At 68.0% G+C, this 56,849-nt stretch carries 50 protein-coding genes (2 of these 50 running past the window's edge); 8 read left to right on the forward strand and 42 right to left on the reverse strand.

All coding sequences use genetic code 11. The annotated features are described in order from the left end of the window. The 7 genes from fliJ to FHR66_RS08435 form a co-directional block, all read right to left on the reverse strand. Positions 1–274 carry the 5' portion of a flagellar export protein FliJ gene (gene fliJ, locus FHR66_RS08405; RefSeq protein ID WP_167087715.1) on the reverse strand. 188 nt of this gene lie to the left of the window's left edge, so only the first 274 of its 462 coding nucleotides appear in the window; the start codon lies at positions 272–274; the stop codon falls past the left edge of the window. A gap of 3 nt (positions 275–277) precedes the next feature. Beyond that, the gene (locus FHR66_RS08410) at positions 278–1,654 is read right to left on the reverse strand and encodes a FliI/YscN family ATPase (protein ID WP_160967549.1); all 1,377 of its coding nucleotides are present in this window, start codon (positions 1,652–1,654) and stop codon (positions 278–280) included. After that, positions 1,651–2,274, reverse strand: a complete 624-nt coding sequence (locus FHR66_RS08415) for a FliH/SctL family protein (RefSeq protein WP_160967547.1) — start codon at positions 2,272–2,274, stop codon at positions 1,651–1,653. The genes FHR66_RS08410 and FHR66_RS08415 overlap by 4 nt, the downstream gene beginning before the upstream one ends. Then, entirely contained in the window at positions 2,271–3,260 is a 990-nt protein-coding gene (gene fliG, locus FHR66_RS08420) for a flagellar motor switch protein FliG (RefSeq protein WP_160958722.1), read from the reverse strand. The genes FHR66_RS08415 and fliG overlap by 4 nt, the downstream gene beginning before the upstream one ends. Before the next feature lie 10 nt (positions 3,261–3,270). Continuing rightward, the gene (gene fliF / locus FHR66_RS08425) at positions 3,271–4,992 is read right to left on the reverse strand and encodes a flagellar basal-body MS-ring/collar protein FliF (RefSeq protein ID WP_160967546.1); all 1,722 of its coding nucleotides are present in this window, start codon (positions 4,990–4,992) and stop codon (positions 3,271–3,273) included. Between the two features lie 12 nt (positions 4,993–5,004). Then, positions 5,005–5,367, reverse strand: coding sequence for a flagellar hook-basal body complex protein FliE (gene fliE, locus FHR66_RS08430; RefSeq protein ID WP_019797186.1), 363 nt, complete (start codon positions 5,365–5,367; stop codon positions 5,005–5,007). Positions 5,368–5,620: 253 nt separating this feature from the next. Further along, on the reverse strand, positions 5,621–9,145 hold the full coding sequence (locus FHR66_RS08435) for a glycosyltransferase (protein WP_255419576.1): 3,525 nt from the start codon (positions 9,143–9,145) through the stop codon (positions 5,621–5,623). A gap of 100 nt (positions 9,146–9,245) precedes the next feature. On the opposite strand from FHR66_RS08435, the gene FHR66_RS08440 reads away from it, so the two are divergent. After that, complete coding sequence (locus FHR66_RS08440; RefSeq protein ID WP_160967544.1) at positions 9,246–9,737, forward strand: hypothetical protein; 492 nt, start codon at positions 9,246–9,248, stop codon at positions 9,735–9,737. Positions 9,738–10,735: 998 nt separating this feature from the next. Here the strand turns inward: FHR66_RS08440 and FHR66_RS08445 are convergent. From FHR66_RS08445 to FHR66_RS08600, 31 genes are all read right to left on the reverse strand, one after another. After that, positions 10,736–11,857: an FkbM family methyltransferase gene (locus FHR66_RS08445; RefSeq protein ID WP_160967542.1), complete on the reverse strand. Its 1,122-nt coding sequence runs from the start codon at positions 11,855–11,857 to the stop codon at positions 10,736–10,738. A gap of 579 nt (positions 11,858–12,436) precedes the next feature. Further along, positions 12,437–13,054 carry an LbetaH domain-containing protein gene (locus FHR66_RS08455; protein WP_160967540.1) on the reverse strand — a complete coding sequence of 206 codons (618 nt, stop codon included), beginning with the start codon at positions 13,052–13,054 and terminating at the stop codon, positions 12,437–12,439. Then, complete coding sequence (locus tag FHR66_RS08460; protein ID WP_160967538.1) at positions 13,051–14,190, reverse strand: aromatic ring-hydroxylating oxygenase subunit alpha; 1,140 nt, start codon at positions 14,188–14,190, stop codon at positions 13,051–13,053. Before FHR66_RS08460 ends, FHR66_RS08455 begins: the two co-directional genes overlap by 4 nt. Before the next feature lie 25 nt (positions 14,191–14,215). Next, complete coding sequence (locus FHR66_RS08465) at positions 14,216–14,860, reverse strand: acetyltransferase (RefSeq protein ID WP_160967536.1); 645 nt, start codon at positions 14,858–14,860, stop codon at positions 14,216–14,218. Positions 14,861–14,868: 8 nt separating this feature from the next. Beyond that, positions 14,869–15,645, reverse strand: coding sequence for an SDR family NAD(P)-dependent oxidoreductase (locus FHR66_RS08470; RefSeq protein ID WP_160967534.1), 777 nt, complete (start codon positions 15,643–15,645; stop codon positions 14,869–14,871). Further along, on the reverse strand, positions 15,642–16,403 hold the full coding sequence (locus tag FHR66_RS08475; RefSeq protein ID WP_160967532.1) for an SDR family NAD(P)-dependent oxidoreductase: 762 nt from the start codon (positions 16,401–16,403) through the stop codon (positions 15,642–15,644). Before FHR66_RS08475 ends, FHR66_RS08470 begins: the two co-directional genes overlap by 4 nt. 2 nt (positions 16,404–16,405) lie before the next feature. Further along, the gene (locus FHR66_RS08480; RefSeq protein ID WP_160967530.1) at positions 16,406–17,446 is read right to left on the reverse strand and encodes a ketoacyl-ACP synthase III; all 1,041 of its coding nucleotides are present in this window, start codon (positions 17,444–17,446) and stop codon (positions 16,406–16,408) included. A 1-nt stretch (position 17,447) separates the two neighbouring features. Next, positions 17,448–17,672: an acyl carrier protein gene (locus FHR66_RS08485; protein ID WP_019801391.1), complete on the reverse strand. Its 225-nt coding sequence runs from the start codon at positions 17,670–17,672 to the stop codon at positions 17,448–17,450. Continuing rightward, complete coding sequence (locus FHR66_RS08490) at positions 17,669–18,847, reverse strand: DegT/DnrJ/EryC1/StrS family aminotransferase (RefSeq protein WP_160967528.1); 1,179 nt, start codon at positions 18,845–18,847, stop codon at positions 17,669–17,671. The genes FHR66_RS08485 and FHR66_RS08490 overlap by 4 nt, the downstream gene beginning before the upstream one ends. Before the next feature lie 291 nt (positions 18,848–19,138). After that, the gene (locus FHR66_RS08495; RefSeq protein WP_160967526.1) at positions 19,139–20,626 is read right to left on the reverse strand and encodes a sigma-54 dependent transcriptional regulator; all 1,488 of its coding nucleotides are present in this window, start codon (positions 20,624–20,626) and stop codon (positions 19,139–19,141) included. Next, on the reverse strand, positions 20,623–21,006 hold the full coding sequence (locus tag FHR66_RS08500) for a response regulator (protein WP_048489825.1): 384 nt from the start codon (positions 21,004–21,006) through the stop codon (positions 20,623–20,625). The genes FHR66_RS08495 and FHR66_RS08500 overlap by 4 nt, the downstream gene beginning before the upstream one ends. 15 nt (positions 21,007–21,021) lie before the next feature. After that, complete coding sequence (gene rpoN / locus FHR66_RS08505; RefSeq protein WP_160967524.1) at positions 21,022–22,425, reverse strand: RNA polymerase factor sigma-54; 1,404 nt, start codon at positions 22,423–22,425, stop codon at positions 21,022–21,024. A 268-nt stretch (positions 22,426–22,693) separates the two neighbouring features. Further along, positions 22,694–23,326, reverse strand: coding sequence for a response regulator (locus FHR66_RS08510; RefSeq protein WP_160967522.1), 633 nt, complete (start codon positions 23,324–23,326; stop codon positions 22,694–22,696). Positions 23,327–23,416: 90 nt separating this feature from the next. Further along, entirely contained in the window at positions 23,417–23,995 is a 579-nt protein-coding gene (locus FHR66_RS08515) for a PilZ domain-containing protein (protein WP_160967520.1), read from the reverse strand. Beyond that, the gene (locus FHR66_RS08520) at positions 23,992–24,291 is read right to left on the reverse strand and encodes a hypothetical protein (RefSeq protein ID WP_160967518.1); all 300 of its coding nucleotides are present in this window, start codon (positions 24,289–24,291) and stop codon (positions 23,992–23,994) included. Before FHR66_RS08520 ends, FHR66_RS08515 begins: the two co-directional genes overlap by 4 nt. Continuing rightward, complete coding sequence (fliS, locus tag FHR66_RS08525) at positions 24,288–24,707, reverse strand: flagellar export chaperone FliS (protein WP_010341674.1); 420 nt, start codon at positions 24,705–24,707, stop codon at positions 24,288–24,290. The genes FHR66_RS08520 and fliS overlap by 4 nt, the downstream gene beginning before the upstream one ends. Before the next feature lie 149 nt (positions 24,708–24,856). Next, positions 24,857–26,182 carry a flagellar filament capping protein FliD gene (fliD, locus tag FHR66_RS08530; RefSeq protein ID WP_456361754.1) on the reverse strand — a complete coding sequence of 442 codons (1,326 nt, stop codon included), beginning with the start codon at positions 26,180–26,182 and terminating at the stop codon, positions 24,857–24,859. A gap of 196 nt (positions 26,183–26,378) precedes the next feature. Further along, positions 26,379–27,566, reverse strand: a complete 1,188-nt coding sequence (locus tag FHR66_RS08535) for a flagellin (RefSeq protein WP_160967514.1) — start codon at positions 27,564–27,566, stop codon at positions 26,379–26,381. Positions 27,567–28,282: 716 nt separating this feature from the next. After that, complete coding sequence (locus tag FHR66_RS08540) at positions 28,283–29,470, reverse strand: flagellin (protein ID WP_160967513.1); 1,188 nt, start codon at positions 29,468–29,470, stop codon at positions 28,283–28,285. A gap of 336 nt (positions 29,471–29,806) precedes the next feature. Beyond that, positions 29,807–31,012, reverse strand: coding sequence for a flagellar hook-associated protein FlgL (gene flgL, locus FHR66_RS08545; RefSeq protein ID WP_160967511.1), 1,206 nt, complete (start codon positions 31,010–31,012; stop codon positions 29,807–29,809). Beyond that, a complete protein-coding gene (flgK, locus tag FHR66_RS08550; RefSeq protein WP_160967509.1) occupies positions 31,009–32,883 on the reverse strand; it encodes a flagellar hook-associated protein FlgK in 1,875 nt (624 codons plus the stop codon). The genes flgL and flgK overlap by 4 nt, the downstream gene beginning before the upstream one ends. 11 nt (positions 32,884–32,894) lie before the next feature. Further along, positions 32,895–34,103 (reverse strand): flagellar assembly peptidoglycan hydrolase FlgJ, encoded by a 1,209-nt coding sequence (gene flgJ / locus FHR66_RS08555; protein WP_160967507.1) that lies wholly within the window; start codon positions 34,101–34,103, stop codon positions 32,895–32,897. A 1-nt stretch (position 34,104) separates the two neighbouring features. Then, positions 34,105–35,223: a flagellar basal body P-ring protein FlgI gene (locus FHR66_RS08560; RefSeq protein ID WP_160967505.1), complete on the reverse strand. Its 1,119-nt coding sequence runs from the start codon at positions 35,221–35,223 to the stop codon at positions 34,105–34,107. Between the two features lie 8 nt (positions 35,224–35,231). Continuing rightward, positions 35,232–35,933 carry a flagellar basal body L-ring protein FlgH gene (gene flgH, locus FHR66_RS08565; protein WP_160967503.1) on the reverse strand — a complete coding sequence of 234 codons (702 nt, stop codon included), beginning with the start codon at positions 35,931–35,933 and terminating at the stop codon, positions 35,232–35,234. Between the two features lie 23 nt (positions 35,934–35,956). Beyond that, positions 35,957–36,742, reverse strand: a complete 786-nt coding sequence (gene flgG / locus FHR66_RS08570) for a flagellar basal-body rod protein FlgG (RefSeq protein WP_160967501.1) — start codon at positions 36,740–36,742, stop codon at positions 35,957–35,959. A 101-nt stretch (positions 36,743–36,843) separates the two neighbouring features. After that, the gene (locus FHR66_RS08575) at positions 36,844–37,599 is read right to left on the reverse strand and encodes a flagellar basal body rod protein FlgF (RefSeq protein WP_160967499.1); all 756 of its coding nucleotides are present in this window, start codon (positions 37,597–37,599) and stop codon (positions 36,844–36,846) included. A 148-nt stretch (positions 37,600–37,747) separates the two neighbouring features. After that, on the reverse strand, positions 37,748–38,971 hold the full coding sequence (flgE, locus tag FHR66_RS08580) for a flagellar hook protein FlgE (protein WP_160967497.1): 1,224 nt from the start codon (positions 38,969–38,971) through the stop codon (positions 37,748–37,750). Between the two features lie 30 nt (positions 38,972–39,001). Beyond that, positions 39,002–39,679, reverse strand: coding sequence for a flagellar hook capping FlgD N-terminal domain-containing protein (locus tag FHR66_RS08585; protein ID WP_160967495.1), 678 nt, complete (start codon positions 39,677–39,679; stop codon positions 39,002–39,004). A 41-nt stretch (positions 39,680–39,720) separates the two neighbouring features. Further along, positions 39,721–40,128, reverse strand: a complete 408-nt coding sequence (gene flgC, locus FHR66_RS08590) for a flagellar basal body rod protein FlgC (RefSeq protein ID WP_160967493.1) — start codon at positions 40,126–40,128, stop codon at positions 39,721–39,723. Positions 40,129–40,130: 2 nt separating this feature from the next. Further along, positions 40,131–40,529: a flagellar basal body rod protein FlgB gene (gene flgB / locus FHR66_RS08595; RefSeq protein WP_160967491.1), complete on the reverse strand. Its 399-nt coding sequence runs from the start codon at positions 40,527–40,529 to the stop codon at positions 40,131–40,133. A 159-nt stretch (positions 40,530–40,688) separates the two neighbouring features. Continuing rightward, on the reverse strand, positions 40,689–41,636 hold the full coding sequence (locus FHR66_RS08600) for a chemotaxis protein (protein ID WP_160967489.1): 948 nt from the start codon (positions 41,634–41,636) through the stop codon (positions 40,689–40,691). Between the two features lie 113 nt (positions 41,637–41,749). Here FHR66_RS08600 and flgA point away from each other — a divergent pair, with 113 nt between their 5' ends. The 4 genes from flgA to FHR66_RS08620 all read left to right on the forward strand — a co-directional run bounded on the left by flgA (position 41,750) and on the right by FHR66_RS08620 (position 44,421). Next, entirely contained in the window at positions 41,750–42,394 is a 645-nt protein-coding gene (gene flgA, locus FHR66_RS08605) for a flagellar basal body P-ring formation chaperone FlgA (RefSeq protein WP_160967487.1), read from the forward strand. Between the two features lie 66 nt (positions 42,395–42,460). Beyond that, positions 42,461–42,778 carry a flagellar biosynthesis anti-sigma factor FlgM gene (gene flgM, locus FHR66_RS08610; protein ID WP_160967582.1) on the forward strand — a complete coding sequence of 106 codons (318 nt, stop codon included), beginning with the start codon at positions 42,461–42,463 and terminating at the stop codon, positions 42,776–42,778. Positions 42,779–42,780: 2 nt separating this feature from the next. Continuing rightward, positions 42,781–43,119 carry a flagellar protein FlgN gene (locus tag FHR66_RS08615; RefSeq protein WP_167087820.1) on the forward strand — a complete coding sequence of 113 codons (339 nt, stop codon included), beginning with the start codon at positions 42,781–42,783 and terminating at the stop codon, positions 43,117–43,119. A gap of 84 nt (positions 43,120–43,203) precedes the next feature. Continuing rightward, positions 43,204–44,421 carry an ATP-binding protein gene (locus tag FHR66_RS08620; RefSeq protein ID WP_160967483.1) on the forward strand — a complete coding sequence of 406 codons (1,218 nt, stop codon included), beginning with the start codon at positions 43,204–43,206 and terminating at the stop codon, positions 44,419–44,421. A gap of 134 nt (positions 44,422–44,555) precedes the next feature. Here the strand turns inward: FHR66_RS08620 and FHR66_RS08625 are convergent, their stop codons facing one another. Continuing rightward, complete coding sequence (locus FHR66_RS08625) at positions 44,556–46,280, reverse strand: EAL domain-containing protein (protein ID WP_160960862.1); 1,725 nt, start codon at positions 46,278–46,280, stop codon at positions 44,556–44,558. Between the two features lie 4 nt (positions 46,281–46,284). Continuing rightward, positions 46,285–48,387 (reverse strand): PAS domain-containing sensor histidine kinase, encoded by a 2,103-nt coding sequence (locus tag FHR66_RS08630; protein WP_237475334.1) that lies wholly within the window; start codon positions 48,385–48,387, stop codon positions 46,285–46,287. Between the two features lie 163 nt (positions 48,388–48,550). Here FHR66_RS08630 and FHR66_RS08635 point away from each other — a divergent pair, with 163 nt between their 5' ends. The 3 genes from FHR66_RS08635 to FHR66_RS08645 all read left to right on the forward strand — a co-directional run bounded on the left by FHR66_RS08635 (position 48,551) and on the right by FHR66_RS08645 (position 54,957). Then, positions 48,551–51,340: a sensor domain-containing protein gene (locus tag FHR66_RS08635; protein WP_160967481.1), complete on the forward strand. Its 2,790-nt coding sequence runs from the start codon at positions 48,551–48,553 to the stop codon at positions 51,338–51,340. 523 nt (positions 51,341–51,863) lie between these two features. Beyond that, positions 51,864–53,621 carry an ABC transporter permease gene (locus FHR66_RS08640; RefSeq protein ID WP_160967479.1) on the forward strand — a complete coding sequence of 586 codons (1,758 nt, stop codon included), beginning with the start codon at positions 51,864–51,866 and terminating at the stop codon, positions 53,619–53,621. 16 nt (positions 53,622–53,637) lie between these two features. Next, positions 53,638–54,957: an ABC transporter ATP-binding protein gene (locus tag FHR66_RS08645; protein WP_160967477.1), complete on the forward strand. Its 1,320-nt coding sequence runs from the start codon at positions 53,638–53,640 to the stop codon at positions 54,955–54,957. A 656-nt stretch (positions 54,958–55,613) separates the two neighbouring features. Here the strand turns inward: FHR66_RS08645 and FHR66_RS08650 are convergent. Further along, complete coding sequence (locus FHR66_RS08650) at positions 55,614–55,913, reverse strand: hypothetical protein (RefSeq protein WP_160967475.1); 300 nt, start codon at positions 55,911–55,913, stop codon at positions 55,614–55,616. 121 nt (positions 55,914–56,034) lie between these two features. Next, positions 56,035–56,849, reverse strand: partial view of a methyl-accepting chemotaxis protein gene (locus FHR66_RS08655; RefSeq protein WP_160960851.1) — the 3' portion only. 376 nt of this gene lie beyond the right edge of the window; the window shows 815 of its 1,191 coding nt (coding positions 377–1,191); the start codon falls outside the window, past its right edge — the gene reads right to left on this strand; the stop codon is at positions 56,035–56,037.

The raw sequence follows: 56,849 nt of genomic DNA on the forward strand, positions 1-56,849 counted from the left end.
TCTCGACCTTCTCGCGATTGCGGTCCACGGTCTGGCACTGCTGCTGCACCGCGCTCTCCAGCCGGTCCAGGAAGGCGCGGCGGTTGGCCAGCTGCGCCAGACTGGTCGCCGCCATCTGGCTGTTGGCGTACTCGTCGGCGTAGCGGCGCAGTTCTTCCAGCCGCGACTCGTGGGTGGCCAGGGCGCGCTGGCGCTCGGCGAGATCGCGGGCGACCTCGTCTTCGTGCTGCTGAGCCCTGCGGAGCAGGGGATCGAGACGTTGCGATTGCATCATGGCTTAGTTCTCGCGGTCGACCAGCCGTTTCAGGGCGGCCTGGCTGTGGGGCAGATCTGCGGCTTTGGCGACGTCCTGTCCGAGGAATTCCATGATCTCCGGCCAGCGCTCCAGCGCTTCGTCCACCGCCGGGTCGTTGCCGCGCTGGTAGGCGCCGATGGTGATCAGGTCGCGGTTGGCCGAGTAGGCCGACACCAGCCGCTTCAGCGAGCGGATGCGCAGGCGCCACGGCTCGTCGGCGATGTCCTGGACCACGCGGCTGACCGAGGACTCGACGTCGATGGCCGGGTACAGGCCGCTGTCGGCGACGCGCCGCGACAGCAGGATGTGGCCGTCAAGGATGGCGCGGGCGGCATCGGCGATCGGGTCCTGCGGGTCGTCGCCTTCGGTCAGCACGGTGTAGAAGGCGGTGATCGAGCCGCGGCCCTTGGCGCCGTTGCCGGCGCGCTCGACCAGGGCCGGCAGCTTGGCGAACACCGACGGCGGATAGCCGCGGGTGGTCGGCGGCTCGCCCACCGACAGGCCGATCTCGCGCTGGGCCTGGGCGAAGCGGGTCAGCGAGTCCATCAGCAGCAGCACGTTCAGGCCCTGGTCGCGGAACCACTCGGCGATGGCGGTGGCGCGATAGGCGCCGTGCAGGCGCGCCAGCGGCGGGCGGTCGGCCGGGGCGGCGACGACCACGGCGCGGCGCAGGCCTTCCTCGCCCAGGGTGGTTTCGACGAAATCGCGCACTTCGCGGCCGCGTTCGCCGATCAGCCCGACCACGATCACGTCGGCGGCGGTGTAGCGGGTCATCATGCCCAGCAGGGTGGACTTGCCGACGCCGGAGCCGGCGAACAGCCCCACGCGCTGGCCGCGGCCGATCGGCAGCAACGCGTTGATCGCGCGCACGCCGACGTCCAGCGGGGTGGTGATCGGTTCGCGCGCCAGCGGATTGATCGACACGCCGGCCATGCCCACCGAGCCTTCGGCGCGGATCGGGCCCTTGCCGTCCAGCGGCACGCCGTCCGAGTCGATGACGCGGCCGAGCAGGCCTTCGCCCACTTCCACGCCGCCGCGGCGGTGCAGCGGCACCACCCGCGCGTTGGGCAGCAGGCCGTGGGTTTCGGCGCTGGGCATCAGCGAGGTGCGGTCGCCGGAGAAGCCGACCACTTCGGCATCGACCCAGCCGCCGTCGACCTCGACCCTGCAGGTAGCGCCCATCGGCGCCTCGCAGCCGACCGCTTCCAGGGTCAGGCCGACCGCGCGGCGCAGGATGCCTTCGCGGATCAGGCCGCGGCCGGCGGCCGCGTCCAGGTCGAGCCTGCCGAGACGGCCGGCCAGGCGCAGGTTGCGCGCATCCAGCCAGTCGGCGGGGTGGGTGCCGGACAGCGCGCTCACAGGCCGGCTCCGGACTTGCGCATCACCGTCTCCAGGGCCGCGCGCAGGCGCGCTTCGAGGGTGCCGTCGATGCGCACCGATTCGGCGTGCACGCGCAGGTCGCCGCGGCTCAGGCTCAGGTCCGGCACCAGCCGGATGCCCTGGTCCATCATCGTCAGCAACGGGGTCAGCGCGGCGATGTCGTCCGGGTGCAGGCGCACCTCGACGTCGCGGCGCGCGCCGCCGACCGCGTCCAGCGCCTCGGCCACCAGTTCCGACAGCAGCACCGGGTCGGCCTGGTAGGCGCGGCCGACCAGGCTGCCGGCGATGCGCACGGCCAGTTCGCCGAGCGCGCCGACCACTTCGTTCTCCAGCCGCGCCAGCGGCCGCGAGAAGTTGTCCAGGATGCCGTCGATCTGCGCGGTCAGCCGGCGGATCTCGGCCTGGCCCTGGGCCAGGCCCTCGGCGTGGCCGCGTTCGAAGCCTTCGTGCTGGGCCGCGGCCTCGATCGCCTGGATCTCCTCCAGGCTCGGCGGGCGCAGCACCGGCTCTTCCGGCAGCACGTCTTCGTACGGCTGCGCCGCCGACAACGGCGGGGCATCGAGTTCCGGCGCCAGCCAGCGCACCACGTTGCCGTTCATACCATGGCCTCCGCACCACCGCCGCCGAGGCTGATCACGCCCTCATCGGCCAGACGCCGCACGATCGCCAGGATCTCCTTCTGCGCGGCCTCCACGTCGGCCAGGCGCACCGGGCCGCGCGCCTCCATGTCTTCGAGCAGGATCTCGGCGGCGCGCTGGGACATGTTCTTGGTGATCTTGTCGCGCACCTTGATGTCGGCGCCGCGCAGGGCCAGGCCGAGGCGGTCGCCGCTGACCTCGCGCAGCATGGTCTGCAGCCCGCGGTCGTCCAGCTCCACCAGGTTGTCGAACACGAACATCAGGTCCTGGATGCGGCTGCCCAGGTCGGCGTCGATCTTGCTGATCGCCGCCAGCACACCCTGGTCGGCGCCGCTGTCCAGGAAGTTGAGGATGTTCGCCGCGACCTTGACCCCGCCCACGTTCGAGGACTTCAGGTTCTGGTTGCCGGAGAACTGCCGCTCCATGATCTCGTTGAGTTCGTTGAGCGCGTGCGGCGGGATGCCGTCGAGGGTGGCGATGCGCATCAGCACGTCGGCGCGGGTGCGCTCGGGCAGCAGCTTCAGCGCCTCGGCGGCCTGGTCGTTGTCCAGGTGCGCCATCACGATGGCGATGATCTGCGGATGCTCGTTGCGCACCAGGTCGGCGATCGCGCGCGGATCCATCCACTTCAGCGTGTCCAGGCCGGTGGTGTTGCGGCCCAGCAGGATGCGGTCGATCAGGCTGCCGGCCTTGTCGGCGCCCAGCGCCTGCACCAGCACGTTGCGGATGTAGTCGTCGGCGCCCACGCCCAGCGAGGTCTTGCTGCCCAGCTCGGCGTTGAACTCTTCCATGACCTTGTCGACCTGGTCGCGCGAGATGCCGCTCAGCGTCGCCATGGCGATGCCGATCTTCTGCACCTCCTTGGGGTCCATGTGCTTGAGCACCTCGGCCGCGTCGGCCTCGCCGAGCGACAGCAGCAGCACGGCGGCGCGCTGGGTCCCATTCATTGCATTCGCATCAGGCTTCACTGGCGACCCATCCCTTCACGACCTGCGCCACGCGCTTGGAATCTTGTTTGACCGCTTCGCGGGCCTGGCGCAACCGTTCCTCGTAGGCGTCGGGCAGGGCGATGGCGGGGTTGCCGCCGCTGCTGCCGCTGAGGCTGGCGGTGTCCTCGCCCAGCGACGGCAGCAGCGGGTTGTCGTCGTCGAGCATCGACAGCTTGGCATCGCGCGGTTCGTTGCCGTCGCGGTCGTGGCCGACCGCCGCGGCCGGCGCTGGACCGGCGATCTGGCGCAGCGCCGGGCGCAGCACGCCGAACAGCAGCGCCAGCACCACCGCCGCACCCAGCACCAGGCGCAGGCCGTTCATCACCCGCGGATCTTCCCACCAACCGGGCTTGTCTTCCGCTTCCGGTGCTGTGCGCACGAACGGTGCGTTCATCACCGAGACGGTGTCGCCACGTTCGGCATTGAAGCCCACCGCCTGCTTGACCAGGCCTTCGATGCGGGTCAGCTCGGCGGCGCTGAGCGCCTGCTCGGTCATCTTGCCCTTGGCGCCGGGACGCATCACGTGGTCCACCAGCACCGCCACCGAGACGCGCTTGATGCGCCCGGCCGGCTGCCGGGTGTGCTGCAGGGTCCGGTCCAGTTCGTAGTTGCGGGTGGCGCTCTTGGAACTCTCGGTCGGCGTCGCGGCGGCGGCTTGTTGGGTGCCGGCCGTGCCCGGTGCAGGCGGAGCGCCGGTGGCACCCGGCTGGCCCGGCGCGCTGCCCGGCGAGTTGCTGGTCGCGCCCGGCGCGCCCTGCGGGCCGCCGGTCTGGGTGCTGCTGTCGCTGACCTGCTCGCTGCGCAGCTTCGGCGGGTCGCCGTTGTACAGCTCGCGCGCTTCCTCGACCACCGAGAAGTCCATGTCCACGTTCACTTCCGGGTTGACCCGGCCGGGGCCGGTCATCGGCTCCAGCAGTTCGCGGATGCGCTGGTTGTAGGCGCTTTCCTGGCGGCGCACCTGATCGAACTGGGCGGCGTTGAGCGCGGCATCGCTGTTGGGGTCGGCGATGGTCAGCATGCGCCCGCTCTGGTCGACCACGGTGACGCGATCCGGCGCCAGGTCGGGGATGCTGGAGGCGACCATGTTGACGATCGCATCGACCTGGTTGCGTTCCAGGGTGGTGCCGCCACGCAGTTCCAGCACCACCGAGGCGCTGGCGGCCTCGCGCTGGCGGGTGAACGCGCTCGGCTTGGGAATGGCCAGGTGCACCCGCGCCTCGCGCACCGGGCGCAGGCTGGAGATGGTGCGGGCCAGTTCGGTCTCCAGGGCGTGCTGGTAGCGCGCGTTCTCCACGAACTGGCTGACCCCGAAGCCGGGATCCTTCTCCATCACCTCGAAACCCATGTTGCCGTTGTCGGTCAGGCCGGAGCCGGCCAGCTTCAGCCGCGCGTCGTACAGCTTGTCTTCCGGCACGGTGATCGCGCCGGTGGCCTGGTCGAGCTTGAACGGGATCTGCGCGGTGCGCAGCAGGTCGGTAGCCTCGGCCGTGCCTTTCTCGTCCAGGCCGGTGTACAGCGGGGTGTAGGCCGGCTTCTGCGACCAGAAGAACACGAACAGGCCGGCCGCCACCGCCACCGCGATCATCGCCATCAGGCCGATGCGGCGGGTGAGCTGCAGGCTCTGCAGGCGGTCGAACCAGGCGCCCGCCTTTTCGCTGCTGAAAGTGTCTTTGCTGATCGCAAGCGCCATCGTCTTCTACCCTTACAGCGGCATGTTCATCACGTCCTGATACGCCTGGACGAGTCGGTTGCGGACTTCCACGGTAGCGCGAAATGCCACCTGGGACTGTTGTGCGGCCAGCATCACCTTGGCCAGATCGGCGCTCGGGTCGCCCAGTTCGAAGGCCTTGGCGAGGTCGCCGGACTTCTGCTGGGCCTCGTTCACGCCGCCGATCGCGTTACGCAGGGTCTCGGTGAAGCTCGGGCCCTGCACGCCCTGGTTGCCGGTCAGGCCTTCGATCGCATTGCTGCGGCCGACATCGCCCACCCGCGTCTGCGCCGCCTGGCCGACCTGGCCCTGGTAGCTGCGGATCTGCGAAAGGATGGAGCTGATGGAGTCGCTCATACGGTGAAGTCCCTGCCGGGAGACGGCTTGCCCGTATGCAATGCAAGCGGTGTGCCGAAACGGCGTTCACGTGCCGCGCGGCCTCCAAGCGGGCACGGGCGGGGGACACCGGCGCCCGGTGACGGGTTCCCGGCGCCGGCCGCGTCGCCGGCGCGGGTGGGCGCAGGCGACGTGTCGGCGGGTTGACGCTGTGCGCGTCGTCACGCTCGGACGCGGGCGCTGCGCGCCGACCTCAAGGTGGGCGGGGGGCGACTCAGTCCGGCAGCCAGGCCGCCCGCCACTCCTGCAGGTTGTCGCCTTGCAGCAGCCAGTCGCGCTGCACCGCCGCGCGCAGGGCGGCGCCGGCCGCGGCCCGGGCGTCGGCATCGGCCAGGTGTGCGCGGATCGCATTGACCCAGTCGCGGAAGCGGTTCTTGACCAGGGTCACCGGCAGCCCGCCGTCGCGGTAGGGCGGCAGGTCGCTGGCCACCACCGGATAGCCGCAGGCGCCGTACTCGAGTACGCGCAGGTTGCTCTTGCAGCGGTTGAACAGGTTGTCTTCCAGCGGCGCCAGCGCCAGGTCCAGGCCCAGCGCGGCCAGCGCCTGCGGATAGCGGGCGAAGTCCACGCCCGTGTGCACCTCATGCACGTGCCGGCGCAGCCGCTCCGGGCACATCCCCATGAACACCCAATGCACCTCGCCGGCCAGCGCCTGCACCACGTCGGCGATCAGTTCCAGGTCGCCGGTGTGGCTGAGTCCGCCGGCCCAGCCGACCCGCGGCTTGGCCGAGCCGGACGCCACGGGCGTCGCCAGCGCACCCCACAGCTGCGGCTCCAGGCGGTTGCGCACCACGCGGATGTCGCCGTGCAGGCCGGCCAGCGCCTCGGCCAGGTCCGGTGTGGAGACGGTGACCCGGTCCACCAGCGTGGCGGCACGCCGCAGCGAACGCAGTACGTCCTTGGGCATCTGCTCGCGATGCGCGCTCTTCAGCGGCAGATTGGGCAGGTAGTCGTCCAGTTCGTAGACCATGAAGGCACCGCAGAAACGGCGCATGCGCTCCATCCGCGCCAGTTCCGCATCGCCGACGCGGCGCTGCAGCACCACCGCATCGGCGCCGATGCGCTGCAGTTCCACCGGGTCGAGCAGGCGCGCGTAGTACAGGCCGTCGATCTGCGCCGCCGCGGCCAGCGCCTGCAACGGCTGGATGACCCGGTACTGACCACTGCCGAAGGTGTCGCCCGGATGGGCAAGGATCCGCGGTAGCGGCTTCCACGACAGCGGCTGCCAGGAGAACTCGGATTCGCCCAACTGGAAGCCGCCGGGCTGCTCCAGGCCCAGGCTGGGCGAATAGGCCGGATCGTGCGCCAGCGCCGGCAGCCAGCGCTGCAGCAGGGCCGCGTCGGCCGCCTCGCTGCGCGTGGCCGGGGCCGGCTGCAACAGCAGCGCCTGCGGCGTCCACACCGTCCAGGCGCCCGCGGCCGCGGCGCGCAAGCACAGGTCCACGTCGGCGCCGCCCTCGGCGAAGCCGGCCGCGTCGAATCCGGACAGGTGTTCGAACAGCGCCCGCCGCACCAGCAGGCAATGCGCCGACACCGCGCTGTAGCGATGCGCCACCTGCAGCCGGCCCATGTAGCCGGGCTGTGCCATCGCTTCGCCGGCAAAGGCGTGGCCGGCGCCGGCAAGCACGCCCGGCAGCACACCGGCATGGGTGATCCGGCCGTCGGAGGACACACCCTTGGCGCCGACGATGCCGACTTCGGGCCGCTGCGCGTGGTTCATCAGCGCATGCAGCCAGCCGTCCTGTACCGCGGCGCTGTCGGCGTCCAGGAACAACAGGTACTCGCCCTGCGCCTGGGTGGCGGCGAGGTTATGCGCCTCGGCCTGGCAGACCCGCTGTTCCAGCGTGAACACGCGGATGCGGCCGTTGCCCAGCTCGGCCACCGCTTGCATCCACGCAATGATCTCCGGCGCCTGGCTGGCGTTGTCCACCAGCAGCAGTTCGTAGGCGGGGTAGGCGGTCTGTTCGAGCAGGCTGACCACCGCACGCTGCAGCGCCGGCAGGTTGTCCTGTGCCAGCAGCACGATCGAGACCGGCGGCTGCGCGGGGTGGCCGTAGTCGATACGGAACAGGCCGCCCGGCAGCGGTTCGACCGCGGCCTGTGGATAGCCGCGGGCCTGCAGGTGCGCGGCGATCGCGCGCTGGCGCGCCGGGCCGCCGGCCTCGGCGCTGGCCGGCGCGGCGACCAGCAGCGGCTCGGGCAGGTGCACGATGCCGTCGCCGCCGTCGCGCAGGAACAGGCGCAGGATCAGCTCGAATTCGCTGGCGCCGTCGTAGGCCGGGTCGAAGCCGCCCAGCGCCTGCACCGCGGCACGGCGGAACACCCAGTGGCTGGCCATTGCCAGCGGATTGCCCAGCAGCAGGTCCAGGTCCGGGTCCGGCCGCAGCAGCGGCGCCAGGGTGTCCGCATCCACCGCCAGCCATTCGTCCGCGTACAGCGCGTTGCACTGCGGCTGTTGCGCCAGTTCCAGCAGCAACCGCAGCAGGCCGCCGGCATAGAAACGGCTGCCCGCGGTCACGCGCAGGCACCAGTCGCTGGCCGGTGATGCATCCAGCGCGGCGGACAGTGCCGCCGCATCGGCCTCGGCCGGCAGCGGCGGCAGGCTCCGGACCCGCGGGTCCGGCCACGCTGCGATGGGCGCATCGCCCAGCACCAGCGCCTGCACCTGTGCGAACGCCGCACCCTCCAGTAACAGGCTGTCCAGTGTCGCCGCCAGTGCGGCGTGGTCGGCGCCGCGTGCGTCGACCAGGACGGCCAGCCGCGGCGCGCCGCCCAGGGCGACCAGGCGCGCGTCGAGCAGGTCGCGTTGCGCCGGCGTCACCGTCCGCCGCGCCTGCCAGTCGCGCAGGGCGCTTTGCACGCAGACGCGCGCGTAAGCGTCCTGAATCGCCTGCAGCAGGTCCACCGGCGTACTCGGACCACCGGCCAGCGGCGTCACCGTGACCTGGCGAACGTCGCCATCGCCGCGGTACCAGCCCATCGCGCGCACGCCCTGGCGGAAGTTGGCATGGCCCTGATCGCCGATGCCGGGCTGGTCGCGGCCGACCTGGCTGTATTGCTCCTCCGACACCCGGAAGCGGGTCAGCGGCCGCGCCAGCAGTGCCAGATGGCCGCGATGCAGCAGCTTGGCGTACAGCGCCAGGTCGCCGACCCAGTTGATCACCTTGCCGGCCAGCGTCATCAGTTCGTCGCCGATCTCCAGCAGGTCGCTGCGCCGGCACAGCACGCAGCTGGGCTCGCCGACGAAGTTGATGGTGTGGTCGGCCAGGAACGACAGCAGCTCCGGCCCGTCCAGCAGCACGTCGCCCGCGAACGGAAAGGCAGTGGCGGGGATGTCCTCCAGCGGCGCGCCGTGGCTGTCGATCCGCTGCCGGCGCGAGGACGCCAGCAGGACGTCGGGCGCGGACTGCATGGCCGCGACCAGCGCGGCCACACAATCCGGCGCCAGCACGTCGTCGTCGTGCAGGAACTTCACGTACTCGCCCTGGGCCAGGGCGATGCCGCGCGCGGTGCTGCCGAGTTCGCCCAGGCGGCTGGGGTTGCGTTCGTAGCGGATCGGGAACCGCGCCAAGCCGCGCTTGCGCTCCACCACCTCGGCGATCGTGCCGTCGGGGTTGTCGTCGCAGATGACCAGTTCCAGCGCCGGATAGGTCTGGGCCAGGACGCTGTCGAGCGCCTGCTCGAAGTAGCGGAGCTTGTAGGCCGGCATGACGATGCTGACTACGGCGGGATCAATCATCGAGACATCGTTATCCAAAAAGGGCATCTAGGGGATGCAATAGCCATGCCAGCGGGAGTGGTGGCGTCTGACTCACGAGCATGATACTTCTGGCTATCGCATGGCCAACTGGGTTATGTGGATTCCTTTACTAAATGGAATGGGGCGAAAAATGATTTCCAAAAAGGTCTTGGCGGTTGTGGTTCTTGGGGTCCTTTCATTCAATTCGCAGGCATCAACACTCGTCTATGCGACCGACGCTAATGGCAATGTAGTGTCTGGTTCTCTCCAGACACTTCGTACGGCACTGAATAGTGGCGCAAACGTGAAGGTGCTCGTTACCGCTCCTAACGACCATGTTTGGGCGGTGCCTTGCACGAATACCTCGGTTAAATTGGATGCATCTCAGGCTGTTGTTTGCGTAAGCAATCAGGGTCTGGGTATGAATATTTCGATGGGGAGCCAGTTTGGCGGTGTGAGCAATCCGCCTCAATCCGTACATTTTTTGCTGAATACTTCTGGTCAGTACGTCCAGGCCAATATCGACATGGGGAGCGGTACACTTGTTTCACGCTCTGTCTATGTTTTTGCCATGCAATGGTACGTCGATTGAGGAGAGTGACAGAGCGTCCCTCTGATGCGCTTTCAAAGACGGCATCCGGTCGATGAAAAAAGCATACCGCTCGTTAGAGCGGCATGCCAGGATGAGCTACAAGCCCGTAGGCAGGCGGTCCAGCAGATCATAAGTGATATTTATACTTCCGTTTCCGTTTGTGACTAGCCATATCCCATTTCCTGGTGGGATGTAAACTTGATAAGGGAAGTGGTCCGATGGAGGCGCGACACCTAAAAATATCACTCTCTTGGCTCCATCCCCATATCCCGAAGGCGCCGACGTATCTGCATAGACAGCCAGCCCTATCACAGTTGATGCACCGCTTAAACTGCAAGTTCGAACTACGAGGCCATACTGGTTGTCAGTAGGTGATACAACTTGTGTGACTACATTTGCCGCAACTCCAATGTTCGCGAATTTAGCCCCTATGGGGGCAATGCTTCCTTTTCCGGATATTTCCATTAGGACCACCTCGTTTTAAAAGATGATGCATGCGACGGTAGATGTATGTTGAGTGTGATTTTGACGCCTTGATCTCTTTATCCAACAGTTCTTCTGGTGAGCGGCTGGTAAAGCGGTGGTGGCTATACATGGCCTCGCTGAGCATGCGCCGATTGGGATGGTACAGGGCAAGCCTCAAGCAGGTCGCGTTGTACTGGCGTGACCGTCTGCTACGCCTGCGGGTCGTGCAAAGTACGTTGCACGCAGATAAGCGCGAGATCCACCTGCGTGCCCGGGCCGCCGGCCAGCGCCGTCGCTGTGACTTGGCGGCGCGGGTCACCACCGCCGTGGCGATTGCCTAGTAGCCAGTTCGGCTTGGACACCAATGACGTGCTTGGGTGGCAATGATGTGTCCCAGTGCCGAGCGATAACTTGCTTGCTCGGCTCGAGATATCCGAGCGCCAGCAGCGAGTGGTGATCAAAGGAAATACTCGCTGCCTCTCAACGAACGATTGCCCATGCCATCAAGTCCCATGCCGCCTCCCTGCCTTGGTCTATTCCACGTAGAGAATGGTGTCGTAGAAGTACATTGAGTAATGACGCAGCCGTAATTTCGCACCTGGATAGATCACATCGAGTACCGCGACAATGTCCAACAAATCGAGCGCGTGGTGATAGCAGGTGATCGCCATGCGTGGGCGGCACCGGCCTATGAGCTCGGCTGCGCCACGCAGGACGTGCGGCTCGAAGCCTTCGACGTCCATCTTGAGCAGCGTCATCTGCTCCAGCACATCGTCCAGCCGCACGCTGGAGACCTGGATGTCGCCGCCGGCCTCGACCCTGCTGCCCATGGTGCCGCTGGCTAGGAACGACAAGGGCTGGTTGGAATCGGATACGGCTTCGTTGTGAAGGAAGATCGGGCCTGATGTGGATTCCAGGCGGCGTTGCAGGGCGGCGAAGTTGCGTGGGTCCGGTTCGTAGGCGTGGATCGAGGCGAAGCGGTAGCGCGCGGCGGTCATGAACTTGCCGACCGTATCGCCGTCGTAGGCGCCGATGTCGACGTAGTGTTCGTGGTCGTGCAGCGCGACCGGGGCCTCGCTGGAGGAATACATGGAGAAATATTCCTGTTCCATCGGACGGATCACGTCCAGCAACTCAGCTCGGTTGCCGGTCATGCGCAGGCGCAGTATCGCGTCCAGCGTGGCGCGGCTGAGCGTGTCCTCCAGGCGCGTCCGCAATGCCGCGAAATCCGCTGCGCGCTCCAGCGTCTGTGCGCGCATGACCGGTCCGGTGTGATAGATCCACGGCCTGTCCAGGATATAGAGGAGTTCCGGCAGGTCGATCGCCCTCCCTGGCAACCCACGTTGCAGGTGATCGAAGTACAGCCACGTGGACAGCTGAAAGGAGCAGTTCACCGTGATCGAGTTCGGTCCCTGCGGGTTTGCGAGATGGGCGGCGACGGTGCGGATCTCGTCGAAGCCCGGGGCCTTGCCGCGATTGGTATGAAAATAGTCGTCCGCAGCGATCAGGCGCAGCTTCTCTGAGCGCTGCCGCAAATTGTCGACGAGGGGGGTGACGAAATCTCCCAGATAGGAACTTGGTGCTAGGAACACGATCGTGTCCGCCTTCATGCAGGCTTCCAGCAAATCCGTCTCGTTTTGGTTCGTGTATGTCATGGTCGTTCGCCGTTGAGGGCGCTGGCCGCGTAGAGCCCCCCGTGACTGGAGCTGGGGGCCAACAAGAGCGCGCCGCCGGCGCGCGCCCAGGTGTCGATCAGGTCCGCTTCGCGATGAAGCGCGGCCGGAGAGTCTGTCATGGGCGTACTCGAACGGGCGCGCCGTCACAGGTCGCGCAGGGTTGGGAAAGTGGCGTGCGTCGGCGTCACGCCAGGGCGGCGATCAGGCCACGTCGCAGGCGCCGTGGAGCCTCATGCTAGTCAGGAAAGCTTGGAGGCAAACCGTGCGAGCACCACAAAATTGCGCTTTTGTCGCATATTGCAATTGCGCACTGACACGAATCGACACGCGCTGCGGTGCCTCTCCCAGGACGAAAGAAAAATCCTCGCAGGCGGATCAAGTGGCCTGTTGTGGATGCCAGTAGTACCTCAGTCATCGCGCGGCGTGACGAGCGTGCCAACCAACGATGTCAGCTTGATCAGGCGCGTCTGGTCTTCGCTGCGGATCAGTCCACCGGGCGCACGCCCTGGCCGATGCCGGCGTTGCCCGTTAGCGCCGCACTGGCCGTCTCGTCCATTTTCAACGCAGGATGCGGGCGCCGCCTGGCATCAGCGCGTCGTAGAAACAGCGATCCGGCAGCACGTCTGGCACCGTGCCTGGCAGCAGCCATTCGCAGTGCCGGCCGATCCTGGCGCCGCTGCGGGTCATGCTGCCGCCGCCAAGGGTGCTGCCCTGGCCGATTTGGGTGTCGCGGCCCAGATGCACGCCGGCATGCAGGGTGACGCAGGCGCCGATGCGCGCTTCCTGTTCGACGATCACCTGCCGCTCCAGCCAGGCCCCGGGGCCGATGCTGCTGTCGGCAGCAATGTTGCAGCCTGGGCCGATGTGCACGTTGCCGAGCAGGCGTACCCCGGCATCGACATGGGCCTGTGGCCAGACCAGGTTGATGCTGCCGTAGCCGGCCAAACGCACATCAGCCAGCAGCTTGTGCCGCGACTGGTTGACCGCGCGCTCGTCCAGCGCCACGAACACGTCGGTCGTGGCTGTTGGATGGCTGGCGTGCAAGGCGCCAAGGTCGAAGTTGTAGCGGTCCGGCGATTCCAACGCGACGACGACGTGGTCCAGGCCGCAGGCCTGCGCGGTGCGTTGTGCCTGTTCCAGAGCCCGGCCTTCGCCGATCAGTACCAGTACCTTCATACGGGTTGCTCCAACACGTTGGCGCGATACCACAGGTGCTGGCGGACAAGTTCGGTCTCGTAGTCGCCGTGAGTGAAGGGCAGCGAATGTGGGCCGATCCCGGCCTGCATGCGCTCCAGCAGAGCCGTGTCTTCCGCGATCACCAACCGCTCGGCCCTGATCAAACTGCTCAACAATGCGGTGAAGTCGGTGCGGGCGTCTTTACGGCGTGTGGTCATGACCCACAGGTGATAGTCGGTTTCGCCTGGAGACACAGGATCGTACTGCTGAAGCAGGAAGTGGTCGCCGCGGACGCAGCAAAAATTCACATTCGGATAAATGAACCAGTTGTAGTAGGCGGAGTCCTCGCCGTAACGCTCGCACTGGCTTCGGAACCAATTTTCCTGCGGCACAAGCGCCCCCTTGGCCGGAAAACTCAAGTGTTGCAAGGGCGGGGGCACGTGCGTGCTCAGGAGTTGCTCGACATCGGAAGCGACATCGGCGGCGCGCTCGATGTGTGCGGTGGTCCTGTCCGCCTTCGTCATCAGCGGGCCGAAGGTCTTCGGATGCACAAAGGGGACGTGGTTGTAGTCTTTCACGTTCTCCATGTTGAGCTTCCAGTTATAGCGCACCCGGTGGCAGCTGTAGGCGATCTGCGAATCCAGGTGCGAGGAGGCGGTCGCGATCGTCTCCAGGAACGCCGGCGCAAACTGCTCCTCCAGCGGCAGCGGCTGCTCGGCCATGTTCACGAACAGCAGCTCGCCGACCTGCTGTAGGTGCAGCTTGGTCAGGCAGATGCCGGCCTTCTCCTCGGCGGTGAACTGGTACAGCCCGGAATTGGGCAACCCGCGCAGCTCGCCTTCGGCACCGAACGACCAGGCATGGTAGGGACACACCAACGGGCGCTTGCCGTGCGGCTCGATCTGGATCGCCGACTGCCGGTGCGGACACTGGTTGAGGAACGCGCGGATGCCGGCTTCGGTGCGTTGCACCAGCACCGGTACCCCTGCCACCTGGTGCGCGATGAACTGGTTGCGCTCGCGCACCATCGAGGCGAAGCCGACGAAGATCCACAGCTTGCCGAACAGCCGCTGCTGTTCCAGGCGCAGGCTGTGCGGGCTGATGTAGTGCTCGGCGTCGAGGGCGTGACGGGTCATGCGGAACGGCGTCCTGGGTTCGGGGTCAACGGCTGAAGATAGTACGCGCCGGATTCCCGGCGACGGTGACGTTGGGCGGCACGTCCTTGACTACCACGCTGCCGGCGCCAATCACCGCGCCGTCGCCGATCGCGACGCCGGGCAGCACGGTGGCGTGCGGATGGATGACCACGTCGTGGCCGATGCGCGCGCCGCCGCCGACGAACACGAAGTTGCCGATCTGCACGTAGTCGCCGATCACCACGTCGTGGCCGACGATGGTGGTGGCGAGGATGATGACGAACTCGCCGATGCGACTGTCGGCACCGATCGACACGCCGACCTCGAACAGGCTGCCACGCCCGATCGGCGTCTCCGAGGCCTCGCGCAGGCGTGGACGCAGCACCATGAAGTCGGCGCCGCGCGCCAGCAGTGGCTGGCTGTAGCGGCGGCGTGCGGCCGGATCGCCGAGCGCGCAGACGAACAGGTCGCCGGGCACCGGCTGGTAGGTGTCCGGGTCGCCCAGCAGCGGCCAGCGCAGGCCGGCGCCAAGCGCACTGCGACTGTCCAGGAAGCCCTTGATGTCCCAGGCCTGGCCGTAGCCCGGATCGTCGTTGTACGCCATCGCCGCGATGCCGCGACCGAAGCCGCCGGCCCCGACGATCAAGACATGTTGGCGTGGCGTTTTCATGGAACTGCTCACACGAACTCGATGCCCCCGTCCATGTGTACCGCCTGGCCCGTGATCTTGCCGCTGGCCTCGGAAAGGAAGTACAGGCAGGCCAGCGCGATGTCCTGTGGCTGGCCGATTCCCAGTGGATAACGCTTGGCCATCTCCTCGAACCACGCCTTGTCTTCGGTGATGAGCGAGGTTTCGACCAGCCCGGGACAGAGCGCATTTACCCGGATCTTGCGTCGTGCCAACTCCAGGGCCAGCGGACGCATCGTCCCGATCAGCGCCGCTTTGGAGCCGGAATAGGGACCTACGCCAACGGTGCCGGTGAACGCTGCAATGGACGAGAGAAAGACCACCGAACCACCGGGCCGGATGGCCTGACGTGCGAGCAGGTGCCGGGTCAGCATCACCGGGGCGATGTAGTTAATGTCCATCACTTCCTTGAGGAAGGACTCGCTCACCAGCTTCATCGGTGCCAGACCGCGAATGCCTGCGCTGTGGACCAGGCCGTCGACCGGGCCGCACTCAGCAGCCAGTTTCTGCACTGTTTCTGCTTGCAAGAGATCTCCGATGAACTGGCGATGCCCGTCGCCCTGCAGCGACTCCAGAGTCGCGGCCAGGCGCGCGCTGTTGCGGCCGCTGACGATGACTTGGGCGCCCGATGCCGCGCAGGTCTGAGCGATGGCCATGCCGATGCCGTTTGATGCGCCGGTTACCAAGATGGTCTTTCCGCGCAACCCGAACATTTGTTGCAGCAGCGCGGAAGTGCCGGCGGAGGAAGCGTTGGTCTCGGTTGTCATAGGCGCATCATCAGGGAAATCCCGCCATCGATGGTGAGGGCGCTGCGCGTAACCCAGCGGCTGGCTGAGGACAGTAGGTACACGGCGGCTTGTGCGATATCCCCCGCAGCGACAGTCCCCAGTGGTGTCAGACCAATGTTGTTGTCGATGTTCGCTGTCTGGCGCAATCCGTCGAGCATCGGCGTTTCAACATAGCCCGGTGCGATGCAGTTGGCACGGATGCCTTGTCGCCCATGTTCCAACGCAAGTGTCCGCACCGCTGCTTCCAGCGCGGCCTTCGCGGCGGCGTAGCCTGTTGATGCCTGCGGTGCGGCCCGCGAGGCCAAGGCGGACACGAACACAAGTGAGGCATGTTCACGCAGGCGCCGCTTGTACAGCAGTTGCTGGGTCAGCGTGATCGGCGCCAGGTAATTGATTGCCAGCATCTGTTGCAGGTGTTTCTCGCTCGCCATCCGGAATGGCACCATCGCCGTGGCGCCAGCGCACGAAGCCAGCCCGTCGTAGCCGCCTGCCGCGTCCAGAAGGGATTGCCGCACGTGCGCCTCGGTTAGATCGCCAGCAACCTGCACATGCCCGGCGCCGTGGAGCGTGTCCGCGAGCGCCTGTAGGCGCTCGGCATTGCGTCCGGTCACCACCAGCGTCGCGCCCAACTGCGCGCACAGCGTAGCCACGGCGGCGCCGATGCCCGAGGAAGCGCCGGTCACCAGGATGGTCTTGCCCTGTAACGAGAAGGCGTCGGTGGTTGCGACAGGTGCCATCGTCAGGACTCGATCAGGTCGGGGAACACCGCGCCGTCGATGTCGACCAGGCAGGTGCCCCAGGACAGGCCGATACCGAAGCCGCACAGCAGCACGCGCTTGCGGCCTTCTTCCAGTTGCTTGTTGATCCGCGCGGTCATGGTGACCGGTAGCGAGGCGCCGCTGGTGTTGCCGAAATCGTGCAGGGTGGAGGGCACCTTTTCCGGCGGCAGGCCGAGCTTCTTGCGGATGGTCTCGTTGATCATCCGGTTGGCCTGGTGGAACACGAAGTAGTCGATCTCGTCCTTGGACACGCCGCTGTAGTCGAGCAGCTTCTGCACCGCCGGCGGCACCCGCTGGGTGGAGAAGCTCAGCACCGCCACACCGTCCAGTTGCAGGTCCACGCCGCGGTGCCAGTGGTCGTTCTCGTCGGCGCGGTAGGGGATCAGGTGCTGCACCCCGACCGGTTCGCGGTGGCCGCCGACCGGCAGGATGATCGCGCGGTAGCCGCTGCCGTCGCTGTTGAGGTCGAAGTGCATCGGCGCGGCGTCGGCGCTGAATTCCAGCGCGGTGGCGGTGCCGGAATCGGAGAAGATCGGGTCGTCGAAGGTGGCGCTGCGGTCGCCCACCAGCAGCAGGCCCTTCTTGACGCCGCCGGCGGCGATCATCGAGCCGAGCAGGTTGATGCCGAACGGGTAGGCCGAGCAGCCCAGGTTGACGTCGAAGGCCACCGTGGCGTGCGACAGCCCGAGGCGGTCCTGCAGGATGATCGCGGTCGCCGGGATCGGGTAGTCCGGCGACTGGGTGACCACGATCAATGCATCGACCTCCTCGCGCTGCCATTGCAGGCGCTCCAGCAGCACCTGCGCCGCGTCGAAGGCCAGGTCGGAAAAGCACTGCCAGTCCGCGGCCATGCGCCGGGTATGGATGCCGATGTTGCGCACCAGCCGCTCGCGCTCGGAGCGGATCTGCGGCCGGCAATCGGTGAGGTTGGAGACGACGCGCCTGGGCACGCAGGTCGCCATGCCGGCAAAGCGTACGTTGCGCAGCGTGGAGGTCGGCATGTTACGCCCCGGTCAGCTTGTAGAGGTCGCCCAGGGTGACCACGGCGGCCAGGTGCTCGCCGGTGATGGTCTTGCCGTACTCCATGTCGAACATCACGATCACGCCCAGCGCGGCCAGTGAATCCCACTCGGGCAGTTCGCGCAGCACCGTGTCCATGGTCACCTCGACCGGATTCTGGAAATCCGTGGCCGACAGGAAATTCTCGATAAACGTCTCTTGGCTCATGTTGCTGGTTCCACGGGTTGGGCGAAGGAGGGAGGAGCGAGGGTGCTGGAGGAATCGGATCCGGACATGACGCCGCCGGCAGCGGCGATCAGGTCGACGATGGCGTCCACCTGGTCGGCCGCCAGTCCAGGGAAGATCGGCAGGCACAGCACGCGATCGGCCATCTGCCGGGCCACCGGCAGGCCGGCCGGGGCGGACGAGGGCAGGCCGCGGTACATCGGGAAATCGCTGATCAGCGGGTAGAAGTAGCGGCGCACCAGGATGTCGTGGCTGCGCAGCAGCCGGTGCAGTTCATCGCGCGCCAGCGGGAAGGCGTCCTCGACCAGGATCGGGAACGAGGCGTAGTTGGACAACCCCGGCGACCGCGGCGCCAGGCAACGGATCCCCGGCACCTGCGCCAGGCGTTGCCGGTACTGCGCGTCGATCGCCCCACGCTGCGCCAGCGCGTCATCGATGTGCTGGAGTTGCAGCAGCCCGAACGCGGCGTTGATCTCGCTCATCTTGCCGTTGATGCCGGTCGCCACCACCGTGGTCTCGTCGACGAAGCCGAAGTTCTTCAGGCGGCTGATGCGCTGGTAGGTCTTGGCGTCCGGGCAGACGATGGCGCCGCCCTCGAAGGTGTTGAACACCTTGGTGGCGTGGAAGCTGAGCACGCTGAGGTCGCCGTGGCGCAGGATCGAGCCGCCCTCGTCCTTGACCCCGAACGCGTGCGCGGCGTCGTAGATGACCTTGAGGTTGTAGGTGTCGGCGATGCGCTCGATCGCCGCGGTGTCGCAGGGGGTGCCGTAGCAGTGCACCGGCATGATCGCGGTGGTGTGCGGGGTGATCGCCGCTTCAATCTTGAGCGGATCCAGGTTCATGGTCAGCGGATCGATGTCCACGAACACCGGCTTGATGCCGCGCCACAGCAGCGAATGCGCGGTGGCGACGAACGAGTACGGCGTGGTGATGACCTCGCCGGTGATGCGCAGCGCCTGCAGCGCGGTCAGCAGCGCCAGGGTGCCGTTGGTCAGCAGCGCCAGGTGGTTCACCCCCAGGTACTCGGCCAGCGCCTTCTCCAGCGCACGGTGCATGTCGCCGCCGTTGGTCAGGATGCGGCTGCGCCAGATCTGCTCCAGGTACGGGACGAACGCCTCCAGGGGCGGCAGCAGCGGACTGGTGACGGGGATGGACATGGGACCTGCCTGGCGACGGGTGAAAGTCCCCGGTGCGGAACGCGCCGCCCGGTGCTGTGAAACGTGAAGCAAGCCACATGCCAAAGAGGCTGTCTACTCCCGTCATGCCGACCGGGATGCGGCGATGGCAAGGCAAAGCGCCGCGTGGCTAGCCGTGACCGCGCGATGCGCACGTCGACGCCCACGTTGCGCCGGTCGTGCCGCCGCGGGGAAACGATGAAAGGGGAAGGGAGTGCGCCGCGCTGGCGGCGGGCGCGCCGGGTGCGGCCGCACCCGGCGCCGTGCGCCGGCTCAACTGGCCAGTTCGGTCTGGTCGCGGTCGATGCCGTACTTGCGCAGCTTCTCGACCAAGGTGGTGCGCCGCAGGCCCAGCAGCTGCGCCGCATGTGCGACCACGCCCTGGGTGCGCTCCAACGCCTCGTTGATCAGCGCCAGTTCGATGTTGGCCATGTGCCCGCGCAGGTCCAGGCCGCTTTCCGGCAGTGTCGCCGCGGCCGCAGCCGGCGTATCGGCATCCGCGCCGCCCGGCTTGCCGCCGGCGTGCAGGTCCACCACGTTCGGGACCCGCCGCGGATCGGCGACGACGGGCGCCGGTGGTGCCGACACGTCGATGGACGAGGCGAAGTCGCCACGGTAGCGTGCCGGCAGGTCCTGCACCCGCACCAGTCCGCCCGGATGCAGCACCGCCAGGCGTTCGACCAGGTTGGTCAGCTCGCGCACGTTGCCCGGCCACTCGTAGCTGCGCAGCGCCTGCAAGGCCTCCTCGGAGAAGCGCACTTCACCGCGTCCGGTCCGCGCCAGTTGCGCGGCGATGGTGTGCACCAGCGCCGGCAGGTCGTCGCTGCGTTCGCGCAGCGCCGGCATCTCGATCGGGAACACGTTGAGCCGGTAGAACAGGTCCTCGCGGAACTGGTTGCCGGCGATGCGCTCTTCCAGGTTGCGATGGGTCGCCGCGATCACCCGCACGTTGCAGCGGATGGTGACATTGCCGCCGACCCGCTCGAAGCTGCGCTCCTGCAGCACGCGCAGCAGCTTGACCTGCATCGGCAGGCTCATGTCGCCGATTTCGTCGAGCAGCAGGGTGCCGCCCTCGGCCATCTCGAAACGGCCCTTGCGTGCGCTCAGCGCGCCGGTGAACGAGCCTTTCTCATGGCCGAACAGTTCGCTTTCGAGCAGGTCCGGCGGGATCGCGCCGCAGTTGATCGCCACGAACGGGCCGTCGCGGCGCGGCGACTGCTGATGGATCGCGCGCGCCACCACTTCCTTGCCGGTGCCGGACTCGCCCAGCACCAGCACGGTGGTGTCGAACGCGGCAACCTGATCGATCAGCCGGCGCAGGCGGGTCACCGCCGCGCTGGTACCGGTCGGGCCGTTGTCCTGCGCGGCACCGGCCTGGTGCTCGGCGTCCAGCCGCTTGAGGCTGGCGCGGCGCAGCAAGGTTTCCAGTTGCGCATGGCGCAGCGGGGCTTCCAGTTGCCACACGTTGGCCTCGTGCAGGCCGTGGCGCTGGGCGAAGGCCTGCGCGTCGCCGTTGAGCAGCAGCACCGGGGGCGGCAGCGAACTGCGCGCCACCCAGCCGAAGAAGGCATCTGCCTGCTCCTGGTCGTCGAGCCCGCCGACCAGGATCGCCATCCATTCGGTCTGCCGGTGACGGCCGGGCTGGACGTCGGCCACGTCGGTGACCCAGCGCGGGTTGAGGTCCATGAATTCGAGCAGGCTGACGGTCCGCTCGGCGCGCACCGCATCGTCATCGATCACCAGGATCCGCGATTCGCTCATGCCGGCACTCCCTCGGTGCGAAGTCCCTCCAGGATCGGCATCACTTCCTGGATATAGGACAGCTTGCTGACGAAGTTGTCGGCGCCGGCGCGCATGGCGTGTTCGCGGTGCTCGGCGTCGTCGAAATGGCTGGCGATCACGATGTACGGCGCCTGGTCCTGGGTCTTGATCAGGCGCGTGGCCTGCAGGCCGCCCATCTCGGGCATGGCCAGGTCCATCAACACCACCTGCGGGCGCAACGACTCGGACCGCTCGATGGCTTCCAGGCCATTGGCGGCGCTGCCGATCACTTCCATCCACTCGAGCTTGCGGAAGTGGCGCATGGCGGCGTTGATGAAACCTTCGTGGTCGTCGACCAGAAGCACGGACAGTTTGTTCATATGCGTCGTTTTTCCTTAGCCCACACGGGCCAGCAGCGGTTTGCTGCCGCGGCGGCGTTCGCGTGCGGGAGCGATGTCCAATTGTTCACGATACTTGGCGACAGTGCGCCTTGCCACGTTTACGCCCTGTCGCGACAGCAGCCCGGCGATGGCCTCGTCGGCCAGCGGCCGCCCAGCCGGCTCGGATTCGATCAGGCGCCGGACCATGGCGCGCACCGCCTGCCCGGAGACCGCGGCGCCTTCCAGGCGCACGGCGAAGAAATGCTTCAGCTCGAAGGTGCCGCGCGGAGTCTGCAGGTACTTGCCGGTGGTGATGCGCGAGATGGTCGATTCGTGCATGCCGATCGCCTCGGCCACTTCCTTCAGGGTCAGCGGCGCCATCGCTTCCTCGCCCTTGACCAGGAACGCCGACTGGCGCTCGACGATGGCGCGGGTGGTGCGCAACAGGGTCTCGTAGCGCATCGACAGGCCGCGGGTCAGCCAGCGCGCCTCCTGCAGCATCTCGCGCAGCGGCTGCGCGGCGTCGCCGGCCTCGGCCAGGGCGCGTTCGTGCATCGGGTTGACGGTGACGCGGTGGGTGGTGGCCGGGTTCAGCGCCACCCGCCAGGTGCCGTCGGCATGCCAGGCGACCACGTCCGGGAGCACATGGCCGGCGTCCTGCGGCTGCAGGCTGTCGCCGGGCCGCGGCTGCAGCGACAGGATCAGCCGCACCGCCTCGCGCACGTCGTCGGTCTCGGCATCGAGCTGGCGCCCGAGCAGGGCGTAGTCGTGGCTGGCGAGCAGGTTGAGGTCGCCTTCGAGAATGCGCGCGGCCAGGTGGCGGCCGGGCACGCGGCCGGGCAGGTCGCTCAGCTGCGCCTGCAGGCACTCGCGCAGGTCGCAGGCGCACAGGCCGGCCGGGTCGCCGTGCAGCAGGCGCTGGCGCACCGCTTCGGCCTGCGCCACGGTCAGGCCCAGGCGTGCGCTGGCCAGCTGCTGCAGGGTATCGAGCGCGCCGTCCAAGTAACCGGCATCGTCGCAGTGTTCCAGCCAGAACGCGGCCGTTTCCAGTTCCAGCGCCGGCAGTTCCAGGGCCAGCCGCTGCAGCACGCGCAGGTGCGGGTCGCTGGACTCGCCGGCGGCGATGCGCTGCATGCGATCGTCTTCGCCGTCGTTCCAGCCGGCTGCCGGGATGTCCCACATCGAAGATTCGGGCAGTTCGTCGAACGCTGCGGTTTCCAGCCCCGCATCCTCGTGCTTGACCACCGGCTCGATCACGCCCTCTGACTCTTCCAGTTCGAGCAGCGGATTGGTCTCCAGCGCGCGGCGGATTTCCAGTTCCAGTTGCATGCCGTCGAGCTGCAGCAGCCGGATCGACTGCAGCAGTTGCGGGGTCAGATGCAGTTGCTGGCCCAGTTGGGCGGAAACGGTCGGCTTCATGCGGACTTCCTCGGTTTGGCGCCAACCCTCTGGCGCCCGTGGAACGCATACTGCTTGTCGCCCGACGGTAACAGAATCGGGGGGTTCCTGAGTAGGGTAGTAAAATTCCCGACAGGGTGTCAGGAATTTCCCGACATTCGGGTCGTGGGCGCCGGACAGTCGACGGCGTAATGCCTTATCTGGCGGGCCTCGGCTGGATCGTGGCAGTCTGCTGACCGGTTAAGGCAAGCGCCATGCCAATGTTCCGTGTCGGGATGTCGTCCCCAGTTCAACTCAGTTCGCTTTGATGGCGCGCGGCCAGCAGGACCAGATCGTTGGCGCGCCGACAGCCCAGCGATTCCATCATGCGCGCGCGGTGGGTCTCCACCGTCTTGACGCTGATACCCAGATCCGAGGCGATTTCCTTGTTGCTCTGGCCGCGGCCGATCTGACGCAGGATCTCGCGTTGCCGCGGCGACAGGGCGGCGACGCCCACCGGGCGCTCGCGGCCGAGCATCGGCGCGATCATCTTGGAGGAGATCTGCGGGCTCAGGAACACCTGGTTGGCGCTGGCCGCGCGCAGTGCCAGTTCCAGCTCCAGCGGGGCGGCATCCTTGACCACGAAGCCGGTGGCGCCGCGGTCCAGCGCATCGCGCACGTGCACCGGGTCGTCGTGCATCGACATCATCACCACCCGGGTCTTGGGCGAGCTGTGCAGCACGTCGGTGAGTGCGTCCAGGCCGCTGCGCCCGGGCAGGGACAGGTCCATCAGCACCAGGTCGGGGCGGTGCAGAGTGGCCAGGTCCACGGCTTGCTGCGCGTTGCTGGCCTCGGCGACCACGTCGACGTCCGCAAACGTCTGCAGCAGCCGGCTCAGGCCGGCGCGTACCAGGGTGTGATCGTCGACGATGATGACTCGCACGGTGCAGGTCCTTCTATTCAGATCGGCACCTTAGCCGAGCCGCTCGCCGCCGCCAACCTCGGCGCCACGCTGGCGGACCGAGGTGCCGGCTCAGCGCGCCCGGCGGCTATCGGCGATTTGCCGGCGGTGCAGCCGGAACAGGTGGCGTTCCAGGGCCTCTTCCAGGCCCGGTGGCTGTGTCTCGAACCGTAGCCAAAGTTGCACGACGCCGGCGGTGGTGGCCTCGGCCAGCACCCGCACCGGCAATTCCAGGTGGTCCGGCAGCCAGTCTGAGGGTTGCAGGCGCAGCAGGCCGGCGGCGCCGGCGGCAGCGCCGGAGCGCGCACCGAGCTCAAGTCGCACGCCGCGCCGCGACCAGCACAGCGGCCGCAGCGGCAGGGCGTCTTCATGCTGGCGGGCCAGCCGGCCCAGCAGGACCAGCATCAGGTCGAGCTTGGCCTCCATCCGCTGGGTCTGCGCGGTGGCCTCGCTGCGATCGTCGCTGCCGTCCTCGCCACGCAGATCCTCGATCTGCGCCAGGCTACGCAACAGCGCCTCGCCGGCGGCGAGCCGGCCGGCGCCGTTGCCCAGGCGGAAATCCGCCGGCAGCGCCAGTTCGCAGCTGAGGGTGTCGTGAAACAGTTCGGCGTCGGCCGGGTGGTGCGCGGCGCCGTCCGAGCCGGTGTTCATCCCAGCAGTCCGGCCTGCGAATACAGCCGCGCGGCGTGAGTGGACTGGCGGCTGGTGCGCAGCCAGGCCGCAGCATGGTCGCGCTCCATGCGCATCTGCGCGGTCACCGCCTGCTGCAGGGCGAGCAACGGCTTCAACGCCTCGCGCGAGCGGTCGGCATCGTCCTGCTGCAGATAGGCCTGCAGGCGCCGCTCGTGATCGGCGATCATGGCCTGGGCCAGTGCGTAGTCGTCGCCACGCAGGACCTCGCGCAACTCGTGCAGGTCGTTGTGCAGGTCGGCGAGCTGGATACTCACGATGCGTTCGCCGTGGCCAGTTCGCGCTGCTGCGCGGGGATGGCGGCCCAGGCCGCGTCGATCTCGCTGAGCAGTTCCAGCGCTTCGGTCAGCGCGGCGTCGTCGTTGTGCAGGTTGGCTTCGGTCAGCCGGTGCATGACGTAGTCGTAGAGCGCCGACAGATTGCCGGCGATCTCGCCGCCGGCCTCGTGGTCGAGCGAGCCATTGAGATGGCCGACGATGGCGCAGGCTTCGCCGATCGCCTTGCCCTTGCGCGCCTGGTCGCCCTGCGCAAGACAGGCCTGGGCCTGGCGGATGCGCTGGCAGGCGCCAGCGAACAGCATGGCGACCAACTTGTGCGGGTCGGCATCCGTGACGCTGGTGGAAATGCCCATCTTGCGATATTGCTCAGCGTACTGGCGGCTGGAACCGTACATGGAAAACTCCCTCGGTGGATTGGCAGCGCGGGCCGCCGTGCTCTCCGGCAAGGGTGCCGGGGCGGTGGTTGCGGCCAATCCGCAATGACTGTCGATACTCTTCATATCGGCCACGACGCACTTGGACTTGAGCGGCGGCCGTGTGCGCGTCAGCTGAACTGCTTGGTGAGGCTATCGCTCACGCCCTGCATCTGCGTCACCAGCGTTTCCATCGCCGTGAAGCGCGCGGTGTACTGGTCGGTCAGCGTCTGCATGCGCGCGTCCAGATCGTTGAGCTGGTCGGTCAGGTCGGAAATGTGCTTGTTGAGCGCGTCGGTCCGCTGGGTCAGCGTACCGTTGGTGGTGTCCAGGTTGCTCTTCAGCAGCGTGCTCATCCCGGCGCCGAAGTTGCCGGCGCTGCCGAGCATGGTCTTGGCCGCCGAGGGATCGGCGGCCACGGCGGTATCGAACTTGCTGCTGTCCATGCTCATCACCCCGTCCTTGTCGATGGTGACGCCCAGCGCCATCAACCCGCTGACGTTGTCGCTGACCAGCCGCCGCAGCGACTGCTGCAGGCCGCGCACCATCGCATCGCCGGTCATCGGCGAGGCCTTCTTGTTGGTGGCGTCGTAGGCGCTGGAGGACTTCAGGACGCTGTTGGCCGAGTTGTAGGCGCTGACCAGCGCGGTCAGGTTCGCTTTCAGCGGGCTGGTGTCGCTGGTGATGTTCAGATTGTAGGTGGTGCCGGCAACCGCCTTGGTCAGATTGATGGCGACCCCGGGGACGATGTCGGCGATGGTGTTGCTGCTGGAGGTACGCTGAAAGCCGTCCACCTTCACCACCGCGTCGTCCGCAGCGATGGTCTGGGTCAGGCCGCCACTGCTGCCAGGCGGGTAGGTGAGCTTGGCCAGGCCGCCGTCGCCGCCGGAGGTGGTGATGGTCAGCGCGCCCTTGGTGCCGGAGTTGACCGCGTTGAGCACCAGGTGGTCGCCATCGTCGGCGGTGACCACGCTGGCGGTCACGCCGGCGCCGTTGGCGGCCTTGTTGATGAAGGCGGCCACGTCGCTGAGCTTGCTGCCTGCATCGACGTTGACGTTGAGCGTGGTGCTGCCGTAAGCGATCGTCAGGGTGCCGCCACCGACGACGGCGCCGCTGGCGTACGCCGACGAGGTCAGCTTCTGCGACTGCGCCAGCTTCACGACCTCGATGCCGTACCTGCCGGCGCTGGCGCTCGAGGTGACCGTGGCGGTATAGCCCGCACCGTCGTCGATGTTCGCCTTGAAGGCGCCCTTGTCGGCGCTGTCGGAGACGGTACTCATCGCCGTCTGCAGGTTGGACAGCGCGCTCTTGATCGTGCTCAACGACGACAGCTGCGCGGTGGAGGCGGTGCCGTCGCGGTTGATCCGGTCTTCCTGCGGTTGGCGTTCCTTCGATACCAGCTTGGCGACGAAGGTCGGAATGTCCAGGCCTGAGCCGATTCCCGTGGTGGACATGATCGCGTTCCTTGAGGTGGCCGGCGCGCGGCGCGCCAGCGGCTGAGGGGAGTATCGGCGTGCGGGGGCGGTTCTTGAGCGCCGCCCGCGCGTCGCGGCGGTTCTCCGTTGCGATGCAAATCCTGTGCCGCAGTGTCAGCGTCAAAAAAAAGGCCCCTCCTTGCGGAGGGGCCCGGTGTCACGTTGCGGCGCGTCGCGCTTAGCCCTGGAGCAGGCTCAGCACGCTCTGCGGCGCCTGCTTGGCCTGGGCCAGCATCGCGGTGCCGGCCTGCTGCAGGATCTGCGTGCGGGTCAGCTCGGCGGTTTCCTTGGCGTAGTCGGTATCGCGGATGCGGCTGCGCGAGGCCGACAGGTTCTCCGAGGTGGAGCTCAGGTTGGCGATGGTGGAGGTGAAGCGGTTCTGGATCGCACCCATGTCGGCACGCGAGGAGTTCACCGCGGTCAGCGCGTTGTCGACGATGCTCAGCGCCTTCTGCGCGCCCTGGAAGGTGGAGATATCCAGGTCCTGCAGGTAGTTGGTGGTACCGGCGGTGGCGGTGGCGCTGGCGGCGATGCCGGCGTTGCTGAAGGTGATGCCGGTGGCGCCGGTGGCCGAGCCGGCGGTGAACGAGAAGTCCTGGCCGCCCTTGACCGATTCCAGCTTCAGCGCGCTGCTGGTCGGGTCGATCGAGGCGTACACGCCGGTCTGCGCCAGCTGGTCGTTGATCGCCGAGGCGATCTTCTTGGCCACGTCGGCACCGGCATCGCCGGCGGCCACCGAGACCGAGGCGATGGTGACGCCGTTGACGACCATGCCGGAGAAGCTGCCGCTGGCGGTCGCGGTGCCGGAGGCCAGGGCGGCCGAGCCGGTCTGCGTGGCGGCGAAGCCGGCCTTGCCCAGGGCCGAGGCGCTGGCGTTGACGATGCTGTTGATGCCGATGGTCTGGCCGGCGTCGGCGCCGACCTGGAACAGCGCGCCGGAGAACGAACCGTCCAGCAACTTGGTGCCGTTGAAGTTGGTCTGCTTGGAGACGCGGTCGATTTCCGCGGTCAGCTGCTTGACTTCCGAGTTCAGCGCACCACGGTCGGTGGTGGAGTTGGTGGCGTTGGCCGACTGCACCGACAGTTCGCGGATACGCTGCAGGTTGTTGCCGATTTCGACCATCGCGCCTTCGGCGGTCTGCGCCAGCGAGATGCCGTCGTTGGCGTTGCGCGAGGCCACGTCCAGACCACGGATCTGGGTGGTGAAGCGCTCGGAGATCGCCAGGCCGGCCGCATCGTCCTTGGCGCTGTTGATGCGCAGGCCCGAGGACAGACGCTGGATCGTCGTCGCCAGGCTGGCGCTGGTGGTGTTGAGGTTGCGCTGAGCGTTCAGCGACATTACGTTGGTATTGATGACCTGTGCCACGTTGATATCTCCTGTAAGCGATTTGTCCGGCAACTTTTGTTGCCTGGAGTCTCCGCAGGGGGCCATCAATTGGCCAGTGCCGCTGCTGATACAAGTAACGGCGGCAAGCCCGCAACCTTTAGTGATTTGCTGCGCAAAAATATGGCGGCGCGATGATTTGCAAGCCACCCAAAACGCGGCGAAGAGCTTGTTTCGGCCGCGCTTTGGCAAACTTTAGGTCCACCGTGCAAGTCCGGGACACGGCGGCGTGGATCGATGCGGAAGACGTCGATGCCATCGCGGGCGCCATAGAAGATGCTGGATCACCTCGCCAACATGCGGCCGCGTCCACCGCTAACGCCTGACCCCTGTCCGCACTCCAGTCCGCCGGTCCGAGACCGGGTTCCTGCGCGTTAGGAAGTCGATGGCGCTGGCCATCTTCGGTCGCTCCAGTGGCAATGGCAGCGTGCACCGGGGGCCCTGCGTACCGCCTGCCTACGCCATCGTCCAACGGCCGCATGGCCTGGCAATGCCGGCCGAGACCGTCCAGCCGCTCCAGCCAGTGGGCCGTAGGTCGGGCACGCCAACCGCGGGTGCGGCACATGCGGGTTCAACGCAGCATCGAGTAACGGCGGTGACGCCGTGTTGTCCGACATGCACTCCCGCCGCGTCGGAACCGAATAAAAAAAGGCCCCTCCTTGCGGAGGGGCCCGGTGTCACGCTGCGGCGTGTCGCGCTTAGCCCTGGAGCAGGCTCAGCACGCTCTGCGGCGCCTGCTTGGCCTGGGCCAGCATCGCGGTGCCGGCCTGCTGCAGGATCTGCGTGCGGGTCAGCTCGGCGGTTTCCTTGGCGTAGTCGGTATCGCGGATGCGGCTGCGCGAGGCCGACAGGTTCTCCGAGGTGGAGCTCAGGTTGGCGATGGTGGAGGTGAAGCGGTTCTGGATCGCACCCATGTCGGCACGCGAGGAGTTCACCGCGGTCAGCGCGTTGTCGACGATGCTCAGCGCCTTCTGCGCGCCCTGGAAGGTGGAGATATCCAGGTCCTGCAGGTAGTTGGTGGTACCGGCGGTGGCAGTGGCGCTGGCGGCGATGCCGGCGTTGCTGAAGGTGATGCCGGTGGCACCGGTGGCCGAGCCGGCGGTGAACGAGAAGTCCTGGCCGCCCTTGACCGATTCCAGCTTCAGCGCGCTGCTGGTCGGGTCGATCGAGGCGTACACGCCGGTCTGCGCCAGCTGGTCGTTGATCGCCGAGGCGATCTTCTTGGCCACGTCGGCACCGGCATCGCCGGCGGCCACCGAGACCGAGGCGATGGTGACGCCGTTGACGACCATGCCGGAGAAGCTGCCGCTGGCGGTCGCGGTGCCGGAGGCCAGGGCGGCCGAACCGGTCTGGGTGGCGGCGAAGCCGGCCTTGCCCAGCGAGGCGGCGCTGGCGTTGACGATGGTGTTGATGCCGATGGTCTGGCCGGCGTCGGCGCCGACCTGGAACAGCGCGCCGGAGAACGAACCGTCCAGCAGCTTGGTGCCGTTGAAGTTGGTCTGCTTGGAGACACGGTCGATTTCCGCAGTCAGCTGCTTGACTTCCGAGTTCAGCGCACCACGGTCGGTGCTGGAGTTGGTGGCATTGGCCGACTGCACCGACAGTTCGCGGATACGCTGCAGGTTGTTGCCGATTTCGACCATCGCGCCTTCGGCGGTCTGCGCCAGCGAGATGCCGTCGTTGGCGTTGCGCGAGGCCACGTCCAGACCGCGGATCTGGGTGGTGAAGCGCTCGGAGATCGCCAGGCCGGCCGCGTCGTCCTTGGCGCTGTTGATGCGCAGGCCGGAAGACAGGCGCTGGATCGTCGTCGCCAGGCTGGTGCTGGTGGTGTTGAGGTTGCGCTGAGCGTTCAGCGACATTACGTTGGTATTGATGACCTGTGCCATTTTGATATCTCCTCTTAGCGATTTGTCCGGCGACCGGTTGGTGCCTGGAGTCTCCGCAGGGGGCCATCAATTGGCCAGTGCGGCTGGTGATATAAGTAACGGCGACAGGTGCGCAACCTTTAGCGGTTTACTGCAGAAAATTTGCCGTTCCGACAATGCGCAAAAGACCCGGGCCACGGCGAAGAGCCTGATTCGACCGCGCTCCGGCAAACTTTAGGGCTTCTTTCGCCTTGTCTACCGCGCCGTCGGCGATGGCGGTCTTTTGTATAAAGCGAAAGGCCCGGAGGCGTCGCCGCGCTCCGGGCCTTTCGGTATATCCGGTTTATCGCTTGACGATCAGAGCCGGTCGAACAGCGACATCTTCTGCATCTGGGTAAAGATGGTCTGTGCCGCTTTCAGCGCCGACTGTTCCAGCTGGTATTGGGAAATCGCTTGCGCGTAGTCGAGGTCGCGCAGCGAAGACAGGGTGGTCTTCAGGGTCACGTCGTTGGCGGCGCGCAGGTCGGTGGCGTTATCGATCGCCGCCAGTTGGGCGCCGCCGGCGGCGCGCGCGTCGATCATCTTCGACGAGGCCTGGGTGATGTCGCGCATCGACGATTGCAGGCCGTTCTGCAGCGCGGCCTTGGCGGTGGGGGTGATGGGATCGGTGTTGAGCAGGTCGACCAGGTTGCTGATCGTGGAGAACACGTCCTTCGTGGTCGACGGCCCGATCTGGAAGCTGTCGCCGGCGGCGGGTGCGCCGTCCACGCGCATCTTCAGGCCGGGCAGGCCGATGCTCTCGCCGGCGGCATAGGTCCCGGTGTTGACCACGGTGCCGCTGCTGTCGCGCACCTCGTAGGTGGTGGCGGCGGTGAACACGACGTTGTAGCTGCCGCCGTTCCAGGCGGTCGCGCTCGAGCCGTCGCGGCTGAAGTCCAGCAACAGGCCGGTGCCGGTGTTGGCGGCGGCCGCGTGCGCGTCCACGGTGCCGTCGCCGGTCGGTACGCGCATGAAGATCTCGCTGCCGGGCAGGGTGTCGGAGACCTTTGTATCCGGGGCCACCTCCACGCTGCGCTGGGTCTGGTTGCCGCTGTAGACCACGTTGCCGGAGACCACGGCGAAGGGTGCGGCGTCGTCGGCCGTGCCGCCGAACAGGTAGCGGCCGGAGCCGTCGGTGCTGTTGGACAGGCTGAGCAGGCTGTCGTGCAGGGTCTTCAGTTCCGCGGCGATGGCCTTGCGGTCGGGGGTGGTCAGCGCCGAACTATTGGCTTCCACCGTCAGATCCTTGACCCGGGCCATCAGGTCCCCGGCCTGCGACAGCGAGTTCTCCTGCAGGTTGAGCCGGTTCTGCACGTTGTTGGCGTTGTCGCCGAAGCGGGCCAGCGCGGCCACCGTGCGATCCAGGCTGACCGCGGTGCCCGCGGCGACCGGGTCGTCGGCCGCGCTGACGATGCGCTGGCCGGTGGAGAGCTGCTGCTGCAGGTGCGAGATCGTCGCCTGCTTGCCGAGCATGGTGTTGAGCGACTGATTGAAGATCATGCCGCTGGAGATGCGATTGCTCATCGGACCGCGCTCAGGATGGACTGGAACAGGGTGTCGGCGGTGGAGATCAGGCGCGAGGCCGCCTGATAGGCCTGCTGCAGCCGCAGCATGTCCGCCGCTTCCTCGTCGAGGTTGACGCCGGATAGCGAGTCGCGCGCATCCTGGGCGCTGCTCTGGATCACGTCCTGCGCGTCGGCGGCGTACTTGGCCTGGCGCGCCGCCGAGCCGACCGTGGTGGTCAGGCCGGACACCGCGCCGTTGAGGGTGATGGTGCCGCCGTTGAAGGCCTTGGAGTCGTCGAGATTGGACAGCAGCAGGGCGTTGCCGTTGTTGCTCGAGCCGACGCCGGTCGGGCCCACCGCGAAGCTGTCGCCGGCCGACGGCATGCCGTCCATGGTCAGGCTCCAGCCATTGGCGTTGATGGTCTGACCGGCCGTGTAGGTCTGCGGTGCGCCGCCGTTGATCGAGTAGTGCGTGGAATCGATGAAGGCGATGCTTGCCGGCGTCAGCAGGTTGGCGTTGCTGGCGTCGGTTGCGGTGACCCCACTGACCTTGCCGGTGCCCAGGTTGCTCAGCGTGGCGCTGGCCTGGATCGGCGTCGCCGCGGCGATGCGCGAGGGGTCGGTGATGGCCACGGACAGTTTGCTGATGGCGTTGGCCGTGGGTTGCAGCAGGAACTTGTCGCCGCTGGCGGCGGTGCCGGACACCTGCAGGGACACGCCGTTGACCACGAACGGATCGGCACTGGTGCCCGAACCGCTCATCGGGACGCTGGCGCCGGTGTCGCTGCGGCTGGCGCTCCAGGCGGTGCCGTTGTAGGTCAGCAGCAGGTTCTGCCCGTCGAGCTTGCTCAGGTCGCTGACGTTGGCGGTGAACGCCGCGGTGCCGGTGTTGGCGCTGTTGCCGTCCACGCTCGGCGCCGGCAGGTTGAAGAAATCGCCGCCCAGCTGCCCATACAGGTCCATGCCGGCATGGTGCTGCTGGTTGTAGCTGCTGGCCACGCCGGTGGCGATACGGCCGAGTTCGGCCTTGGTCGGATCCAGGACGTTGCTGCGGAACTCCAGGAAGCCGCCGAGCTGCCCCCCCAGCGCCTTGCTGGTAAGCGGCGTCGAGCCGCCCGGCGTCTTCAGCGCGATCTGCAGCTTTTCCGGCTGGTAGGGGTCGGGACTGGTGACCAGCGTCGACGCATTGGTGCCGACCACCATGGCCTGGCCGCCGGAGGTGTAGACGTTCATCATCCCGCCGTCCTGCTGGATGACGCTGCCGCCGGTGTAGCCGATGAGCTGGCTGATCATCTGGTCGCGGCGATCGAGCAGGTCCGGCGCGGCGGCATTGGCGTTGGAGCCGATCTGGCCGTTGAGCTTGGCGATCTCGGTGGCCAGGCGGTTGGCCTCGGCGGTGCCGGCCAGCAGGCCGTTGTTGACCTCGCTGCCGAGCGAATCGAGCTGGCCGTTGAGCTGCTTGAAGCGGGTCACCAGCGAATTGCCGGCGTCCAGCAGGTTCTGCCGGTTGGCGCTGGCCGAGGCGTTGGAGGACAGGCCGCTGGTGGCGTCGAAGAAGTTCGACCACTGCCCGGCGATGCTGGTGGCCTTGTCCGAGAACAGCCCGTCCACGCGGCTGGACAGGCTGGACAGCTGCTTCAGCCGGGCCACTTCGCCGGTGCTGTCGAACAGCCGCGAGATCGCCAGCTGGTCGGCGACGCGGGAGACGTCGGTGATCTGGGTGCCGTTGCCGATGAACTCGCTGCCGTACTGGCTGGGGACCGTGGTCGCGAACGTCGTCCGCTGCCGGCTGTAGCCGTCGGTATTGATGTTGGCGACGTTGTGGCTGACCGTGGACAGCGCCCGCTGGAAGGCGAGCAGGGCGCCGGTACCGGTAGAGAGAATGGACATGGGCGGCTACCTCAGCGGCGCACGAGGCCGGACGAATCGACGGTGCTGGCCAGCACGCGCTCGATGCCGCCGGCGGCGGCGCTGCCGATCGCGGCGACCGCGCGACCGATGGTCGGGCCGCCGGCGATGGCGGCGATCTTGGCCGCATAGGCCGGATCGGTGGCGTAGCCGGCGCGCTGCAGGCCCTGGGCGAAGCCGCGGATGTCGGTACCGGCCTTCAGCGCCTGCTGATAGCGCGGATTGGTCTTCAGCAGGCGCACGTAGTCGGCGAAACTCTCCGCCGGCGAGGAATAGGCACGGAAATCGGCGGTCTGCGACTGCTTGACCCCGTCCACGTACTCGTGGGTGCCGGTGGTCACGCGGTCGCCGTTCCAGCCGGTGGCCTTGATCCCGAACAGGTTGTTGGAACTGGCGCCGTCGCCGCGGGAAATGCCGCGGCGGCCCCAGCCGGTTTCCAGCGCGGCCTGCGCGACCAGGGCGCGCGCGTCCACGCCCAGTTCCTGCGCGGCCTTCTGCGCATGGTTCCAGATCTTGGCGACGAAGCCTTCCGGGGTGCGCTCGCCGAGGCTGGCCGCGGCGGCATTGGCTGCCGCGGCGGCGCTGGGATCGATGGCGTTGCCGCTGTCGGCGGTGGCCTGCACGTTCGACCAGCGGTCGTCGGCGCCGGCCCAGGACATCCCGGCGCTGCCGTCGGCCGGGCTGCTGCCGATGGCCTGGTGCATCGCGCTGCTCTCGCGGCCGGCAATCATGTCCAGCACCTGCTGCTGCGGCGAGGCGGTCGCCTCGGCGCCGCTCCACGGGCCAACGCCGGCGCCGGCCGTGGCACCGGCGGCAAGCGCGGCGTCGCCCTGCAGCGGCATCGGGCCGTTGCCGGACTGGCCGGACACCAGCGAATAGGCCTTGGCCGCCTTGGCCGCGTCCAGCGAGGTATTGGTGGGCGTGGCCGCGGCCGACTGCCCGCCGCCCAACTGCTTGGAGATCATCGCGGCCAGGCCCAGCCCCTTGCCGTCGGTCAGGCCCTTGGCCAGTTGTTGGTCGTACATGTCGCGGAAGGTCTGGTTCTCGCCCGGGAACAGCGAGTTGCCGAAGCTTGCGTCGCGCATGCTCTTGACCAGCATGTTGGCGAACTGCCCTTCGAGCTGGCGCGAGACCTTCTCGATCTTGGCCGGATCGTTTTGGGTAGAGGCGTGCAGGTCGAAGGGAGCGGCCGAGATACGCATGTCAGATCACCTCCAGCTCCGCGCTCAGGGCACCAGCCTGCTTGAGCGCTTCCAGAATCGCGATCAGGTCGCCAGGTGCGGCGCCGACCTCGTTGACCGCCCGGACGATCTGATCCAGCGAGGTGCCGCCCTCGAACTTGAACATGCGGCTGCCTTCGTTGGTGGCGGTGATGGTGGACTTGGGCGTGGCCACGGTCTGGCCGCCGCTCAGGGCATTCGGCTGACTGACCTGGGTGCCTTCGCTGATGGTCACCGTCAGCGAGCCGTGCGAGATCGCCGCCGGGCTGACCCGGACCTGCGAACCGATCACCACCGTGCCGGTGCGGGCATTGACCACCACCTTGGCCGCCGCCGCGCCCGGCGACAGCTCGACGTTCTCGATGCGTGCCAGCAGACCGATCCGCGCGCTCTGGTCGGTGGGCGAACGCACCGCCACGGTGGAGCCGTCCACCGCGTGCGCGCTGCCCGGGCCGAAGGTGCTTTCCAGCGCGGAGACCATGCGCGAGACGGTGGTGAAATCGGGCTGATGCAGGTTCAGGGTGATCTCGCCGGTGTTGCCGAACACGTCCGGCAGCGCACGTTCCACCGTCGCGCCGTTGGGAATCAGGCCGACGCTGGGCACGTTCACCGAGATCCGCGAACCGTCCTTGCCCTGCGCGCCGAAGCCGCCGACCACCAGGTTGCCCTGCGCGACCGCGTAGACCTGGCCGTCGGCGCCCTTCAGCGGCGCCATCAGCAAGGTACCGCCGCGCAGCGAGATGGCATTGCCGATCGAGGAGACGGTGATGTCGATGGTCTGGCCCGGCTTGGCGAATGCCGGCAGCTGCGCGCTGATCGCCACCGCAGCCACGTTCTTCAGCTGCGGGTTGACGTTCGACGGCACGTTGACGCCCAACTCGCCGAGCATGTTCTTCAGGCTCTGCACGGTGAAGGGCGCCTGGCTGGTGCGGTCGCCGCTGCCGTCCAGGCCGACCACCAGGCCGTAGCCGACCAGTGCGTTGTTGCGCACGCCGCCGACCTGGGCCAGGTCTTTGATGCGTTCGGCCGCGGCCGGCGCGGCCAGGCCCGCGCACAGGGCGACGGCGGCGAGCAGGCGGCAGGGCAGGGACAGGAGATTCATGGCGGGCCTCAGTACGGCGAGATGCGCGAGTTGAAGAAGCGGCTCAGCCAGCCCATTGCGTTGGACTGCGCGACCGCGCCGCGGCCGCCGTAGGCGATGCGCGCTTCGGCCACCTTGCTGGAGGGAATGGTGTTGTCCGGGGCGATGTCGGCGGCGCGGACCACGCCCTGCACCTGCACCAGTTCGTCGCCCTGGTTCAGCCGCAGGTTCTTCTGGCCCTGGATCACCAGGTTGCCGTTGGGCAGGCGCTGCATCACGGTCACGGTGATGCTGCCCTGCATGGTGTTGCTCTGTGCGGTGTTGCCCTTGCCGGCGAAGCTGCGGTCGCCGCTGGTGGAGTTGTTGAGGATGTTGGTGCCGTTGACGGTGAGCGGCGCGCCGAGCAGGGTCGGCGTGGCCATGGTCACCGCGTCCTTCTTGCTGATGCTGGTGTTGGCGGTGCTGCTGGCGTTGGTGCTTTCGACCAGGGTGATGGTCAGCAGGTCGCCGACGTCGCGGGCGCGACGGTCCGAATACAGCTGCAGGCCGGGGCCGGCGGCGTAGATCGCGCCAGCCGTGGGCTGCGCCTGCGGCGCCATCACCGGCGTGATCGGCGCCATCGGCGCGTACGGACGCACGTCGCCGGCGGCCACGCCCAGACCGGCGCAACCGCCGAGCAGGACCGGCAGCAGCAGCACGGCGGAGAAGGAGAGAGAGGACAGGCGCGACATGGCGGATTCCGGAGGCGAGGGGATCAGACGTTGTTGTTCAGATAGCCGAGCATGGAGTCGGTGGTGGAGATGGCCTTGGCGTTCATCTCGTAGGCGCGCTGGGTTTCGATCATGCTCACCAGCTCTTCCACCACGTTGACGTTGCTGCCTTCCAGCGCACCCTGCGCGATGTTGCCGAGGCCGTTGAGGCCGGGCGTGCCGTTCGTGGCCGGGCCGGAGGCGGCGGTTTCCACGTACAGGTTCTGGCCCTTGGCCTGCAGGCCCGAGGGATTGATGAAGTCGGTCAGGGTCAGCGAGCCGACCTGCAGCGCGGCGGCGGTGCCGGCGACCTGCACGCTGACCGTGCCGTCGTTGCCGATGGTCACCGACTGCGCGCCTTCCGGGATCTGGATACCCGGCTGGATCGCGTAGCCGCTGTTGGTGACCAATTGGCCCTGCGCATCGATCTGGAAGCTGCCGTCGCGGGTGTAGGCCGTGGTGCCGTCCGGCATCTGCACTTCGAAGAAGCCGCGGCCGTTGACCATCACGTCCAGGGCGCGGCCGGTCTGCTGCTGGCTGCCCTGCTCGAAATCCTTGGCGGTGGCGACCACGCGCACGCCGGTACCGATCTGCAGGCCCGAGGGCAACTGCGTCTGCGAGGAACTGGCGCCGCCGGGCTGCCGCACCTGCTGGTACAGCAGGTCCTCGAAGTTGGCGCGGTCGCGCTTGAAACCGGTGGTGTTGGTGTTGGCCAGGTTGTTGGACACGACCGACATGCGCGTCTGCTGCGCATCCAGTCCGGTCTTGGCGACCCACAAAGCCTGATTCATGACCCGAGTTCCTCTGATGGTGGCCCCGGCACGACGCGCCGGGGCGCAGGGAGTGATGCACGTGCCGTGCCAAACCGGCGCCTGAGGCGCCGCGGCGTGCCTTAGCCGTTCAGACGCAGCAGGGTGTTGGCCGACTGCGCGTTCTCGTCGCCGTTCTTGATGACCTTGACCTGCATTTCGAACTGGCGCTGCAACTGGATCATCTGCACCAGCGCGCCGGCGGCATCGACGTTGCTGCCTTCGAGCATGCCGGTACGCAGCGAGTTGCCGGTGGCCGGCGCGAAGGCCTTGGCCGGATCGTCGCTGACATTGCGCATCAGGCCGTCGGGACGGCGGCTGAGCTGGTCCGGCGGCGCCTGTACCACCTTCAGCGTGGCGATGGTGCTCATCGCGGTGGGGGCTTCGCCCAGCGGCACGATCGACACCGTGCCGTCGTTGCCGATTTCCAGCGACTGGTGCGGCGGGATCGAGACCGGGTTGCCTTGGTCGTCGAGCACCGCATGACCGCTGGCGGTGACCAGCTGGCCATTCGGGGTCAGCGCCAATTCGCCGCCGCGCGTGTACGCCTCCTTGCCGTCGGACGACTGCACCGCCAGCCAGCGATCGGCATCCAGCGACACATCCAGCGGATTGCCGGTCGTGTGCTGGGCGCCGACGTCGCGGTTGAAGCCCTGGTCGATGTGCAGCGCATCGATACGCGACGGATAACCGGCGCCAGGAATCCGATACGCCTCGGTGTTGGCCAACGCCGCCTTGAACCCGGAGGTCTCGACATTGGCCAGGTTGTGCGACACGGTGGCCTGCGCCTGCAGCGAGGCGCGGGCGCCGGTCATGGCGACGTAGAGGGCTTTGTCCATGGGTGTGGGCCGTGATTCGGGAGAAGGGATTCGGGATTCGAAGAAGCGGAAGTACCGCAGACGATCGGAAGTGGTGGCTCAAGCTGGCGCCCGGTCGACGGGACGCCAGCGGTGACGAATCACCAATCCCGAATCACCAATCCCGGCCTTAACGCATATTGATGATCGTCTGCGTGACCTGATCCTGGGTCGAGATCACCTGCGAGTTGGCCTGGAAGTTGCGCTGGGCCACGATCATGTTGACCAGCTGCTCGGTCAGGTCGACGGTCGAGGATTCCAGCGCGCCGGACTGCACGCTGCCGAAGTCCGAGGTCGCCGGTGAGCCGGTCCGGGCCAGGCCCGAGGCCGAGCTTTCCGCCCAGGCGTTGTCGCCGAGCGAACTCAGGCCCTGCGGATTGACGAAGTTGGTCACCGCGATCTGGCCCAGCGCCTTGTCGGCGTTGTTGGAGTAGCGCGCGTAGACGATGCCTTTCTCGTCGATGCTGATCGAGTTGAGCTTGCCGCTGGCGTAGCCGTCCTGGGTCGAACCGCGCAGGGCGAAGGCTTCGCCGTACTGGGTCGACCCGAACACATTCAGGTTCAGCGACAGGGTGCCCGCACCGGTGCTGGGGGTGAAGGTGCCCAGCGCGATCTTGCCGTCAGGCGGGCTGACCAGCGCGCCGCTGTTGGAGAACTGCAGCGTGCTGGCACCACCGGCGGCGACGCCGTCCACGTAGTTGTAGACGGTCCACTGGTTGGGCGTGGAGGTCTTGACGAAGTACGAGGTCTGCACGTGGGCCACGCCCAGCGAGTCGTACACCGTGGTGCCGCCGCTGGAGTTGTTGTAGCTGTTGGCGTCGTTCGGATCGAACGTGGCCACCGTCGGCGGCTGGGTGTTGCCGGGCAGGGTGAAGGTCAGGTTGACCGTACTGGTCTGCTTGGGCGGGCTGTCGGTGGTCAGCAGCTGCAGGTCGGTCAGGGTGCCGGCGGCGAAGCCGTTGCCGTTGCTGGCCGGCGGGAACACCTGCAGGCGGCCGCCCTGCGGATTGACCACGTAGCCGTTGGCGTCGGTCTGGAAGTTGCCGGCACGCGAGTACACGCGGGCACCGTTGTTGGACAGGGTGAAGAAGCCGGAACCGGAGATGGCCAGGTCCAGGCTGCGCCCGGTCGGATCGATGGTGCCCTGCGAGAACTGCTGGGCGACGTTGCTGACGCGCACGCCCGAACCCACCGCGTTGCGCGCCAGGCCGTAGCCGTTGAGCGTGAACTGGTCGGCGAACTCGGCGCGCGAGCCCTTGAAACCGGTGGTGTTGGCGTTGGCGATGTTGTTGGCGGTGACGTTGAGGTCGGTATTGGCCGCCCTGAGGCCTGACAGCGATGTATTGAAACCCATGGTGGACTCCTGTGGATGGTCGGCGTGGCGTTAGCTGACGCGGAGAACGTTGGTCAGCGGCGTGGTGCCGAGCCCGGTCAGATCGAGATAGATGCCGTCCGATCCGATGATGGCGCTCTCGACCGGCGCCTGGACGTAGGTGGACAGGGAGAGCTGGTTGCCCTTGGCGTCGGTCTGCCCGGCGGTGATGCTGTAGCTGCCGGCCGGCATGCGCTTGCCGCTGGCGTCGGTGCCGTCCCAGGCGAAATCGAGCTGGCCGGCCTTGTCGGCGGTCAGGCTGATCTTCTTGATCGGCTGGCCGTTGGCATCGCTGACGGTGACGTCGACCACGCCTGCGTCCTTGGCCGCCACCAGGCCGCCGGTGCTGCCTTCGGCGCCCAGCGGCAGCGAGGCCGACGGCACCAGCACCTTGTGGCCGATCAGGTTGGCGCCGCGCAATACCTGGTCGGTGCTCATCGACGAGGACAGCGCGGTCACGGTCTTGTTGAGGTCGCCGATGCCCTGCACGGTGGACAGCTGCGCCATCTGCGCGACCATCTGGCTGTTGTCCATCGGCTTGAGCGGATCCTGGTGCTGCAGCTGTTCGGTCATCAGCTTCAGGAAGTCGGCCTGCTGCAGCGCCTTGCCGCTGGTGGTGCTGGTATTGCTCGAGGCGCTCAGGCCAAGACTGGAATAGGTGGTGTCGGTGGAACTGGTGACGCTGGTCATGGAGGCGGTCCTGGAACGTGAGACGGCGGAAGGAGGGCGGCTCAGCGGCCCATGGTCAGAGTGGCCAGCGCCAGTTCCTTGGCAGTGTTGAGAACCTCCACGCCGGCCTGGTAATTGCGCGAGGCGGAGATCAGGTTGACCATCTGCGAGACCGGGTCCACATCGGGCGAATAGATGTAGCCCTCGGAATCGGCGAGCGGATGGCCGGGTTCGTAGCGCTTGATCGGCGGCGCGTTGGTCTGGGCGATTTCCTTGACGTTGACCGAGGTCAGGCTGCTGTCGTGCGGGTTGCGCACCGCCTGGAAGATCGGCTCGATCGGCTTGTAGGCCGCTTCCGCCGAACCGGCCACCGAATCGGCGTTGGACAGGTTGCTGGCGATGGTGCTCATGCGCACCGACTGCGCCTTGAGCGCGGAGCCGGCGACGTCGAAGATCGGCAGGTTGCTCATGCTTATTGGCCCGTGATCGCGGTGAGCATGTTGCGCACCTTGGATTCGATGAAGCTCAGCGAGGCGCGGTACTCCAGCGCGGCGCGGCCGTAGGCGGCGCGTTCGGCATCCGGATCGACGGTGTTGCCGTCCAGGCTGGGCTGGCTGGCGAAGCGGGTGACCTGGAACGGGTTCAGGCCGTCGCCGCCGACGGCGATGTGGCGGCTGTCGTCGACCGCGAGCTGGGTGCCCTCGCGCTGTCCCTGTGCGGCACGCATCGCCGCGTCGAAATCCAGGTCCTGGGCCTTGTACCCGGGCGTGTCGACGTTGCTGAGGTTGCTGGCGATCAGCTTCATGCGCTGCTCGCGCAGCGGCAGGGCGTCGCCATGGACGCCGAAGTAGGCTGTGATCGGATTGGACATGGCACGATCCCGCGGTTCGTTGCCGAAACCACAGGCAAGGCGCGTGCCAAAGTCGGGCGCCGGGCCCGTGCGATCAGGGTTCGGCCGCGGGACGCCGGAAGCGTCCGCTGTCTTTAATATGCCGTCAGGCAGGCCGCGCGGCGGGGCGCGGCGCCCGGGTCAGGCCGCCTGCGCGGCCGCGGCGACGACCCGCAGCCGGGTCAGCACATACTCGGCCAACTCGTTGGGACTGTACTTGGCCACGAAGGCGTTGGCGCCCACGCGCTCGACCATCGCGTTGTTGAACACGCCCGACAGCGAGGTGTGCAACAGCACGTACAGGCCGGCCAGGCCTGGATGGCGGCGGATTTCCGTCGTCAGCGTATAGCCGTCCATCGCCGGCATCTCGATGTCCGAGATCACCATGGCGTAGCGTTCGGCCGGATTCTCGCCGGCCGCATGGATCTGCAAGAGATGGTCCAGGGCCTGGCGACCGTCCGAGAGCAGGGTCGCGGCGACCCCGAGCTGGTCCAGCACGCTGCGGATCTGCTGCCGCGCCACCCGCGAGTCGTCGACCACCAGTACCTGCAACTGCGGGCCGGTGAGGGCCAGCGACGGGTCCAGGTTGGCCTCGACCCGGGTCTGGGCGATGTCGGCCAGCACGCTCTCCACGTCGATCACCTGGATCAGCTCGCCCTGGAAGCGGGTCACCGCGGTCAGGTAGCTGGATTCGGCGCCCAGTTCCGGCGGCGGATGGATGTCCTCCACCGCGATGTTGACGATGCGCTCCACGCCGCTGACCAGGAAGCCCTGGACCGACCGGTTGAACTCGGTCACCACCAGATAGGCTGGCGCGGTATCCGCGTTCGGCTCGCGCTCCGGGTGGCCGATGGCCAGGCCCAGGTCAAGCACCGGTACCGAGCGCCCGCGCACGTCGGCGACGCCGGAGAATTGCAGTGGCAGCCCGGGCACCTGGAACAACTCCGGCCGGCGCAGCACTTCCTGCACCTTGAAGACGTTCACGCCAAAAAGCTGACGACCGCCCAGCCGGAACAGCAGCAGGGCAAGCCGGTTGTGGCCCGCCAAGCGGGTGCGCTGGTCGATTCGGTTGAGAAGGTCATGACTCATGGCGTTCATATCGGCGCCTGCGCGGCGGAACTTGAGGGCGCGGTGCGGATCGGGCGTGCGGTTTGCGGCACGGCCTTTGCATGGTGTCGGCGACCTTTCCCACAGAGACGGCCATGCGCCCGATCCTATTGCTGGTCCTGCTGGCGGCGACGCCGGCCTGGGCCGCGGACTTCCAGTCGGTGGACTCGATCCGTGCCGCGGCGCTGTCCCTGGCCGGCGCCGACGCCGATGCCGAGGCGACCCTGGACCCGTCGGTGCGGGTGCCGCTGTGCCCGGTGCCGTTGCAGGCCCAGCCGACCGGTACCACGACCGTGGAAGTGAGCTGCCCGCGCGAGACCGGCTGGCGGCTGTTCGTGCCGGTCAAGGTGCGGCGCATGCAGCACGTGCTGGTGCTGGCGCGCGGCCTGTCCGCTGGAGAAACCATCGGCTCGGCCGATATCGTTCCCGAGAAGCGCGACGCGGCGCGCATCGTCGGCGCCGCGATGACCGAGCCGGAGATGGCGATCGGCAAGGTGGCGCGGCGCACCCTGCCGGCCGGCACCTTGTTGTCCGCCACCGACCTGGTCGCGCCGCGGCTGGTCCGGCGCGGCGACAATGTGGCGCTCGTGGCACGCAGCGGCGGTCTGGAAGTGCGGATGGCCGGGCGCGCACTGGGCGATGCGGGCGAAAACGAGCGGGTGACCGTCGAAAACCTGTCGTCCCGGCGTATCGTTCAGGGAACTGTGTCACAAAATGGCGACGTTTTAGTGACGCGCTAAGAATCCGGCTAAAGTTCTCCGACGCTGTGCCGTTACCTACACCGAACCCGTAACAGGATGTCCGTCATGACCCAGAAAATTGAAGGGAATTTGCCGAGCCCGGCCACCCTTCGCACGTCGTCCGTCTCGACCAAGGCCGCCTCCGGCGCGTCCGAGGAAGGCAAGGACCGTGCGGTCGGTGCGGCCGCTGCAACCGATAGCCTGCGCCTGACCGGCGAGGCCTCCGGCCTGCAGACCCTACAACGCCAACTGTCGGCCGCTCCGGCGGTGGACAGCAGCCGCGTCGATGCGGTGCGCAGTGCGCTGCAGAACGGCAGCTACAAGATCAACCCCGACGCGATCGCCAGCCGCATGATCGATATGGATCGGCAACTCGGCGCATGAACATGTCCGTGACCAACCTCCTGCAGCAGCTCAGCGACGCGCTCGCCGGCGAGCGCCAGGCCTTGTTGGATCACAACGTGGAAGGCCTCATGCAGGCGACCAGCGCCAAGCTGGCGGCACTGCGCGCACTGGAGGCCGATGTGCCCGCCGGTGCCGAGGCCGAGTTGCGCCTGCGCGAGCTGGCCGACGCCAACCGCGCCAACGGCGCGCTGCTGTCACGGCGACGACGCGAGGTCAACTGGGCATTGCGCCACCTCGGCCGCAGCGAGAGCGCGTCGTCCTACGACGCCAACGGCCAGTCCAGCACGCCGCTCTCCCAGCGTCCCCTGGCAGTCGCGTAAGCCGCAGCGCGTCCCAACGCGGGTCGCGCATCCGCCGGCGCCAACGGCGTATATTGGGCATCCATCGATCGCCCGCGGCCTGTCGTGAATTTCGCCGAAATCAATCCCAACCAACCGCTTGTCCTGCCCTCGCGCGAGCACCTGCTCGCGTTGAGCGAACTGTTGTACGAAGGCGTGGTGCTGTTCCGTGCCGACGGGCAACTGCTGCTGGCCAACAGCGCCGCGCGCCGCCATCTTTCCGGCACCGACGCCGGCCTAGCCGCACACCTGGCGCAGTGGCTGCCGAGCGATGCGCTGTCGCAGGCGCGCAGCAGCGGCCGCTGGAGCGGTAGCCTGCCGACCGAACACCACGTGGTGCTGGCGCATCTGTACTTCCATGCCGATGCGGACGGCGGCCATTACCTGATGCTGATCCAGGGCATCGAAGGCCAGCAGGACTACGAACAGGAACTGCAGCAGCGCCATGCCGAGCTGCGCCAGGCCTACCTGCGCCTCAACGGCGCTCAGGAAAAGCTGCTGCAGTCGGAGAAGATGGCCTCGATCGGCCAGCTCGCCGCCGGCGTCGCCCACGAGATCAACAACCCGATCGGCTACGTCCACTCCAACCTGGGCAGTCTGCAGGAGTATCTACGCAGCCTGTTCACCCTGATCGAGGCCTACGAGCGCGCCCTGCGCGCGCCCGATCCGAAGGCGCTGATCCCGGAGATCGACGACATCCGCAACCGCTTCGACATCGACTTCATCAGCCGCGACCTGCCGCAGCTGATGGCCGAGTCGCGCGAAGGCATCGAGCGGGTCACCCGCATCGTCCGCGACCTCAAGGACTTCTCCTATTCCGGCCGCGAGGAGTCGTGGAAGCTGGTGGACCTGCACTCGGGTCTGGAATCCACCATCAACATCATCTGGAACGAGCTCAAGTACAAGGTCACGCTGGAGCGCCACTACGGCAACCTGCCGCTGGTGGAGTGCCTGCCGTCCGAACTCAACCAGGTGTATATGAATCTGCTGCTCAACGCCGGCCAGGCGATCGGCGAGCGCGGCACCATCGTGGTCAGCACCGGCCAGGACGGCGAAGAGGTGTGGATCGAGTTCAAGGACTCCGGCGCCGGCATTCCGGCGGACCTGCTACAGCGCATCTTCGACCCGTTCTTCACCACCAAGCCGGTCGGCAGCGGCACCGGCCTGGGCCTGTCGATCTCCTACGGCATCATCAACAAGCACCACGGCCGCATCGATGTCAGCAGCACCGTGGGCGACGGCTCGACGTTCCGGATCGTGATTCCGGTGAGGCAGCCGAAGTAGCTGAGAGGCTGGGATTCGGGAGTGGAGATTCGGGATTGGCAAAAGCGCTTTTGCGTTTGCTGTTCCCATCCGCGCGTGTCAATGAAATGCCGACACCGCGCTTTTACGAATCCCCAATGCCCAATCCCCGCCCCTCAGGGGCCCGCATCCCGCCGCTGTTCGTCGTGCGTGCGGAAGGCCTGGCGGATGTGTTCGCGCAGTTCGTCGTCGTTCCACGGCTTGGTCAGGAAGCGGTAGATCGCGCCACGGTTGATCGCGTCGGTGACGGTGGCCAGGTCGGTGTAGCCGGACAGGACCAGGCGGATGGTGTCGGGGTAGAGCATCTTCACCCGGCCCAGGAACTCGGTGCCGCTCATGTCGGACATGCGCTGGTCGGACAGGATCACCTGCACGTCGTTGGTGGCGAGCAGGTCGAAGGCGTCGCGGACGTTGCCGGCGGCGAGGATGCGGTAGCCATCGCGGCGGAACAGCCGCACCAGCGAGCGCAGCACGTTCTCCTCGTCGTCGAGCAGCAGCAGGGTGCGGTCCGGGCGGGTTTCGGTGAACGATTCCGGGCGCAGGTAGCGCCGGCGCAGCGCCATGCCCGCCGCTTCGGCGGACATCGGTTCGCCGAACAGGTAGCCCTGGAAGATGTCGCAGTCGTTGCGGCGCAGGAAACCCAGCTGCGCCTGCGATTCGACGCCGTTGGCGATCACCACCATGCCAAGTTGGTGGCCCATGGCGATGATCGCGCGGGCGATCGCCGCCTCGCGGTTGCCGGCCGGTGCGCTCTTGATGAAGCTGCGGTCGATCTTCAGCTTGTCCACCGGGTAGCGCACCAGCGCGCTGAGGCTGGAGTCGCCGGTGCCGAAGTTGTCCAGGCTCAGGCTGATGCCTTCGCGGCACAGGTTGGCCAGGGTCTCGTGGACGAAGTTGACGTTGTTGGTCAGCGCGCTTTCGTTGATCTCCAGCACCATCATCTGCGGCGGCACCCCGGCCGCCTGCAGCGCCGACATCACTTCGTTGAAGAAGGTCGGGCGCAGCAGCTGCAGGGTGGAGACGTTGACCGCGATGGTGAAGTCGTCGAAGCCCTGGTCGCGCCATAGCCGCGCCTGGCGCAACGCGCCCTCCATCACCCAGGTGCCGATCTGCACGATCACGCCCAGGCGCTCGGCGGTACGCATGAAGCGCTCCGGCACCAGGATGCCCAGGGTCGGCGACTGCCAGCGCAGCAGCGATTCCATGCCGACCACGCGGCCGTCGCGGGCGCTGACCATCGGTTGGTAGCGCAGGCGCAGTTCGCCGTTGGGAATGGCGTCGACGATCTGCCGCGAGATGATGCTCTCGCTGTGCGCGCTGGGCGGGCCGTCGGCGGCATACAGGCGCACCAGGTTGCCGCCTTCGCGCGCGGCCTGGTAGACCGCGTCCTCGGCGAAGTCGAGCAGGGTCGACAGGCGCGTGGAATGCTCCGGGCACAGGCTCACGCCGATCTTGCCGGTCATGAACAGGGTGTACGGCAGCACCGACAGCGGCAGCTCGATCTGCTGCCGGATCTCCTCGGCGAAGGCTTCCGGTGGCGGCACGTCGGCGGTGCGCGGCACCGCCATCACCAGTTCGTCGCTGCCGTGGCGCCACAGCAGGCCGCGGCCGCGCAAGTGCGCCTGCAGCCGGTGCGCCAGCAGCGCCAGCGCCTGGTCGCCGACCTCCGGGCTCATGTTCTCGTTGATCGAGGCGAAGTGGTCGATGTCGATGTGCAGCAGCATCACCCCCGGCCCACCGGCCAAGGCCTCGGCGATCATGCCGGTCAGGGCGGGATGGCCCGCACCCAGGCGCGACGGCAGTTCGTCGTCCACGGGTACGGCGCTGGCGGGATTCCACATCGGCTCAGGTTCCAGGCGGGGGCGACGGCGCTGCCGCGGTGGTGTAGGGCAGGCACAGCGAGACCCGGGTTCCAGCGCCGGGCGCGGTGTCGATCTGCAGGGTACCGCCGGCGCTCTGCGCGCGCTCGCGCATCACGATCAGGCCCAGGCCGCGCGGGCCGGCCGGATCGAAACCGTCGCCATCGTCGACCACTTCCAGGCGCAGGCGCTGGCGTTCCTCGTCGCCGAGGGTCATCCGCACTTCGCCGGCGCTGGCGTGGCGCAGCACGTTGGTCAGGCTTTCCTGGGCGATGCGGAAACAGGCCTGTTCGACCTCGCCGCTGGGGCGCTCGGGCAGGGCGGCGATGTCCAGGTGCAGGCGCACCGGCGAGGCGCGGAACAGCATGCCGGCCTGCCAGCGCAGCGCCGCTTCCAGGCCCAGCGCGTCCAGTTGCGGCGGCCGCAGCAGGGTGGAGAGGTTGCGCAGCTTGGTGATGCTGCTGTCGGCCAGGTTCACGATCTCGCTCAGGTCCTCGCGCCGGCGCTCGGCGTCGGTCTCGTCCAATGCGGCGTGCGCGGACAGCTTCATCGCGGTGATCGCCTGGCCGATGTCGTCGTGCAGGTCGCGCGAGATCGCGCGGCGCTCGTCTTCCTGCAGCGAGAACAGGCGCCGCGCCATCGCCTGCAGCTCGCGGTTGCTCTGCGCCAGCGCATCGCGCATGCGCTCCGGTTCGCTGAGGTCGCGCACGATCAACAGCTTGCAGTCGCGGCCGCTGTAGCGGACGTTGCCGAACGACAGCCCGGCGCGGAACAGCGAGCCGTCGCGGCGGCACATGCGCGCGGTGGCACCGCGTTCGCCCTTGGCGCCGGCCGCGCCCATCCGCTGCCGCACGAGCGGCAGATCGGCGCTGTCGACCAGGCCCTGCAGCGGCTCGCCGAGCAGGTTCTCGCCCTCGAAGCCGAACTGTCCGGCACAGGCGGCGTTGGCGTACAGCACGTGTTCCTGGTGCAGGATCGCCACCCCGTCCGGCAGCACCCGCACCAGTTCCCGGAACTGCTCCTCGCGCTCGTGCAGCAGGCGCCGCGAGCGCTCGTGCTCGGTCACGTCCTGCAGGGTGCCGTGCACGCAGGCCCTGCCCTCGTCGTCGCTGGACGATTCGGCGCGCAGGTGCAGCATGCGCGCCTGGCCGTCGGCGGCCAGCACCGGCAGCAGCATGTCCAGTTGCAACGGCGCGCTGCCGCACAGGTCCTCGATCACCCGCTGGATACGCGCCTGCGACGGCACGTCGGGCGGCACCAGCAGCTCTTCCAGGCGGTGCTGGCGCGGCTGTTCCGGCACGCGCCGGCCGAGCATGCGGTAGACCTGCTCGGAATAGCTGCCCAGGCCGCTGGCCCGGTCCAGTTGCCACGAGCCCAACCGCGCGATCGACTGCGCCTCCTGCAGATGCTGCAGGGCCTGGTCGCGGCGGCGCTGCGCGTCGTACTCGGCGCTGCGGTCGCTGATCACCACCAGCCGCGCCTGCCGGCCGTGGTAGTCCAGGCTGGTGCTGCGCGCCTCGGCCATGCACTGGCTGCCGTCGCGCAGGCGCAGCGGCTCGGCCACCACGCAGGTCTTGGACGGCGTCTGCCGGATCGTCTCGATCACCTCGGCCAGGCGGGCGCTGGCACTGGGCGGCCACAGCCGGGCCAGCTCCAAGCCGACGAACTCGTCGTGCGACCAGCCGAAGAAGGCGACCGCCGCCGGGTTCACGTCGAGGATGCGCAGGCCTTCCAGGTCGTAGACCAGCATCGGGCTGGGATTGGCGTGGAACATCTGCCGGTAGCCGGCCTCCGACAGCGCCAGCCGGGTGTGCGCCTGCACCGCGGCGCGCACCAGCGGGCGCAGCAGGTAATAGAGGGCAACCGCGGTCAGCGCCAGGAACAGGGCGTCGTTGACCAGCTGAAGAGCGACCAACGTGCCGCGATCGTCTACGAAGTGCACCAGAACCAGGTCGCTGCCGATCGACAGCGCCAGCCCCAGCAGCACGTACAGCAACACCACGCGCCAGATGCCGCGGTCCAGGCGTTGCGCCAAGCGCATGCCGGAGGTCGCCTGGGTGGGCAAGGCACTGTCGCGTTGTGGTTGCATGCCCCGGCAGCCTGCTGCGGTGATCCGTGTCCGGCGGACATCTTAGCCGCTGACGGCCGCCGCGGCCCATCGCCGGGCAGTGTCGGCGCTCAATTAATGCCAGCGGATGCCGTTATCACCTTCGACCGCTGGCCTTCAGGGCGGCGAAACGGAGTATCTCGGCGTGGATCAAGGCGTCATCGCAAGCTTGCTGCAGCACCCGCTCACCTCGGCGCTCGTCCTGCTGGACGCCGATGGCAGGCCGCTGGCGGCGAACCGGGCAGCGCAGGCACTGGAGTTGCCGCGCACCGTGGAGGCGTACGCCGAGCTTCTGCGTGCGGCCCGCGAGCGCCTGCTTGGCGGCGAGACCATGCTGGCCTGCGCCTTGCCCGGCACCGCCGGGCGGCGCCTGGACGGCTGGCTGCGTGCGGTCCGCGACGACAGCGGCGGCCTGCTGGCCTACACCCTCAGCGTGCCCGAACCGGTCGGCAGCGACGGCGCCACCCGTTGGGAAATCGCCCTGGACAGCGCCGAGCACGGCCTGTGGGACTGGGACATCCCCAGCGACACCATTTTCCGCTCCGAACGCTGGAAACGCATGCTCGGCTACGGCGGCGATGCCCCGGCCGATGGCCTGAACGCGCTGCTGCCGCTGGTCCACAGCGACGACCAGGAGCGCCTGCGCCAGGCGATCCGCGCGCATTTCGAGGGCAGCACCGAAACCTACATGTGCGAGTTCCGCCTGCGCCGGCAGGACGGGCAGTGGCACTGGATCCTGGACCGCGGCCGGATCGTCGCGCGCACCGCCGACGGCAGCCCGCTGCGCATGATCGGCACGCACACCGACATCCACGAGCAGAAGCTGCTCGAGCAGCGCCTGCGCGACCAGCAGACCCTGCTGCGCGAGGCGCAGCGCATGACCCGCATGGGCAGCTGGTCCTGGGATCCGCTGAATGACCGGGTGTGGTGCTCGCGCGAGTTCCTGCGCGTCACCGGCCTGGACGAACAGCAGACGCCGAGCAGCCGCGGCTGGCTGCGCCTGCTCAGCCGCGATTCGATGGCGCAGCTGATCTCGATCTGGCGGCGCATGGCGCGCGAGGCCAAACCGGCCAATTTCGAGGTGGAGCTGTTGCGCGGCAGCGAGTCGCCGCTGCACCTGCGGGTGTGGGCGCAGCCGCAGGTGGAGGCCGACGGCCGCGTCCAGCGCGTGCTGGGCCAGGTGCAGAACATCACCGAGCAGCGCCAGACCGACGCGCTGATCCGCTGGCGCACCGAACTGCTCAACCGGGTCTCGGCGCTGGGCAAGATCGGCGGCTGCGAGATCGAGGTCGGCACCCGGCGCATGCAGTGGACCGAGGAGTGCTATCGCATCCATGGCCTGCGCAAGGAGGCCATCGATCTGGATCACGCGTTGGCCCTGTACACCCAGGACTCGCGCGATGCGTTCGAGTCGGCACTGGCGCGCATCGCCGAGGGCGGCCTGCCGGAGCAACTGGACCTGTGCTTCCACCGCCCGTCCGGGCAGCGCATCTGGGTGCAGGTGCTGATCGAACTGGACGAGCGCGACGGTCTGCCGCCGCGCTTCGTGGTGCTGTTCCGCGACATCACCCGTGAACGCGAGGCCAGCGAGCGCATCGAGCTGCTGGCCCACTACGACCTGCTCACCGGCCTGCCGAACCGGCAGCTGCTGCGCGAACAGGCCGAGAAGGCGATGCACGATTCGGTGGAGCGCGGCACCACGCTGGCGATGCTGTTCGTCGACCTGGACGGCTTCAAGAGCATCAACGATTCCTTCGGCCACGCCACCGGCGACGCACTGCTGAAGCTGGCGGCCACCCGCATGCATCAGCAACTGCGCACCAGCGACCTGTTCGGCCGCTTCAGCGGCGACGAATTCGTGGTGGTGCTGCGCGACCTGGCCGAGCCCGGCGACGCCGGGCACGTGGCGCGCAAGCTGATCGCGGCGCTGGCCGAACCGCTGCACAGCGGCGAGAACGTGATCAAGATCGGCGCCAGCATCGGCATCGCGCTGATGGAGGAGGGGCGCCAGGACTTCGACGGCCTGCTGCGCGCGGCCGATGCGGCGATGTACGCGGCCAAGGAGTCCGGACGCAACACCTGCCACTACTACAGCCAGGACGTGCTGCTGCGTGCGCAGCGGCGCCTGGAGATCGAGCACGCCCTGCACGGCGCGCTGGACCGCGAGGAGTTCTCGCTGGTGTACCAGCCGCTGGTGCATGCGGCGGGCGAGCGGGCCCCGGCGGTCGAAGCGCTGCTGCGCTGGCATCGCCCCGGCCATGGCCACTGCAATCCGGCCGAGTTCATTCCGATCGCCGAGGAGTGCGGCGAGATCGTACGCCTGGGCGACTGGGTGATCGGCGAGGCCTGCCGCCAGGCCGCGGCCTGGGATGCGGCGGGGCTGAGCTTCGACCGCGTCTCGGTGAACGTCTCGGCGATGCAGTTGCGCGACCGCGGCTTCGCCGAGCGGGTGATCGAGCTGTGCCAGCGCAACGGCTGGTCGCCGAAGCGGCTGGAGCTGGAGCTGACCGAGTCGGCGCTGATCCGCGACAGCGAATCGCTGCGCCGCTGCTTCGAACTGTTCGAACAGGAAGGCGTGCTGCTGGCGGTGGACGATTTCGGTACCGGCTTCTCCAACCTGCATTACCTCAACCGCTTCCCGGTGCAGCGCCTGAAGATCGACCGCAGCTTCGTGCAGGACATGCTGCACGACACTGGCACTGCCAAGGTCACCCAGGCGATCGTGCAGCTCGGCCACGCGCTGGGCATGCAGGTGGTGGCCGAGGGCGTGGAAACCGTGCAGGAAGAGGCGCTGCTGCGCGAGCAGGGCTGCGACGAGATCCAGGGCTATCTGCACTCGCGGCCGCTGCCGCCGCGCGAACTGGCGGCCTGGTTGCGCGCGCGCCAGCAGGTGGCGCCGGCGACGCATCCGCGGCTGGTGCTGGCTGCGCAGTGAATGCGGGGCGCCGCCTGCGCCGCGCGGACTTGCGGCGCCGCAGCGGCTGGCTATACTGCGCGCGCCCATCGTTTCCCGGCCAGAGGCCACCTTCCTTGGACAGTCATCCTAGACCGACGCTGCAGCGACAGAGCTGACAGGACCGCCACGGTCTGGGTCGTCCCAGATGGGTCCCGTCCGCTCAGGACGGGATCGTTCGCCAGCCTCTCGCGGCGCTGGCCTTGATTCCGATAGTGCGCAAGCCCGATCCGCGAGGACTCCGAGCGTAGCCCCTGGCGTTTCCCGTCGTCGGAGCCGCCCATGCGCCTGTCATCGCCCTCGTCCCTGATTCGTTCGTCGCTGCGCGGTCGCGTGGCGCGGCGACGGCGTGCGTGTGCCATCCAGCCGGTGCATGCCCGCGCGGCCGGCAGCGGCTGACGCACGGCGTACATCTTCCCCGGTCACACTGGGCGGTCCGCTTCGCGACCCGCGCCAGCGTCCTTTTTCCTTGCGGCGCCCGCTGCCGCTCCTGCCGGATCTTCCCATGCTGCCATTCGCTCGCGACCGCTCCGCGCCCGGACAGCTCGCCGCACGCCCCGGCGTGCTGCCCAACCTGCACGATCTGGCGGTGTTCGCGCTGCTGCTGGGCCTGGGCGCGCTGCTGCTGCACGGCGCGTCCGACATGCGCGCGCCGCTACCGCCGGCAGGCACCGCCGCGGTGTCGCTGGATCTGTGGCAGCTGCCCGAATACGGCCTGCGCACCACCTTGCGCATGTTCGCGGCGATGGCCGCCTCGCTGGTGTTCACCTTCGTGGTGGCGACCCTGGCCGCCAAGAGCCGGCGCGCCGAGCGGGTGATCGTGCCGGCGCTGGACATCTTGCAGTCGGTGCCGGTGCTGGGCTTCCTCACCTTCACCGTGACCTTCTTCCTCGGCCTGTTCCCCGGCCGCCAGATCGGCGCCGAGCTGGCCTCGATCTTCGCCATCTTCACCAGCCAGGCCTGGAACATGGCGTTCTCGTTCTACCAGTCGCTGCGCAACGTGCCGCGCGACCTGGACGAGGTGTCGCGTGGCTTCGGGCTTAGCGCCTGGCAGCGTTTCTGGCGGCTGGAGGCGCCGTACGCCACGCCCTCGCTGATCTGGAACATGATGATGTCGATGTCCGGCGGCTGGTTCTTCGTGGTCGCCTCCGAGGCGATCAGCGTCGGCGACCACACCCTGGAACTGCCCGGCATCGGCTCGTACCTGGCGCTGGCGATCGGCCAGCGCAACTTCGCCGCGGTCGGCTGGGCGGTGGTGGCGATGGCCGTGCTGATCGCGCTGTACGACCAGTTGCTGTTCCGCCCGATCGTGGCCTGGTCGGACAAGTTCCGCGCCGAACTCACCGCCTCGCAGGACAAGCCGCAGTCGTGGCTGTACGACCTGCTGCGGCGCACGCGCCTGGCCAAGCGCCTGGTCGCGCCGCTGGCCTGGATCTGGCAGCGCGCCATGCTGGTGCGCTGGGCGCCGCGGCGCCAGCCGCAGCCCGTGGCGGCACCGCGCGCATCCGGCCGCAGCGGGGTCTGGGGCGATCGTCTGTGGAGCGCGGCGCTGGCCGTCGCCGGTGCGGCCGCGGCCTGGTTCGCCTACGACTATGGCCGCCGCCATCTGGGCCTGCACGACCTGTCCGAGGCCTTCGGCGGCGGCCTGGCGACGTTACTGCGGGTGGTGGTGCTGATCGCCCTGGCCAGCGTGGTGTGGGTGCCGATCGGGGTGTGGATCGGGCTGCGTCCGAAGGTGGCGCAGCGGGTGCAGCCGCTGGCGCAGTTCCTGGCCGCGTTCCCGGCCAACGTGTTGTTCCCGTTCGCGGTGCTGGCCATCGTCAGCACCGGCGCCGACCCCAACATCTGGCTGTCGCCGCTGATGATCCTCGGCACCCAGTGGTACATCCTGTTCAACGTGATCGCCGGCGCCAGCGCGTTCCCCACCGATCTGCGCGAGGCCGCGACCATCTACCACCTCCGCTCGTGGACCTGGTGGCGGCGGGTGATCCTGCCCGGCATTTTTCCGTACTACATCACCGGTGCGCTCACCGCGTCGGGCGGTTCCTGGAACGCCAGCATCGTGGCCGAGCTGGCCAGCTGGGGCCACACCCAGGTGCAGGCCTACGGCCTCGGCGCCTACATCGCCCGCGCCACCGCCGCCGGCGACGGCCCGCGGGTGCTGCTCGGGGTGGCGGTGATGTCGCTGTTCGTGACCCTCTTCAACCGCGCGGTCTGGCGACGCCTGTACGTCTTCGCCGAACGCCGCCTGCGTTTCGACTGATTCCTGGAGACCGACCATGAGCTATTCCGCAAGCGTGCCCGAGCGCGCCCCGCTGGTCCGCGTGCAGGGCGTGCGCAAGACCTACGACAAGGGCGGAGCGACGCCGCTGGTGGTACTGGAGGATGTCGACCTGACCCTGCACTCGGGGCAGATCGTGGGCTTGCTCGGCCGTTCCGGCTCGGGCAAGTCGACCCTGTTGCGCGCCATCGCCGGGCTGCTGCAGCCCAGCGCCGGCAGCATCGCCTTCCGCGACGCCGCGCCCGGCCAGGTTGCCGATGACATCGCCATGGTGTTCCAGAGCTTCGCCCTGTTCCCGTGGCTGACCGTGCTGCAGAACGTGGAAGTCGGCCTGGAGGCGCGCGGCGTGGCCGTCGACGAGCGCCGCCGGCGCGCCCTGGCGGCGATCGACCTGATCGGCCTGGACGGCTACGAGGGCGCCTATCCGAAGGAACTGTCCGGCGGCATGCGCCAGCGCGTGGGCCTGGCGCGGGCGCTGGTGGTGCGGCCGAAGCTGCTGCTGATGGACGAGCCGTTCTCGGCGCTGGACGTGCTGACCGCCGAGACCCTGCGTACCGACCTGCTGGATCTGTGGTCGGAAGGGCGCATGCCGATCGAATCGATCCTGATGGTCACCCACAACATCGAAGAGGCGGTGTTGATGTGCGACCGCATCGTGATCTTCGGCGCCAACCCGGGGCGGGTGATCGGCGAGATCGAGGTGACCCTGCCGCAGCCGCGCAATCGCCTGGCACCGGCGTTCCGCGCCCTGGTCGACGACATCTACGCGCGCATGACCGCCAGCCCGCAGCGGCCACAGACCCGCGAAGGCGTGTTCCCGGGCAGCGGCATCGCCATGGTGTTGCCGCGGGTCTCGAGCAACCTGATGGCCGGCCTGATCGAGGCGGTGGCGGCCGAGCCGTACCACGGCCGGGCCGACCTGCCGCCGCTGGCCGCCGGCCTGCAACTGGAAGTGGACGAACTGTTCCCGATCGCCGAGACCCTGCAACTGCTGCGCTTCGCCGTGTTCGAACAGGGCGACCTGCAGCTGACGCCGGCCGGGCAGCGCTTCGCCGAGCTGGGCACCGATGCGCGCAAGCAGCTGTTCGCCCAGCACCTGGCCACCTACGTGCCGTTGGCCGCGCACATCCGCCGCGTGCTCGACGAACGCCCCGCACATCACGCGCCGGCGCGCCGCTTCCGCGACGAGCTGGAAGACCACATGTCCGAGGCCTATGCGGCGGAGACGGTGCAGGCGGTCACCAGCTGGGCGCGCTACGCCGAGTATTTCGCCTACGACAAGCAGGCGGACCTGTTCTCGCTGGAGAATCCGAGCTGATCCGCCAGCGGTGTACGGCGTCGCGTAGAGCGGCTTCCGCCGCGACCCGACGCCCGACAGTGCGGAAGCGGCTTCAGGCACTGGCCCGGATGCGATGCCGGTCGATGTCGCATCTCTATCGCCGAATTCGCGCTTGCATCAACGATGCCGCGATCTGATCGCGGCCGTTGTGGCAGGGATTTGAATTCCGACTGCAAGCGCATCAACGCTACCGGAGGGCGTCACGCGTCGCGACTGAAGTCGCTCCCACAGGAGCGTTCCCGCGCTCCGGCGCTGAATTGCGTTGGAAGCTTTACCCACGACGCTGGATGCGATGTCGGTCGATGTCGCAGCTCGCCGCCGAATCCGCTTCTGGAACGACGATGTCGCGATCTGATCGGAGTAGGTGTGGGAGGAACTTCAGTCCCGACTGCAGGTGGCCGGCCGGGCACGCGTCGCTCGCTTGCCGCGACCAAACGGCATTGCGCATCGCTGCGTCTTGCCGTGGTCTAGCGAGACCAGACATCGCCTTGTAGGAGCCCGGACGATCGGCTCGGCCTCATGCGCCAAGCGAGATCCAACGCGATGAGGTTGGGTGAATCTTCTTGGCAGTGCTCCGAGCGCATGCCACGCACAGGCTGCGCGCGCCGCCCGCAAACGCAACCGCCGCGATCGACTCAGTCGCCGTCGTAGAGCGGGAAGTGCACCGGCGGCGCCGGGGTGCCGGCGGCGGCGACCGCGCTGCCGTTCAGGCCCATGTCCCAGGCCAGGCCGGCCCAGACCGGGTCGGCGATGCGCGCGTCCTGCTGCGTCGGTGTGTGCGCAATCAGCAACTGCCGCAGTTCGGCCTGGGCCAGGGTCTCCAGCCGCCGCAGCGCGTGGCCGGGCTGGCGCGGCGCGGTCACCGGCCGCGGGCCGGGATCGGCCACCGGCTCGGACGAGGACGCGTGTGCGCTGCTGCGTTCATCGCAGGACATGGCCGCAACTCGGGACAGGGACTGGAGAGGCATCGACATCGACGGGGCTGGACGGGAAGGGCAGAGACGACAAGCCCCGGCAGGGGCCGGGGACTCGTCGGTTCATGGCGCGGAGGACGATTTAGAACAGCTCGACAGTGCCGGCGCCCATGCTCTGCTGCGCCACCGGCTTGTGCGGCGGGCGCTCCCACTCGGTGCGCATGTCGCGCAGGCGGTTGCCGACCCGCTGCAGAGCGTCGATCAGTTCGTGGTCGAACACCCCGCCATTGCGGTGCAGCAGTTCCTGCAGCGCCACGGCCTCGCGGTTGATCGCGGTCAGGCGGTCCAGGTGGGTGTGCACGCCGCCCAGGGCCTGGGTCGCGATGTCCTCGAACTGCAGGGCGCGCACCGCTTCGGCGACGCTGCTGTCGATGGCGCGGCCGCACTCGGAGATCTCGCGCATGCCGTCGCCCAGCGAGTGGTTGATCGCGGCCACGTTGTCCAGCATCGCCGCGGCCTCGGCCCGCGCCTCGCGGGAGCGGTCCATGTCGCGCGATGCCATGTTCGAGACCGTCTCGCGGACCTTGGCGATGGCGTCCTTGGAGCTGTGCGCCAGCTTGCGGATCTGCTCGTTGAAGGTGGTCGAGCGCTCGGACAGGTTGCGCACCTCGTCGGCCACCACCGCGAAGCCGCGGCCCGCCTCGCCGGCACGCGCCGCTTCGATCGCCGCGTTCAGCGCCAGCAGGTTGGTCTGGTCGGCGATCGACTTGACGTCCTCCAGCAGGGCGAAGATGCCGTCCAGATGCTGGGACATGTCGTCGATGTAGTGCACCGTGGTGCTGCTCTGGCCGCTGACCTGCTCCAGTGCCTCCACCAGTTGCTCCATGCGCTGGCTGGCATGCTGGGCGAAGCGGGCCACGTCCACACCGGCACCGCCGTCTTCGCCGGCGCGGTCGA

It is taken from the genome of Xanthomonas sp. F4, assembly GCF_011761895.1.

What these genes read in the sequence shown, in the direction of transcription:
- FHR66_RS08415 (WP_160967547.1), bottom strand. Translation starts at nt 2,274, where the DNA reads ATGAACGGCAACGTGGTGCGCTGGCTGGCGCCGGAACTCGATGCCCCG.
- fliG (WP_160958722.1), bottom strand. Translation starts at nt 3,260, where the DNA reads ATGAATGGGACCCAGCGCGCCGCCGTGCTGCTGCTGTCGCTCGGCGAG.
- fliF (WP_160967546.1), bottom strand. Translation starts at nt 4,992, where the DNA reads ATGGCGCTTGCGATCAGCAAAGACACTTTCAGCAGCGAAAAGGCGGGC.
- fliE (WP_019797186.1), bottom strand. Translation starts at nt 5,367, where the DNA reads ATGAGCGACTCCATCAGCTCCATCCTTTCGCAGATCCGCAGCTACCAG.
- FHR66_RS08435 (WP_255419576.1), bottom strand. Translation starts at nt 9,145, where the DNA reads ATGATTGATCCCGCCGTAGTCAGCATCGTCATGCCGGCCTACAAGCTC.
- FHR66_RS08440 (WP_160967544.1), top strand. Translation starts at nt 9,246, where the DNA reads ATGGCCAACTGGGTTATGTGGATTCCTTTACTAAATGGAATGGGGCGA.
- FHR66_RS08445 (WP_160967542.1), bottom strand. Translation starts at nt 11,857, where the DNA reads ATGACATACACGAACCAAAACGAGACGGATTTGCTGGAAGCCTGCATG.
- FHR66_RS08455 (WP_160967540.1), bottom strand. Translation starts at nt 13,054, where the DNA reads ATGAAGGTACTGGTACTGATCGGCGAAGGCCGGGCTCTGGAACAGGCA.
- FHR66_RS08460 (WP_160967538.1), bottom strand. Translation starts at nt 14,190, where the DNA reads ATGACCCGTCACGCCCTCGACGCCGAGCACTACATCAGCCCGCACAGC.
- FHR66_RS08465 (WP_160967536.1), bottom strand. Translation starts at nt 14,860, where the DNA reads ATGAAAACGCCACGCCAACATGTCTTGATCGTCGGGGCCGGCGGCTTC.
- FHR66_RS08470 (WP_160967534.1), bottom strand. Translation starts at nt 15,645, where the DNA reads ATGACAACCGAGACCAACGCTTCCTCCGCCGGCACTTCCGCGCTGCTG.
- FHR66_RS08475 (WP_160967532.1), bottom strand. Translation starts at nt 16,403, where the DNA reads ATGGCACCTGTCGCAACCACCGACGCCTTCTCGTTACAGGGCAAGACC.
- FHR66_RS08480 (WP_160967530.1), bottom strand. Translation starts at nt 17,446, where the DNA reads ATGCCGACCTCCACGCTGCGCAACGTACGCTTTGCCGGCATGGCGACC.
- FHR66_RS08485 (WP_019801391.1), bottom strand. Translation starts at nt 17,672, where the DNA reads ATGAGCCAAGAGACGTTTATCGAGAATTTCCTGTCGGCCACGGATTTC.
- FHR66_RS08490 (WP_160967528.1), bottom strand. Translation starts at nt 18,847, where the DNA reads ATGTCCATCCCCGTCACCAGTCCGCTGCTGCCGCCCCTGGAGGCGTTC.
- FHR66_RS08495 (WP_160967526.1), bottom strand. Translation starts at nt 20,626, where the DNA reads ATGAGCGAATCGCGGATCCTGGTGATCGATGACGATGCGGTGCGCGCC.
- FHR66_RS08500 (WP_048489825.1), bottom strand. Translation starts at nt 21,006, where the DNA reads ATGAACAAACTGTCCGTGCTTCTGGTCGACGACCACGAAGGTTTCATC.
- rpoN (WP_160967524.1), bottom strand. Translation starts at nt 22,425, where the DNA reads ATGAAGCCGACCGTTTCCGCCCAACTGGGCCAGCAACTGCATCTGACC.
- FHR66_RS08515 (WP_160967520.1), bottom strand. Translation starts at nt 23,995, where the DNA reads ATGAACACCGGCTCGGACGGCGCCGCGCACCACCCGGCCGACGCCGAA.
- fliS (WP_010341674.1), bottom strand. Translation starts at nt 24,707, where the DNA reads ATGTACGGTTCCAGCCGCCAGTACGCTGAGCAATATCGCAAGATGGGC.
- FHR66_RS08540 (WP_160967513.1), bottom strand. Translation starts at nt 29,470, where the DNA reads ATGGCACAGGTCATCAATACCAACGTAATGTCGCTGAACGCTCAGCGC.
- flgL (WP_160967511.1), bottom strand. Translation starts at nt 31,012, where the DNA reads ATGAGCAATCGCATCTCCAGCGGCATGATCTTCAATCAGTCGCTCAAC.
- flgK (WP_160967509.1), bottom strand. Translation starts at nt 32,883, where the DNA reads ATGTCCATTCTCTCTACCGGTACCGGCGCCCTGCTCGCCTTCCAGCGG.
- flgJ (WP_160967507.1), bottom strand. Translation starts at nt 34,103, where the DNA reads ATGCGTATCTCGGCCGCTCCCTTCGACCTGCACGCCTCTACCCAAAAC.
- FHR66_RS08560 (WP_160967505.1), bottom strand. Translation starts at nt 35,223, where the DNA reads ATGAATCTCCTGTCCCTGCCCTGCCGCCTGCTCGCCGCCGTCGCCCTG.
- flgH (WP_160967503.1), bottom strand. Translation starts at nt 35,933, where the DNA reads ATGTCGCGCCTGTCCTCTCTCTCCTTCTCCGCCGTGCTGCTGCTGCCG.
- flgG (WP_160967501.1), bottom strand. Translation starts at nt 36,742, where the DNA reads ATGAATCAGGCTTTGTGGGTCGCCAAGACCGGACTGGATGCGCAGCAG.
- FHR66_RS08575 (WP_160967499.1), bottom strand. Translation starts at nt 37,599, where the DNA reads ATGGACAAAGCCCTCTACGTCGCCATGACCGGCGCCCGCGCCTCGCTG.
- flgE (WP_160967497.1), bottom strand. Translation starts at nt 38,971, where the DNA reads ATGGGTTTCAATACATCGCTGTCAGGCCTCAGGGCGGCCAATACCGAC.
- FHR66_RS08585 (WP_160967495.1), bottom strand. Translation starts at nt 39,679, where the DNA reads ATGACCAGCGTCACCAGTTCCACCGACACCACCTATTCCAGTCTTGGC.
- flgC (WP_160967493.1), bottom strand. Translation starts at nt 40,128, where the DNA reads ATGAGCAACCTGCCGATCTTCGACGTCGCCGGCTCCGCGCTCAAGGCG.
- flgB (WP_160967491.1), bottom strand. Translation starts at nt 40,529, where the DNA reads ATGTCCAATCCGATCACAGCCTACTTCGGCGTCCATGGCGACGCCCTG.
- FHR66_RS08600 (WP_160967489.1), bottom strand. Translation starts at nt 41,636, where the DNA reads ATGAGTCATGACCTTCTCAACCGAATCGACCAGCGCACCCGCTTGGCG.
- flgA (WP_160967487.1), top strand. Translation starts at nt 41,750, where the DNA reads ATGCGCCCGATCCTATTGCTGGTCCTGCTGGCGGCGACGCCGGCCTGG.
- flgM (WP_160967582.1), top strand. Translation starts at nt 42,461, where the DNA reads ATGACCCAGAAAATTGAAGGGAATTTGCCGAGCCCGGCCACCCTTCGC.
- FHR66_RS08615 (WP_167087820.1), top strand. Translation starts at nt 42,781, where the DNA reads ATGTCCGTGACCAACCTCCTGCAGCAGCTCAGCGACGCGCTCGCCGGC.
- FHR66_RS08625 (WP_160960862.1), bottom strand. Translation starts at nt 46,280, where the DNA reads ATGTGGAATCCCGCCAGCGCCGTACCCGTGGACGACGAACTGCCGTCG.
- FHR66_RS08630 (WP_237475334.1), bottom strand. Translation starts at nt 48,387, where the DNA reads ATGCAACCACAACGCGACAGTGCCTTGCCCACCCAGGCGACCTCCGGC.
- FHR66_RS08640 (WP_160967479.1), top strand. Translation starts at nt 51,864, where the DNA reads ATGCTGCCATTCGCTCGCGACCGCTCCGCGCCCGGACAGCTCGCCGCA.
- FHR66_RS08645 (WP_160967477.1), top strand. Translation starts at nt 53,638, where the DNA reads ATGAGCTATTCCGCAAGCGTGCCCGAGCGCGCCCCGCTGGTCCGCGTG.
- FHR66_RS08650 (WP_160967475.1), bottom strand. Translation starts at nt 55,913, where the DNA reads ATGTCCTGCGATGAACGCAGCAGCGCACACGCGTCCTCGTCCGAGCCG.